Genomic DNA, 56189 nt, shown 5'->3' with positions numbered 1-56189 from the left:
ACGGTACAAACCTGGCCGAGTGCTGCGAGCTGGATCAAGTGGCTGCACCACGCAGCATCATCGCCCCGGCACTGGTCGCCGTCGGACTGCTCGTGGCTGCCTGGCTGGTGACGGCGCGAGGACGGGGACCGCGACTCCTCGCTCCCGTGCTCTTGGCCATCACCGTGGCCGGCTCGGCATGGATCGTCAATCCCCTCGGCTACAGCGCGGCTGAACCCCGCTCTACCACCGCCCGCACCTGTTCCGGCGCCCACCCACAGATCTGCCTCTGGCCCGAACAGCGCGCCGCCGCCAAGGACGTCGCCACATGGGCGACGGACGCCCACAACCGTCTGACCGCCGTCGGCGTCACCACCGCAGCACAACTGTCGCCCCGCGCCTCGACACCAACCTCGGACGACATCCGCGCCCAGGTCGCGCTGAGCGCACTGCCGGGGGAGATCCCGGCCTGCGCCCGAACCGGCGAGTGGCCGGGAAACCAAGCCCACGGACCCCTCAGTGCCTGGCTCACCATCACCGCAGGCGCGGACCCCGAGGTCGTCGCCACCCGTTACGCCCCTGCCGAAGTCCAAGCTGCCGAACGCGCCCTCGAAAGGCCCCCGCAGGAGCAACGGCTCTGGTTCCGGCAGAACGCCAAGACGCTCACCCGGTGTGACCTACAGCCAGTTCTTGACGCAGAGCGCCCCTGATCTCGCCACGACGAGCCAACCGACAGAAAGAAACAACCATGGACTGGTGGCTTCGCGTCCGGCGCGTGCCCGCGATCTGCGCCGGCCTCGTGATCTGCCTGGTACTCGGCGCCACAGCTGACTCCGTCCAGGTACCGGTACCGGTCTTCGTAGGCGGAATGTCCTTCTCGCTTCCCCTGCCGTTCCTGCTGCCCCTGGCACCGGTGTTCCTCATCCTGCACGGCCAGTCCCGCGCAGACAACGCCATCGAGACGACGGCCGTGCGCCCCGTAGCACTGAGCGACGCCGCACTCATGACCGCGTGCACACTCGTGATGTTCGCCGGAGGCTGGCTCATCTCCACCATGACCGGGCACATCCTGGCCACGGGCATGGCCCGGAACTTTCTGGGCTACCTCGGACTCGCCCTGTTGCTGCGCCTCCTGACCAGCCCTCCCGTCGCGGCCACGATCACTGCGGTAGTCCCCATCGCGTGCGCGGCGTTCGGCGTACACGGCGGGATCCCCGCACGGTGGGCATGGCCGTTGCACGAGCCCGCCCACCCACCTGCGTTCATCGCGGCAGTCGCTCTGGGAACTGCCGGGCTGGCCGCAGCTGTCCTCCCGCTCACCGCGGATCGTCCGGCCCGGAGGTTGCAGTAGGGGACTCTCCGGACGGCCGAGGGACCGCTGGTGGACGCGGAGACGTCCGGGAACGGCGACGGCGACGGCGGCGGGCCGTCGAGCGGGGCGGACGGGCGGAACGGTGACGGCGGCTCCGGTGACGCCGGTGGCGCGTCGGACATGGCGCGGGACGGCGGCCTGCTCCTCGGCGGCTTCGCGGTGGCCGCTCTCGCCGCGGTGTGGCTGGGCGCGCGCCGGGCGTTCCGGCGCGACCGGGGCGGCGGCCAGGGCGGGTAGTGCCGCTCGGGCCGGCCGGCCGGGCCCCGGCGCGCCTGGCACGAGCGCGCCGCCCACGAGCCGGCCCCGGGCGTGAACCCCTGCACCGTCTGCAGAAAAGATCAGAGCAAGTGAACAACCGGAACGCGATCTGCGGAACCAACAAGTTCACCGAAGACCCGAACGTGCAAGAGGACACTTGTGACGAGTTCCCCTTCGCCGCCACCTACGAAAGCGCAGCCCTCAACGGGGTCAGCCACGGCAAAGACTGCGCCCAGGTGACCGCCGTGCGTGCCGGTACCACTGGTGATCTGCCCAGGGACTGGCCCACCGTGACGCCCATCGGAACAATCACCGGTACCGAGAAGTGCGTGAGAGGTCACATTCCCAGCAAACTCAACACCGACCTGGGAGGGCAGGCCTACAGTACATTCATCAAAAGTCAGCTACTCGCAGACGGTGACGGCTTCTGGTTGAGCATCGAGCCCTGATCTGGTGTGACAACTACCTCCGGCGGTCATCCCTGAAGGTGCTGAAGGCTGACCGCCGGAAGGGCCCCCTTGGCCACTTGAGGGGAAAGTTCCAGGCCGAACTCGCGTTCCAGTACCACCAGCGCAGCTGCCGAATCGGTCCAGTCGTCCGGGTAGTCCTCGTCATCCTCGGGGAAGAATCCGGCGTCGGCCAGCGCACGGTTGAGACGGGAAACATCTTGGCCGTCTGTCAAATGGACGGCCCAGGTATCGAAGCTGGCCATGAGTGCCCCGTCGCATGCATGCGCGATCCGGGTCGAACCGGTCAGCGGATGCCACACCGATACCGCCTCGGTGCCCAACGACAGCCGGGTGAGTACTGAGGGTTGCAGCAATCTGCCGTGTGCACAGACGTCCAGAAGGAAGGTCCATTCACCGCCGTAACACACCCGGGCCGCGGGTATTCCCTTGTCCCACTCGAAGCGTTGCAACGCCTCATCAGGCGTACAGAGCGGGTAGGGCGCCTGATCAGTGACCCCCAGTCGGGAAAGCACCTCGCCGGGGGAGAGTCTCCGCACGCAAGTGATGCCGAAGTGATCCTCGGTTACACAGTCGGACAGTGTGGATCTCTGCACTACTTCCAGTCCTCCGGGGATGGGAGCCAGGATCGTATTCGGCCCAAGGCAGCGGCAAAGCTCAGCGGGACCCCACGGGTCTTCGCTGAGAGCGGCACTAACTCTACTGTCGGCGGTGTGCCCCGGGCGACGCTGCCCGCACCAGAGGGAAGCGGCTGACGATAGCGCCGGACGAAATCGGCGGACATCGATGGCGGCCGGACCTTTGGAGAGAATGGCTGCCCACAAGCGCAGATACTGACTGATCTCCGGCTTGCGCCATAGGCTGTTGACGCCTGTCCAACCCAGGCCCGAGGCCACGCCGGGCGCCCGCTCGCAGTGCGGTTCCCACTTCCTGGCCTTCACCGGCATCGCCCGCATCCTCATCTGCTACCGCAGACTCACCACAGAGAGGCGGATACGGCCGGGAGTGATCTGGCCGCCGGTGGTCACTCTGCGTCCCGGATGGTTCGTCGTTCTTGATCGGTCCCGGCGGCAGCCAGGGCCTGGCTCCGGTGGCACCTGGATGGGTTTGTTGCACATGCCGTAGCGGCATGTGGTGGGGTCGGGGCATCACACACGAAAGGCCCTGTCTGCGATGTACCCGTTCCTCACGCCTCCCCGGCAGGTCAAGATCGGTGATGCCGCCGCGTTCGCCGGGATCACGCCACGCGCCATCCGTCACTACCACGAGATCGGTCTGCTGCCGGAACCCGAGCGCGGTGGGGACGGCCGTCGCCGCTACGGCTATGACGACATGACCCGCCTGCTGTGGATCCGCAAGATGGCTGATGCCGGTATCAGCCTGGACGACATGCGGGCCGCCTTCGGCGAAGCCCGGGGCGAAGCGGGAGACGAGGCCCTGGACCACACCCCGGATATCGAGTCGGTACTGAGCAGGCTGGAGGAAACCTTGGCGGCGCAGGAGGCCGCCATCAAACGTCGGCGCGCGGCTGTTCAACGCCTGCGGGCGGTGGGCAGCCCGCTGGGGCTGCTCTCCGAACTGGTCACGGACCGGCTCAGCCACCTGCCCCCGGGAGCGTTGCGCCCCTCCGATCTGGACGCCCTGCTGGTCACGGAACGGATCTTCGGGCCGCTGGGCGCCGCCATCCAGGCCGGCGCGTTCATCGTGCTGGCCACCCACCCCGACCTGCGGGCCGAGGATGACCGTCTTGAGGCGGCCGAGGCCGCTCTCGACGACGGCGTCGAACCCGACGACCCGCGCATCGAAGAGCTCGCCGCACAGCGATGCGCTCACCAAATGGCCCTGAATCGGGCCATCGAGGCAGCTGGTCCCGACGCGGCAGAGGAGAGGATCTTCGAGATCTACGACGCCGGCCTGGAAGGGGAGGAGCGCACAGAGATGAGTGCCGCCGCAGCGATTGCCAAGATGCCCTACGACTTCTCTCCTGCCCGGATGCGCTGCGTGGAACTCGCCGGACGACTCTTCGGCGAGGCCCTTGCCGACGCTCACTCCGCGGACAGTTGATCGCCTGTGCCTGGCACTGGCGTGGCCCGATAACCGGTCACGTCCATCCGCAGGTGACCGGTCGGGTCAGACGTCGAGCCCGGGGACGTAACCAAGAGTGACACAACTGGCTGTACGTGGGGATTCCGGGCCGGCCGCTGACACCGGTCTGCGGCTGCAAAGCCGGCACCTCCCCATCGCCATGTCGACGCCGACCACTGCCCTGTGGTCGCGAACGCACCTCGGGCACCACCCGCTGGAACGGTTCCCCCAACACATCCGGCACCAGCCGCACCACGATCGCCACCACGACCGGCAGATCGGCGATCCCATGGACATGACGTCTGAAGAGACGCCGGTGTAGTCCGCCGATCAGTACGGCGGACGGCGGCCACGGCCCCCGTAGGGCGGTTCGCCGGAGCAGCCCGGGCGCGCTCGCCGATCCGGCTTCCTTGCCCGTGACGAACCACCGGCCTTCCTGGGCGACGATCCCGTAGGCGTGCAGCGTGCGTGCGCGCTCTCACGCGCCGTCGTCGTCGCCGTCGTCGTCGAAGGCTCTGCGGGCGCGTTCCACCTCGGGCATGTGGGCCGCGACCCACTCCAGGAGCACCTCGACCGGCGGCCGCATGGTCTTGCCCAGGGGAGTGATCCGGTACTCCACGGCCACGGGGCGGGAGCTGAGGAGCGACCGTTCCACGATGCCGTTGCGTTCGAGCCGGCGCAGCGTCGCGGTGAGCGACTTCTGGGTCACCTCGGGGATCGCGCGGCGGAGGTCGTTGAAGCGGCAGGGGCGTTCGCAGAGTTCGTTGAGGACGCTCAGCGACCACTTGTCCAGCACCTGGTCGAGGAGTTCCCGGTGGGGGTGCTCGATCCTGAATTCGCCCTCGTGGCTGTCCGTGGTTTCCGGCACGATACCTGGTCTCCTTGAAGTGTCCTTCGTCTACCAGGTAGCAAAGGTATACCGATTCTTTCGATCTCAGGAGACCTCCATGTCCGTTCGCCGTTTCACCCCTGAAGGCATGCTGCGGCCCACCCCGTACGAGCACGTCGCCGTGGGCACCGGCACGCGTCACGTGCATGTCAGCGGCCAGATCGCCCGGACGCCGGAGGGGACTCCCGTCGCCCCGGGGGACCTCGCGGGGCAGGTCGCCCACGCGCTGCGGAACACCGCACGGGGCCTCGCGGGAGCGGGTGCGTCGTTCGGCGACGTCCTGCGGCTGACCTTCTACGTCACGGACTGGGCCCCCGAGAAGATCGAGGCCTTCATGGCGGGCGTCGGTCAGGTGGCGGAGGAGATCGGGCTGCCGACGCCCCTTCCGCCCTCCTCGCTGATCGGGGTCGATCACCTCTTCGAGCCCGATGTCCTGGTGGAGGTGGAGGCGACCGCGATCCTCGACTGAGTCCGGCAGCACGGGACGGGAGGGCACGGGACGGGAGGGCGCGGGACGGACGGCCCGCGCCGGCCCGGACGGCCGGCGTCCACGGCGGCACCCCGCTGACGGGTCATCGGGCGACGGGAGCCCGGTGGGCCGGCCTCGAAGGGGAGCCGGCCCGGCGCGGGCCGGGCGTGACGGCCACGGAGGCCGCGTCGGCTTTCCGGGAGTGACCGCCGGGAAGGGACCGGGGGAGCTGGACGGCACCCGTCACCGCCCCGACGGGATCCGGGGCGGACGCGCCGCCCGGAGCGTCCGGTCAGCCGGCCCGGTCGTCCGCCCCGGCTCTCCCGGTCCCTTCTCGCTCCCGCTCCCGGCGGGTGATGAACGCCTCCATGCCGTCGAGGAGCTGACCGAGTCCCAGGTCGAAGATCTCCTGCCAGCCCGACGAGAAGGCGTCCTCCGTCAGGGCGGCGAGGGCCGGGTAGGCGCCGCTGGACATGACCCGTTCCAGGATGGGTGCCTGGGCCTTCCAGAAGTCCTCGTCGCTGATCCCGGTGCGCTGTTCGGCCTGTTCGCTGGTGACCCGGCTGCGCGCCGTCCCGGTGACGAAACCGTCCAGGATGACGACGAGGTTCATCCGCTCCCGGTCGCTCAGTGGAAGGGACGCGAGCCCGGCGAGGGCGTAGTCCAGGCCGCTCAGCGCCCCGGGGCCGAGGATCGGGCGGGCCTGGTCGACATGGACCAGCCACGGGTGGCGGCCGTAGAGGTCCCAGACGCCACGGGCGACCTGCTCCAGGAGCGCGCGCCAGCCGAGCGTTACCGGGTCCGCCGCCGTCTCCCGGTCGAAGCCGTTGACCTTGTCGAGCATGAGGTCGAGCAGTTCGGCCTTGCCCGGGACGTAACGGTAGAGGGACATGGCGCCGACGCCCAGCTCGGCGGCGATCCGGCGCATCGAGACGGCGCCCAGCCCGTCGGCGTCCGCGATGTCCACGGCCGTGGTGACGATCCGGTCCAGGGAGAGGGCGGGCCTGGGGCCGCGGGTGCGGCGCTCGCCGACCCCCCAGAGCAGCTCCATGCTGCGGTTGGGGTCTCCGCTGCCGCTGTGTTCGGTCGTCATCTCGCGGTCCATCGTATCGGCCGCCTTCCCCGGGACGCCGACCGCCATCAGCCCCTTTGCGTGCGCTGTACGCGGCTGCGCGTACGGTGTACTCTCCTCGCGTACGCCGTACTCGATTCCCTGTGGTTCCGGCCGCATCGCGCACGGCCGCCCAGCCGTGCACCCTTCGAGCCGCGGCGCTCCCGGGGCGGCGCGGCCGGGGGTGCCGTCGCCCCGGCCGGCGCGTCTCCGGGAGCCGCCCGTCACCGCGAACGACCGCCACCGCGAACGACCGCCACCGCGAACCACCCGTCACCGCGAACCACCCGTCACGTCACCGGAAGAGATGTGGAGTCCAGCTGTGCCCGAACCCCGGTCCACCGGCCCGAGCGGGGGGTCCGCCCCCGTGGAGCGGCCGCCCTCGATCCCGCCTCCGGCCCCGGCCCCGACGCCTCCCGCGGCCGCGGCTGCTGCCGCGCCTCCGGCCGTCCTCACCGACGGGCTGCGCAAGCACTACGGTGAGAAGCGCGCCCTCGACGGGTTCGACCTGGTGGTGAGCCGCGGTGCCGTCCACGGGCTGCTCGGCCCGAACGGAGCCGGCAAGACCACCGTCGTCCGCATCCTCGCCACCCTGCTCCGGCTCGACGGCGGGCGGGCCGAGGTCGCCGGGGTGGACGTGGCCCGCGACCCGCGGGCGGTGCGCCGCCGTATCGGCCTCACCGGCCAGTACGCGGCGGTGGACGAGATCGTCACCGCCCGGCAGAACCTCGTGCTGTTCGGCCGTCTCTTCCACCTCGACCGGAAGCGGGCCGGGCGCCGCGCCGCCGAGCTGCTCGAACAGTTCGGGCTGGCGGACGCCGCCGACCGGGCCGTCAAGGAGTTCAGCGGGGGCATGCGCCGCCGGCTCGACCTGGCCACCAGCATGATCCTCGCCCCTGAGGTGCTCTTCCTCGACGAGCCCACCACCGGGCTCGACCCGCGCGGGCGCAGCGAGGTCTGGGAGTCGGTGCGCTCCCTGGTCGCGGGCGGCACCACCGTGCTGCTCACCACCCAGTACCTGGACGAGGCGGACAAGCTCGCCGACCGCGTCTCCGTCATCGACCGTGGCCGTGCCGTCGCCGATGACAGCCCCGCCGCCCTGAAGCGGCAGATCGGCGGGGACCGGATCGAGGTCGTCGTCCGCGAGCCCGCCGACCTCGCCGCGGCCTCCCGGATCATCGCCCGCGTCAGCTCCGGGGAGCCGGACGGCGATCCGGAGACGCGGCGGATCGCGGCCCCGGTCACGGACCGGGTGGGCGCCCTCACCCACGTCGTACGGACGCTCCAGGACGAGCGGATCACCGTCGAGGACATCGGCCTCCGCAGCCCGACGCTGGACGAGGTGTTCCTCCACCTCACCGGTCACCGCGCGGAGGGGAGCGGACCGGCGGCCGGGGAGGCCCGGGCGGACGCCACCGGCGGTGGCGACGGCCGCGACAGCGGTGATCACACCGACGGCGGCGCCGGCCGGCGCGCCCCCGGTGGAAGCAGCCGCGCGCACGGCGCGACCGGCCGGAAGGAGACCGTGGCATGAACACCCCTGGCGCCCCCGTCGGCCCCACCGCCACCCTCGCGGACACGGGCTCCCCGCCCGCGCCCCCCGCCCCCGCGTTGCTCCCGCCCTCCGGCCTTCCCGAACGCCGCGTGTACTGGGCCGTGGCCGACTGCCTGGTCATCGTCCGCAACGAGCTGACCCATCTGGTGCGGCAGCCCGCCAACATCGCCTGGCAGCTCGGTTTCCCGATCGTCTCCGTGCTGCTCTTCGTGTACGTCTTCGGCAGCGCCATGGAGGTCGGGGCGGGCGATTACCGGGACTACGCCCTGCCCGGCATGTTCGCCATGACCATGGCCTTCGGTTTCATGAACACGGCGATGATGGTCGCCGTGGGCCGGGACAAGGGCGTCATGGACCGCTTCCGCTCCATGCCCATGGCCCCTTCCGCGGTGGTGAGCGGGCGCGGGGTGGCGGACGTCGTGGGAGCCTGCGCCGACCTGCTGGTGATGGCGCTGATCGCGCTCGCCGTCGGCTGGCGCTCCGACGGCTCCCTCGTGGCCACCCTGTCGGCGTTCGGGCTGCTGATCCTGTTGCGCTTCGCGCTCATCTGGATCGGGATCTACCTGGGTCTGCTGGTGCCCAACCAGGAGGCGGCGGGGAATCTCTTCGCCGTCGCCTTCCCTGTCGGCATGGTCTCCAGCGTCTTCACCCCGCCGTCGATGATGCCGGACTGGCTGGGCGCGGTGGCCATGTGGAACCCCGTCTCGTCCACGGCCAACGCCATCCGGGAACTCTTCGGCAACCCCGTCCCCACCGGCGGGAGCTGGATCGAACAGCACGCCCTGCTGATGGCCGTGGTCTGGCCCGCGCTCCTCACGGCCGTCTTCCTGCCACTGGCCGTCCGCCGCTACCAGCGGCTGAGCCGGTGACCGGGCACCCTCCGGCCGCGCGCTGAGCGGAGACGGCCCGGACGGGAACCGGCCGACGGGGCGAACCGGGTGGACCGCGTGGGCCGCGTGGGCCGCGTGGGCCGCGTGGCCGCGTCCCCGGCCGGGCGCCATCCCGGTGGCATCCCGCCGGGAACACCCCCCGGCAACGCCTCCGGGCCCCCACCGGCGAACGGTGGAGGCCCGGAGAACGGGAGGGCGCAGGCGCCGGACGGGCCGGGCCGTACCCGGCGCAGCTGTCAGAGCTGCTCGATGACGTGGTCCACGCAGCGCGTCAGCGCCTCGACGTCCGCCGGCTCGACCGCCGGGAACATCGCGACCCGGAGCTGGTTCCGCCCCAGCTTGCGGTACGGCTCGGTGTCCACGATCCCGTTGGCGCGCAGCGCCTTGGCGACCGCCGCCGCGTCGATCGAGTCGTCGAAGTCGATCGTGCCGACCACCTGCGAGCGCTTGCCCGGGTCGGAGACGAACGGCGTCGCGTACTCCGCCTTCTCCGCCCAGCCGTACAGCCGGGAGGAGGAGTCCGCCGTGCGGTTCACGGCCCACTCCAGACCGCCCTGGCCGTTGATCCAGTCGAGCTGGTCGGCGAGGAGGAAGAGGGTGGTGAGCGCCGGGGTGTTGTACGTCTGGTTCTTGCGCGAGTTGTCGATCGCCGTCGGCAGCGAGAAGAACTCCGGGACGTGCCGGCCGGAGGCGTGCACCCGGGCGGCACGCTCCAGCGCGGCGGGGGAGAAGACGCCGATCCACAGGCCGCCGTCCGCCGCGAAGGACTTCTGCGGGGCGAAGTAGTAGACGTCCGTCTCGGTGATCGTCACGGGCAGGCCGCCCGCGCCGGACGTGGCGTCGACCAGTACCAGCGCGCCCTGGTCGGCGCCCTGGACCCGGGCGAGGGGCGCGGCGACGCCGGTGGACGTCTCGTTGTGCGTCAACCCGTAGACGTCCACGCCCGCCTCGGCCCGCGGCTCCGGGTGGGAGCCGGGGTCGGACGTGATCACCGTGGGCTCCTCCAGCCACGGAGCGAGCTTCGCGGCCTTGGCGAACTTCGAGGAGAACTCGCCGAAGGAGAGGTGCTGGGACCTGGTCTCGATGAGGCCGTGGGTCGCGATGTCCCAGAAGGCCGTGGTGCCGCCGTTGCCGAGGACGACCTCGTACCCCTCGGGCAGCGAGAACAGCTCGGCGATGCCCTCGCGCACCCGGCCGACCAGGTTCCTCACCGGGGCCTGGCGGTGCGAGGTGCCGAGCAGGGAGCTGCCGGTGGCGGCCAGCGCGCTGAGCGCCTCGGTCCGCACCTTGGAGGGACCCGAGCCGAAGCGACCGTCGGCGGGCTTGATGTCAGCGGGGATCTGGATATCAGCCACGGCAGCAGCCTAGCCCTCCCGGTGCCGGTGATCGGGGACTCGTCCAGCGGGTGAGACGGGAATCTCGGTCGGTGGCTGGCTCCCTCCGCGGACGCCGGCCGGGCCCGGTGGTGCCGGGGCCCCCGGCGACGATCTCGCCGGGGGCCGGCGGGCTCGGGTGCTGACGGGGCTCGGGTGCTGACGGGGTGGGGCGGCGGGGTGGCGGCGTGGAGCCCTCGGTGGCCTGGTGACGCGGCGGCCCGGCGGCGGCCCGGTGGCGGCTCGGTGGCTGTCCGGCGGCCGGGCGGGATCGGCCGCCCCGACTTCGGGGCCCGCAGCGTCCTCGACCGCTTCCAGCCGCCCGGTTCGCAGGTCCGCGGGCCCCCCGACGACCCGGCCGGTGATGTTCCGTCGGCGCCCCTGGAGCATGCAGTCTGGACCCATGGCTGATCACGAAGGTGCGGGTCCGGGCGGCGAGGGTCACCCCAGCGCGGGTCAGAGCAGTGCGGGTGACGGCAGTACAGGTCCCGGGGGTGCGGATCGCGGCACCCCGGGTCGCGGCACCCCGGATCGCGGTAGCGCGGATCGCCGCAGCCCTGATCACGGCGGTGCGGGCCCGGCCCCCTCCCGGTCCGTCGGCCCGGCGACGGGCGCCCGGTCCCCGGCCCGGCAGGCCGGTCCGTCCGGTCCGTCCGGTCCGTCAGGCCCGTCCGGTCCGGACCTCGCCCCCGCCCTCGCCCGTGAGCTGCGCCGCGCGGTCCGGGGCGAGGTGGAGTTCACCGCCGGTGACCGCGCGCTGATGACCATGGACGCCTCCAACTACCGCCGCGTGCCCCTCGGCACCGTCGCGCCGCGGGACGCCGAGGACGTGGCCGCCGCGCTCGCCGTCTGCCGGGAGCTCGGGGTGCCCGTCGTCCCCCGTGGCGCCGGTACCTCCATCGCCGGGCAGGCCACCGGCACCGGGGTCGTCCTCGACTTCACCCGCCACATGAACCGCGTCCTCGCCGTCGACCCGGAGACGCGTACCGCCGTCGTCCAGCCCGGCACCGTCTGCGACAGCCTCCGCTCGGCCGCCGCCCCGCACGGGCTGACCTTCGGCCCCGACCCGTCCACCCACAGCCGCTGCACCATCGGCGGCATGATCGGCAACAACGCCTGCGGCGCGCACTCCGTCGCCTGGGGCACCACCGCCGACAACGTCCGCGCGCTGAACGTCCTGACGTACGGGGGCGAGGCGGCGAGGCTGGTGCGGCCGGACGGGGCCGGACCCGGGACCGGAACCGGGACCACCACCGGCGGTCAGGGCGGGACCGGCGGCTCCGTCCTCCCCCCGTCCCTCCGCACCGGCGCCGACGCCCTCGTCGCCCGCCACCTGACCGCCCTGCGCACCGGATACCCCACGGGCCTGCCCCGCCGTATCTCCGGTTACGCCCTCGACGCGCTGCTCCCGGAGAACGGCCCCGACTGGACGCGTGCCTTCACCGGCAGCGAGGGCACCCTCGGCGTGCTGACGGAGGCGACCGTCCGCCTCGTCGCGTCACCACCCGCCCGCGCCCTCGCCGTCCTCGGCTACCCCGGCGAGAGCGAGGCCGCCGAGGCCGCGCACACCCTGCTGCCGCACGGCCCGCTGACCGTCGAGGGCATGGCCTCCGACCTGGTGCCCGACCGGGCCGCCGCCGCCCTGCCCCCGGGCGGCGCCTGGCTCTTCGTGGAGACGGGCGGCGCCACCCCCGAGGAGGCCCGCGCGCACGCCGACCGCCTGTGCCGCGCCGCCGCCGACGCCACCACCGGCAGCCTCGTCGTCACCGACCCCGCCGGCCGGCGCGCCCTGTGGCACATCCGCGAGGACGCCTCCGGCACCGCCACCCGCATGCCCGACGGCAGCGAGGCCTGGCCCGGCTGGGAGGACTGCGCCGTCCCGCCCGCCCGCCTCGGCGCCTACCTGAGCGACTTCCGCGCACTGCTCGCCGAACACGGCCTGCGCGGCCTCCCCTACGGGCACTTCGGGGACGGCTGCATCCACGTCCGCATCGACTTCGACCTGCTGACCGGCCCCGGCATCGCCCGCTTCCGCCGCTTCTCCACGGAACTGGCCGAACTGGTGGTCGCGCACGGCGGCTCCCTCTCCGGCGAACACGGCGACGGCCAGGCGCGCGCCGAACTGCTGCCCCGCATGTACGGACCCGAGCTGACCGGCGCCTTCGCCGCGTTCAAGGACCTCTGGGACCCGGCGGGCGGCCTCAACCCCGGAATGCTCGTCCGCCCGCACCGCATGGACGAGAACCTGCGCTTCGCCGTCCTCCCCCGGGAGCCCGTGGACGTCGCCTTCGGCTACCCGCACGACGGCGGTGACTTCTCCGCCGCCGTCCGGCGCTGCGTGGGCGTCGCCAAGTGCCGGGTCGCGGGGCCGAACCAGGGCGCGTCCGTCATGTGCCCGTCCTTCCGCGCCACGGGCGACGAGCGCCACTCGACCCGGGGCCGGGCCCGGCTGCTGCACGAGATGCTGGCGGGCGGGGTGGACGGGATGGACACGGGGGACGGGGCCGGTGGGACGGACGGGAGGGCGGACAGCGGCGCCGGGGGAGCCGGGGGAGCCGGGGGAGGGCCCGGTGGCACGGGCGGTGCCGATGCGGCGCCCGGCGGGCTGATCACCGGCGGCTGGCGCTCCGAGGAGGTCCGCGAGGCGCTCGACCTCTGCCTCTCCTGCAAGGGCTGCCGCAGCGACTGCCCCGTCAACGTCGACATGGCCACGTACAAGGCCGAGTTCCTGCACCACCACTACGCCGGCCGCCGCCGCCCCGCCGCCCACTACGCCATGGGCCGCCTCCCGCGGTGGCTGCGCGCGACGGAACCGGTGGCCCCGCTGCTGGCACCGGTCGCCAACCGCCTGGCGGGCGTCGGCGCGCTGACCTCCGTCGTCAAACGGCTGGGTGGCATCACCCCGGAGCGGGACATCCCGCCCCTGGCCCCCGAGACGTTCCGCCGCTGGTGGCGCAAGCGCGAACGGGACGGGAAGCGGGACGGCAAGCGGGACGGCAAGCGGGACGGGAGGCGAAACACAGGCGAACGTACCGGTGACCGCCCCGGGTCCCGCCCCACCGTCCTCCTCTGGCCGGACACCTTCACCAACCACCTCTCCCCGTCCGTGGGCCGCGCCGCCGTGACGGTCCTGGAGGACGCCGGGCTCCGCGTCGTCGTCCCCCCGAAACCCGTCTGCTGCGGCCTGACCTGGGTCTCCACCGGACAGCTCGACGGCGCCCGCACGGTCATGCGGCGCACCCTGGACGTCATGGCCCCGGCCCTGGACGCCGGTCTGCCGGTGGTCGGCCTGGAACCGAGCTGCGCCGCCGCCCTCCGCACCGACCTGCCCGAACTCCTCCCCGACGACCCCCGCGCGGCCCAACTGGCCGCCGCCGTCATCACGTTCGCCGAGGCCCTCGACCGGCACGCCCCGGACTGGCAGCCGCCGCGCCTCGACCGGCCGGTCACCGGCCAGACCCACTGCCACCAGCACGCCGTCCTCGGTGACACCGCCGAACGCGCCCTGCGCGAACGGGCGGGCCTGACCGGTGACCTCGCCGGCGGCTGCTGCGGCCTCGCCGGCAACTTCGGCTTCGAACGCGGGCACTACGAGGTCTCCGTCGCCTGCGCCGAGGACCAGCTCCTGCCCGCCGTACGGGACGCCGAGCCCGGCGCCGTCCTCCTCGCCGACGGCTTCTCCTGCCGCACCCAGCTCGACCAGCTTGCCGGCCGCAGGGCCCGCCACCTGGCGGAAGTGCTGGCGGAGTCACTGGCGGAGGGCCGGAGCGAAGCGCTTGACGCGGGCGAAAGGGAGGGGAGTTGATCCCTACGCCACGGTGACGGGACCCGGCCGGAGTTCACTCGAAATCCGGCCGGTTCCCGCGCCAGGCTCCGACCTCACCCCACCGGCTGCCGCCCCGCATACCCGAGGAAGGCCACCCACGACCGGGGCGCCAGGACGAGCTGCGGCCCGGCCGGATCCTTCGAATCCCGCACGTGCACGGCGTGCGCGCAGTCGGCGACTTCGACGCAGTTGCCGCCTTGAGAGTCGCTGTGGGTGGATTTAATCCACGGGGGGGCAACTTCTACGCAGGCGCCACCACCGGAGTCGCTGTACGTGGACTTACGCCATGGCAGAGCGACTTCCACGCAGTCCCCCCCTTCCCCGTCGCTGTAGCTGGACTTGAACCACGTCAGTAGCGAGCTCATAGCTCCTCCGCGATCTTGTCGATGAACCGGGCCGATTCTTCGGTGCCGAGGGCATGCATACGGATCATTCCATGGCGCTGAGTGAGCCTACTGAGCTTGAGCGGATCGGTGTACAGAACTCCCGTCTCCTGGCCCTCCACATAGGCGTACTGCTCGTGTTCGGCTGTCTCCAGGAGAACGTACGGACCTGCGAGCCCTGCGGTTGTTCCTGAGTCCAGCCGGAGCACCTGCACGGAAACATTACGAAGCCTGCCGATGGTCACGAGGTGACGAAGCTGAGGTCCCATGACCTCGGGACCTCCCGCCAAACTTCGCAGCGCCGCCTCGTGGATCACGAAGTTGAAGAGAGCCGGAGGCTTGCTTGTCAGTTTCCCCTGGCGTTGGAGGCGGGAGGCAACTCGCTCATCAACCGTCTCATCGTCCAGCGGAGGGCAATAGTCGCCCATCAGAAACCGCGCGTAAGCCGCCGTCTGCAACAGGCCAGGAATGAACATGGTTGCGTAGCTGTGCAGGGCGACTGCCGTTTCCTCGGCTGCCATGAAGTCATGCGTACGCGGTGGATACTTCTCCGGCTTCAGGTAGTCCTCCGCCGCCAGCAGCAGCCCGTGTGCCCCGCACATCTCGTCCGCGACCTGGAGCAGCCGTAGCGTGGGCTTTCGGCGGCCCTGCTCCATCGACTTGACCGTTTCGTACTCGTAGCACGCCTCCTTGCCCAGCTCCTCGCGGCTGACGCCGGCCCGCGTCCGCCACAGCTTGATCTGGTTGCCGCAGTACCGCCACGCCATCGGCGGCTGGGGATTCTCCGTCACCACTGCGCCCCGCCTTCCTCGGTGCACCTCGGGTACGACTACGCTCCGTACCCGCTTCGCTCCTTCGGAGGCTAGGGGCGCCACGGCAGGCTTCCACCGTGAACAGCGCATTTACCCCACTCATGGGCGACTCCCAACCAACCACCGCGCGCCGGGAGATGACCGGTGGCAAACTCCCCCGGGACATCGAGTGGCGCCTGCCGCACCGCGCGCAGAGCGTGGGCCGCGCGCGGACGCTGCTGCGCGAACAGTCCCGCTCCTGGCGGCTCCCCGACGAGACGGTGGAGACCGCCGTCCTCCTCCTCAGCGAACTGGTCACCAACGCCTACCGCCACGCGCACACACCCCCGGACCGCCATATCAGCATCCGCGTCCTCGCCGACCACGCCGGGAGTGCCGAACCTGCCGAACAGGCCGGCAACACCCAGAACCCCGCGAACGCCGCGAACCCCGCGTGTGCGGTGACCGGTACCTGCCCAGCCGCGTGCCCCGACCCCGACACCGACCCGCGCCCCCGGCTGCGCGTCGAGGTGTCCGACGCGGGCGACGAGATGCCGTCGTTCCGGCAGGCGCCCGAACTCGGCGGGAGGAACCGGGGTCCCGGCGGGGCGAACCGCGAACCCGGGGAGGCCGCCGTGGAACCGGCCGAATCGGGCCGTGGGCTGGTCCTGGTGGACGCCCTGGCCGACTGGTGGGGCGCGTACCGCCGCCCGGGCGGCATCGGCAAGACGGTCTGGTTCGAACTCCGCCTCCTCCCGGGGCCGGAGGCCCTGGGCAGCGCTGAGCAGCCCCAACAACTCGAAGACTCCGAACAGCCCGAGCAGCCACGGCACGGCCGACAGCGCCGTCACGGGTGACACGAGTGTGCCGTGCCCGACCGACCTTGGCGATCATTCCGAACCCGGCGATCACCCCGACCCTGCCCGGTGCCAGGCGCACGGGGTCCGCCCGGCGCTCTCCACGGTTCCCGAGGCCGGGTTCCCGCCGGGAGTTCAGAGGGATCGCAAGGAGGCGTCCAGGGCCACCATGAGCTGCGTGTCCCGTCCCGTACCGGCCGGCGCGGGCGGGTATCGCCGGAGCACGTCCACCAGGACCGGCGTCGCCCGCCGCCGCGCCTCCGCCACCAGCCCGAGCCCGACGTCCGGGTCGCCGCCGGCGGCCAGCTCGCCCACCCGGGCCGCGCACGCGGCGGCCCGCAGGATGTGGCCCACCTGGGTGGCCTGGGCGATCGGGTGGAGGTAGGCGGCGGCCGCGGCATCACCGGCCGCCCGCGCGGCGAGCCGTTCCGCCTCGCCGGCCGCCTCCTTCGCCGCCCGGTGCGCGTCCAGCGCGGTGACGCGCTGGAGCCTGGTCCTGCGCCCACCGTTCACGAACTCCCACGCGGCGTCGACCGCCGCCCGGGGCCGTCGGTCACCGGGGTGGGCCGCTTCGAAGACGGGCAGCACCTGCCCGGCACTCTCCACGGAGAAGCGCGCGACCTCGCGCAACTCGTCCACACTCAGCTCGAAGTCCCCGCCCCCGGTCGCCATGGCCCGATTCTCCTCCGCCCGACCGCCCGACCGCCCGACCGCCCGCCCGACGAACACCTGACCGCCCCGTGGCGTCACAGCGCCCGGCGCATGCGGGCCCGCGGCCACCGGCCCAGGCCGTGGGCCGCCTCGCGGGTGCCTGGCCGGAGCCGTCGGCCTCAGCCGACCCGCCGTGCCAGCACCTGCCCGGGCCAGGACCCGTGCAGGAAACGGTCGACGGGGGTGAAGCCGTTGCGTTCGTAGAACGCGACCAGTTCGCCTCCGCCGCCCGCCCAGCAGTCGACCCGCAGCAGGTCCACGCCGGCCCGCCGGGTCTCCTCGACGGCATGGGCCAGCAGTGCCGCTCCGATGCCCAGACCGGCGTGCCGCCGGTCGGAGACGAGCAGCCGGACGTACCGCTCGGGTTCCCCGGCGGGTGCGATCGCCACCTCCGAGCTGGGCCCGGAGCCCAGGACCAGCGCTCCGGCAGGGGCTCCGCCCAGCTCCGCGATGTAGGGGGCGTGCTCGGTCGTGTACCGCTGGACCCGCGCCACCCCGCCCGGCTTCTGCGAATAGGGTGTCGTGCCCCACTGCTCCGTGTTGCCGCGCTCGTTCATCCAGACGATCGCCGAGTCGAGCATGTCCAGCATGGCCGGTGCGTCGGCCGGGCCGCCCGGCCTGATCCGTATGTCGGGTGAGGTGTCGTCCACGGCGGAAGCCTAGGTGGTCTGTCCACAGAGTTGGTGACGGAGCATTCAGATCGGAGAGCGGCAGAAGATCGTCGTGGAGCTGGGCCGGGGACGAGGCTTGACCCAGGTTCTCAAAAGCCGGGTGGTCAGGCGGATCGCTGAGATAACTGAGCGGCAGCGCGCGCCGCGCCGCGCTGTGGGATGTGAAGTCGCTCGTGGCCGTGGCCGTGGCCGTGGCCGTGGCGGTGGCGGTGGCGAGCAGGGCTCAGGCGCCGCGGTGTTCCGGGGACAGGCTTGCGGCGAGGGTCGCGAGGATCTGGGCGAGGGACGGAACCAGGTCTGGGGGAATGTGGTCGAGGACGCGGCCGCGGGCGCTGGCCAGGTGTGCAGGCTGGGCCGTACGCATGGTGCGTAGTCCGGCTTCGGTGAGGATCGCCTCATTGCCGCGGCCGTCCTGACCGTGACGCTCTTTGCGTGCGAGTCCGTGCTTGGCCAATCCGTCGACGACCCGGGTGATCCGGGAGGGGGTGAGCCCGGCCGCGTCGGCGAGGGCGGACATGCGCATGCGGTGCTCGGGGGCCTCGCTGAGAAGCAGCAGCGCGGCGAACTCGGTCATGGTGACGCCCGTGCGGGACATGTCTTCCTCCAGCGCACGCGGCAGGGCGTGCACCAGGCGGCCCAGGCTCTGCCAGAGGCGGAGTTCATCTGCTGTCAGCGGGGCGGTGTCGGCGTCCATCCGCCGAGTGTATTTGACGAAGCAAGCAACAAGGGAGATGCTTGCTTAAGCAAGCAAAATGAGAGAGGTGGTCGCATGCTGTCCCCCGCTGCCGCGCCAGAGGGTTTCGCCCACTCGTACGCCGATGTCAACGACGTCCGGCTGCACTGCGTGATCGGAGGGAGCGGCCCCGCGATCGTCCTGCTCCACGGATGGCCGTTCAGCTGGATCGAGTGGCGCGCGGTGATGCCGCTGCTGGCCGAGCACGGCTTCACGGTGATCGCGCCTGACCTGCGCGGTTCCGGCGACTCCTCCATACCGGCGGGCCGCTGGGGCAAGCGGGACGAGGCCGAAGACCTGCACCAGCTCCTGCACCACGTCGGCCGCGACCAGGCGTACGTGGTCGGCACGGACGTCGGCGCGATGACCGCCCATGCCTGGGCGCAGGCATATCCCGACGAGGTGTCCCGGCTGGTACTGAGCGAAGCGTTCCTGCCCGGCTTCGGCCTGGAGGAGCACATGAACCCGGCCACTGGAGGGTCGTGGCACTTCGGCTTCCACGCCCAGAGCGAGCTGGCCGCGATGCTCACCGCGGGCAAGGAGGAGGCGTACCTGTCGGGCTTCTGGTCGATGATGAGCCGCGGGGGGATCACGGAAGCCGACCGCACCGACCTGCTGCGCACCTACAGTGCGCCCAACGCGATGCGCGGTGGGTTCGAGCACTACGCCACCCTGGCCGATGACGGCCGCACCGCCCGGAACGCCGGCCCCGTGCAGATGCCGGTCCTGGTCCTCAACGGCGAGTTCGGACTGCCGCAGCAGATCCTCCTGGACGGTGCCCGCCAGGCCGCGCGCGACGTGCGCGAGGACATCGTGCCCGGTGCCGCCCACACCTTCGCCGCCGACAACCCCGCTTGGACAGCCGGGCGACTCGCCCGCTTCTTCACCCCCTCTCCCGCCGCCTGACGCTCAGCCACCGCGGACCACACCGACATCGGAGTACCACCTCATGCAGATCCTCGTCATCGGAGCCACCGGCTACGCCGGCCGCCGCGTCTCCGCCGCCCTGGCCCGCGCCGGGCACACCGTCCTGGGCCTGGCCCGCGATACCACCACCCAGGCCGCCGGTGACCTCGTCCTGAACGAAGTCACCCCCGTACAGGGCGACTTCTCCAACCCCGGCACCTGGCGCAGTCACCTGGACGGCACGGACGCGGTCGTGCACCTCCTGATGGACATGAGCGACCCGATAGGCGCCGACCAGCGCCTGTTCGCCGAACTCGCCGCAGCCCAGGAGCGCGACGGGCGCCGCCGCCACCTGGTGTTCACCACCGGCATCTCTTCCTACGGCCGCACCGGTCTGCCTCTCATGGACGAGAACACACCCGGCAACCCCGACAGTCCCATCGGCTTCCGCTTCGCCCTGGAGAAGGAGCTCGCCGCCAGCGGCCTCGCGCATACCGTGGTCCGTCCCGGCTTCCTGTACGGCGGCCCCGCCACGACCTCCATGACGGGCCAGTGGTTCGCCGCCGCCGAAGCCGGCAAGCCCGTCTTCTACGGCGACACCGCCAAACGCTGGAGCTGGGTCCATGTCGACGACCTCGCCGACGCCTACCTCCGCATCCTCCACAACCCCGCCTCCGTCGACGGCGAGGTCTTCGTGATCGCCGACGACCAGCGCCTGACCGCCCTGGACATGCAGGAGACCGCCGTGCGCGCCGCCGGCTACACCGGCGAGATCACCGTGGAAAGTGCCGAGGCGGGCGGCATGATGCACATGGCCGCCGACCAGGACGAACTCGTCACCAGCGCCAAGGCCCATCGCCTCCTTGGCTGGCGTCCTCGCCATGCCTCCTTCACCGACGACCCCGGCCGGTACTACCGCGCCTGGAAGGCAGCACAGCCCACCGGCTGACCCGGACCCTCGCGAGACGTCTGGTGACCCGCCCATGACCACACGCATTCCACGCGAGTCACCCAGATCTCGTGCAATCCGCTGCCGAACCCCACCACGTGGCGGCGTCCAGACAAAGGCCGGGTGCACGAGACATGGTTCGTGCACCCGGCCATTGCCATCTTCCGAGTCGGGAAGACCCGCATGGTCCACCGCAACGCGCCCTCAACCGGGACCGGCCGTCTGCGCTTGGCGCAGTGCATCGTCGACGACCGATGGCCACTCCGCCGCGCGGCAGAACGCTTCCAAGTTTCCCCCACCACTGCGAAACGATGGGCCGACCGCTACCGCGAGCAAGGAGGAGACCGCCTCCTTGTTCTGGACCCGCGCGCAGAACGTCTTCGGCCGGGCCGCCCGCGGCGAGCGCCGGCGAGCCGCCGCGCGGGAGGCCGCGGACCGGTCAGCCGAGGCCGTCGGGGACGATGCGGAGTTTCTCCGCGATACGGGCGAGGGCCTTCTGGTCGGTCGTGTTGAGCGCGTCGAGGACGGTGCGGCGCAGGGATCGCAGGTGCGTGGGTGCCGCCTGGTGTACGACGTCGAAGCCGTCGTCGGTGAGTTCGGCGAGGGTGTAACGGCCGTCGGCCGGGTCGGGCATCCGCCGGACCCAGCCCCGCTGTTCACAGCGCTTGACGACGTTGGACAGGCGGGAGAGCGACCCGCTGGCGAGGAAGGCGAGCTCCCCCATCCGCAGCGTGCGCCGCGGGGCCTCGGAGAGGTGGCTGAGCACGAGGTACTCGAACAGGGTGAGGCCGTGCTCCTGGCGCAGCGGCGGTTCCAGCTTGCCGGGCAGCAGCAGGACGAGGGAGATCAGCCCGGTCCACGCCGCCTTCTCCTGCTCGTCGAGCCACCGCGGCTCCTCCTGGTCACCGTGCGCGCCGGTGCCGTTCATGGGCCCTCCCGTGCTGTCCATGGATCCTCCCGTCTCTCCGGCAAGGCCGGTCATCACTTGACGCTTGAAGTCATCGGCGTTAGTTTCACTTTACGCGTGAACTCATCAGGGGGTGAACGCGCCCCCGTCCACAGGGAGAGGGAACACCATGAGCACCGTCACCTTCGGCGTCGTTCCGGGCTACGGCGAGAAGTTGCACGAGGCCCTCGGCTACAGCGGGGCCGTCCGCGTCGGCGACCGGGTCGAGATCTCCGGCCAGGCCGGGGTGGACGACGACCTGGCCATCCCCGACTCCCTGGAGGAGGAGATCATCCGCGCCTTCGACAACGTGGAGCGCACGCTCGCCACGGTCGGCGCGACCTGGAAGGACGTCATCCACGTGAACTCGTACCACAAGGTGGCGCCGGGGGATGACGTCATCGGGGAGGACCACAACGCCGTGATGGCCGACCAGTTCCGCCGTCGCCTCGGTGGCCGCGCGCCGATCTGGACCGAGACCGGCGTCACGGTCCTCGGCCTCGCCGCCATGCGCGTGGAGATCCGCGTCACCGCCATCGTCGGCTCGGGCAGCTGAACGACCCGCCCACCGCGCGGCGGCCGGCCCATGGCCGCCGGGGGTGGGCGCGGGGGCGCCGGAAGGCGGGCGCGCACCTCTCGCGCCCGCGCCCCCCGGTGCGTCCGTGCCGTCCCGCGGCCCCGGCGCGGCGGCGGCGTTCGCCGCCCGCACCCAGGCCCCCCGCCTGACCTGTCAGGCCGGTCCGCCGCCGGCGCGGACCAGCCCGCCGCCTGCCGCCGGCTCCGGCGCGCCCGGGGCCCTCATGCTCCCGCGGGCGGGGCCAGCAGCTTGCCCATCGCGGCCAGGACGGACGGCTCGACGCGGTAGTACACCCAGGTGCCGCGCCGCTCGGAGGTGAGCAGCCCGGCCTCCTTGAGCTTCTTCAGGTGGTGGGAGACGGTCGGCTGGGACACGCCCACCTCGGAGATGTCACACACGCACGCCTCCCCGCCCTCGTGCGAGGCGACCGCCGAGAACAGCCGCAGCCGCACCGGGTCGCCCAGCGCCTTGAACATCGGCGCTGCCGTCTCGGCCTCCTCGGCGGTGAAGGGGCGCTCGGTCAGCGGCGGGCAGCACGGCACCGCCACGGTGTCCACTACGGGAAGCTCCACGCGATTCGACATGCGTCAATATTGACATCCATCGAACCAGATGCCAATGTCCATTGCATAGATAAACGTCGAATCAACGGAGGAGATCGTCATGTCCCGTGCCCAGCTCGCCCTGCGCGTCTCCGATCTGGAGGGCTCGATCGCCTTCTACTCCCAGCTGTTCAACACCGAACCCGCCAAGCGCCGCGAGGGCTACGCCAACTTCGCCATCGCCGAGCCCCCGCTCAAGCTGGTCCTCATCGAGGGCCGGCCGGGCGAGGAGACCCGTCTGGACCACCTCGGCGTCGAGGTCACCTCCGCCGAGGAGGTCACCGCGGCGACCACACGCCTGAAGGAGGCGGGCCTGGCGACGTTCGAGGAGAACGACACCTCCTGCTGCTACGCCCTCCAGGACAAGGTCTGGGTCCACGGCCCGGGCAAGGAGCCGTGGGAGGTCTACGTCGTCAAGGCCGACGCCGACACCCTCGGCAAGAGCGCCGAGGCCGCGCCGCAGGCCTGCTGCGGAAGCTGACCGCCGCTGAACCCCCTGATGCGGGGTCCGCTCGATCGAGGTCACAGCCCGGCCCCGGGCCCGGACGGCGCCCGGCGGCACCACCGACACCGGGGTGAACGGGTCGGTCGCGGGCGGGGCGCTCAGGGCTTCAAGGTCATCCCGGTGCCCCTTCGGCGCGTATCTCGGTCAGGCCCCTCGCGGGCTCAGGCCCGCGACCGCCAGCCGGAAGATCCGAGCCGCTTCGGCCGAGGGGTCGGGGCGGTGTTCCGTGGCCAGGGAGAGGCCGACGATCAGGGTGATCAAGTCGGCGAGTGTGAGGTGCGGCGGCACGGCGCCGTCCTGTGCGGCCCGGCGGAGCAAGGGGGTTCCCGCCTCCTGGAGCGCCGTCGAGCAGGAGTTGCCGTGCACCAGGTCGGGCTGGGTCCCGTCCTGGTGCGGGCCCCCGTCCGGGTATCCGCCCCTGTGCGGGCCTGCGTGCCCGTCTCGGTCCGCGTCTCCGTCGTAGGAGAGGGCCGTCGCCAGTCCGCGGGCGGAGGCGCAGTAGGTGATCACCTCGCTCAGCCAGGTGAGCAGCGCTTCCCGGCTGTCGTCCGCGCCGGTCAGTTCGTGGGCGCGGGCCGCCAGGGCCTCGATCCGCTTCCGGGACACGGCCTCCAGCAGCGCGCGGCGCGTGGGGAAGTGCCGGCGCACGGTGGCCGAGCCCACCCCCGCCGTGCGGGCGATCTGCTCCAGGGAGGCGTCGGCGCCGTGCGCGGCGACCTCCTCCTCGGCGACGGTGAGGATGCGCGCGTAGTTCCGCCGCGCGTCTGCTCGCCGGTGCTCCGGCATGGCGTCACCTCCGGGGTGTGCGGTGTGCGGTGCGGGGTGTGGCTTGAGAGGTGCGGATCGGGCGGTGCGGGTCCCGGCGGTGCCGGGTGGGGCGGCGCGGTTGTCAAGTGGCGGGGCCCGCCATATCGTAGCGGAGAGAAAACGGCGGGCCCCGCCGTTTATGCCGCTCCGGCCGGCCTGGCGCTCTCGGCTGCCCAGGCCGTTCACGCCGGGCCGCTGTCGCTGTCGCTGTCGGCGCCGTTGCCGCTGTTGCGGCCGTTCCGCCGTGCCGACCGTCCACCTGGAGGATCCACCATGTCCGCAGACCCCACCCCCGTGCTCGTCACCGGCGCCACCGGCAGGCAGGGCGGTGCCACCGCTCGTGCGCTGCTCGCGGCGGGTGTCCCCGTCCGCGCCCTGGTCCGCGACGCGAAAGCGGAACGGGCCAGGGCGGTCGAAGCGCTCGGCGCCGAACTGGTCACCGGTGACCTCCGCGACCGCGGCTCCCTGGAGCGGGCCGCCCAGGGCGCCCGTGCCGTCTTCTCCGTGCAGATGCCTGCCTTCACCGGGGACGGCTTCGACTTCGAGGGGGAGGTGGTCCAGGGCGTCAACCTCATCGAGGCCGCGAGGGCCGCGGGGGTGCCGCAATTCGTGCACACGTCCGTCTCCGGCGCCGGTCAGCACACGGAAGACCCCGGCTGGGCGGAGGGGCGCTGGACCTCGATGGAGCCGACCCTCGGCGCCAAGAGCGCCATCCAGGACCGGCTCCGCGAAGCCGGCTTCCCGCGCTGGACGCTGCTCAAGCCGGCCTTCTTCATGGAGAACTTCCTCCCCTCCATGGCGTTCCTGTTCCCCCGCGGCATCGAGGGCGGCCTGGTGAGCGTCGTCAAGCCGGAGACCCGGCTCTCCCTCATCGCGGTGGAGGACATCGGCACGGCGGCGGCCGCGGCCGTCCTCGAACCGGACCGCTTCCACGGCGTGGAACTGGAACTGGCAGGCGACTTCCTGCCGATGACGCGGATCGCCGAGATCCTCTCCCGCGTCCTGGGCGCGAGCCTGACCGCGCCGGACATGACGGAGGCGGAGGCCCTCGCCGCCGGGATGCCGGGCATGGGGGCCTCGCACGCGTGGCTGAACGTGATCGGCCAGCCGGCCCGGCCCGCATTCGCCGCGGCACTCGGCCTCACGCTGACCGGCTTCGAGCAGTGGGCGGGGGAGCAGCTCCCCGAGGCGGGCTGACCCGCTCGCCCTTCGGCGGCCGGGCCGCTCGTTCACCGGCCCCACCCGCCGGCTCCGTTCACCGGCCTCGTTCACCGGTCCCGCCCATCGGTCCCGCCCACGGCTCCCGTGGGCGGGATTCCGGCCTCCGGTGGGGCGGCTCGTCCGGTCTGTGGCCGCGTCGGGCGTCAGGGCGCGGCGGGGGGCGCCGTGGCGGCTCGTATGCTCATTTCGAGGAGCTGTTCAGCGGTGACGTGCCACTTCCGCACGTCGAGGTGGCCGCCGTTCCCGAAGCCGATGATGCCGTGCACGCTGGTCATCAGCATGGCCCCGACCGGCCGGGCGCGCTGCGGATCGCCGATCGCGTCCTCGACGACCGCGAGGAACTGGTCGTGGGTGCGGGACACGGCGGCGATCGCATCGGTGGACGCGACGGCCGGAGCGCTGAACATCAGCGCGTACGTGTGCGGGCGCTCCTGGCCGATGCGCATCAGCCCGGACAGCGCGTGTTCCAGACGCTCGATCGGCGACAGCCGTTCCTGCGCGATCACCGTGGCGAGATCGTCGCCCACCTGGGCCCAGCTCTTGGCCGCGACCGCGGAAAGCAAGTACTCCTTGTCCCGGAAGTGCCCGTAGGGGGCGCCGCGGGACACGCCCGCCCGGGTGCCGACGGCGCGCAGGGTCACCGCCCCCGGCCCGCCCTCGTCGAGCAGTTCGGCGGCGGCCTCGACCAGCGCGTGCCGTGTCGCTGCGGCGCTCTCCACTCGGCTGACCATGCCTCCCATCCTAGGTGACGGTGTCACGCGATACATTTGACAATGTCACATGAGCTGCTACCGTCATTCGCATGACAAAGTCACACGAACATTCCGGGCTGTTCCTGATCAGCGGCGCGTCGACCGGCATGGGTGCCGCGACCGCCCGTGAGCTGGCCCGCCGCGGTCACCACGTCCTTGCGGGCGTCCGGCGCCCGTCCGACGCCGACGCGCTGCGCGCCGAGGGGCTGGAGCCCGTGCTCCTGGACGTCACCGATGCCGCGCAGATCGCCGCCGTCGCCCGCCGTATCGCCGACGACCCGGCCCGGCGGCCGCTGCGGGCGGTGATCAACAACGCCGGCATCGCCATCAACGCGCCGCTGGAAGTCCTGCCGATGGAGGAGTGGAGGAGGCAGTTCGAGGTGAACTTCTTCGGGCACGTCGCGGTGACCCAGGCCGTCCTCCCTTCCCTGCACGCCAGTTCGGGCCGGGTGGTGAACATCAGCTCCGTCGGCGGGAGGATCGCGATGCCGGCCTATGGCGCCTACGCCGGTGCGAAGTTCGCCATGGAGGCGATGAGCGACTCCCTGCGGCGGGAGCTCGCACCGCACGGCGTGCAGGTCGTGGTCGTGCAGCCCGGCGGGGTGAAGACCGAGATGACCGGCCGCGGCATCGAGCGGGCGAACGACACCATCGCCGCGCTGTCACCCGTCGAGCGGGGCCGCTACGGTGCGCTGTTGCAGGCGATCATCAACCAGGCGGCCGGGTTCACCGACTCGGGGGTGTCCGCCGAGGCCGCCGCCTTGATCATCGCCAAGGCCGCGACCGCCCGCCGCCCCCGCACCCGCTACACCATCGGCCGCGACGCGGCCACGCTCACCCGCTTGTCACGCATCCTGTCCGACAAGCTGCTCGACCGCGTCCTGGCCGCCAACCTCCGCCCGCACTTCCCCAAGGCGCGGAGCCTGTCCGGCGCCTGAGGGCGCTGTCCTGGCGCGCGGTGGCCGCGTCGGGCTCCGCGCCGGGGCCGGCGGGTGGGGCAGCGACCGGACCGCGCCGGCCGGGCGGGCGGCTCACCGGTTTTTCGGGCAGGTCAGGACGGGCGGGCCCGGGGTGGGTCAGGCAGCGGACGGGCCGCTCAGGGCGGAGGCGAGGCGCCGGGCCTCCTCGTGTGACGTGGACAGGGAAGCCGCCTACGCCGAGGTCCCTCCGCGCGTCGAGTACACCCTCGCCCCGCTCGGCCACGGCCTCTTCGAGACCGTCAGCTCGCTGATCGGCTGGGCCGCGGATCACCACGACGAGATCCGCGCCCACCGCGAGCGCGCCACGGCGGAGGAGCCCTGACCGGCGGGAGGCCTCCACCGCCCCGTGCGCTCCGCCGCACCCGGCCTAAGCTGCGGGCGTGAAATACAGCGAACTCGAGGCGGACATACTCCGGCTGATCGTCGCGGCGGACGAGGCCGACGCGCGCGCCTTCGGAGAGGAGACGGTCACGCGTCTCGTGCGGCCGGAACTGCTCCACGGCGCGGCCGAGGACGACCTCACCGACGAGGCCCGGGCCGCACTGACCACGGCCTGCGCGCGCGTTCCGGCGATCGGCGCCGCCGAGCTGCACGACGCGCTTGCGACGATCTACAACGGCATCCTGGCCGACGACGATCTGGACGCCGGGGTCCTCACCGCCATCCGCGCGCTGGCCCACTGGCACAGCTACCTGGAGGGGAACCGGCGCGGCGAGCTCTACGAACTCGCCATCCGCTCCGTCGAGGAGGTCGACCACCAGGTCTCCGCCGACCTCGACGACATCCTCGCCACACCGGAGATGGCCGCCGAGCGCGCGCGCATCCGCCGGCTGCTGGCCCCGGACTCCTCGCGGGAGCACGGGACCACCCCCTGAGCTTCTTCCGTCCGCCCCGGGCGGGTCCGGCCCCGCCCGCCGATCCCTCACCCGAGGGGCCGAGCCGAGCGGGCCCGGCCCGCCCGGCCCGCCCGCCGGGTCCGCGGGCGCACCGGAGCGGCGGAAGCGGTTCTGATCAGCCGGAGATGTCCCCGTACCCCTCGATCTCGCGCGGGTCGCGGCTGCCCGGGCCGGTGTAGCGGGCGGACGGGCGAACCAGCCGGCCCGTGCGCTTCTGCTCCAGGATGTGCGCCGACCAGCCTGCCGTGCGGGCGCAGGTGAACATCGAGGTGAACATGTGCGCCGGGACCTCGGCGAAGTCCAGGACGATGGCCGCCCAGAACTCCACGTTGGTGGCGAGCACCCGGTCGGGGCGGCGGTTGTGCAGCTCCTCCAGCGCGGCCCGCTCCAGCGCCTCGGCCACCTCGAACCGCGGCGCGGCCAGCTCCTTGGCGGTGCGCCGCAGCACGCGGGCGCGCGGGTCCTCGGCGCGGTAGACGCGGTGGCCGAAGCCCATCAGCCGCTCGCCGCGGTCGAGGGCCTGTTTGACGTAAGCCTCGGCGTCGCCGGTCCGCTCGATCTCCTCGATCATGCCGAGCACGCGGGAGGGGGCGCCGCCGTGCAGCGGTCCGGACATGGCGCCCACCGCGCCGGAGAGGGCGGCGGCGACATCGGCCCCGGTGGAGGCGATCACCCGGGCGGTGAAGGTGGAGGCGTTCATGCCGTGCTCGGCGGCGGACGTCCAGTAGGCGTCCACGGCCTTGACGTGGCGCGGGTCGGGCTCGCCGCGCCAGCGCCGCATGAACCGCTCGACGATGGTGCCCGCCTTGTCGATCTCTCTCTGCGGCACCATCGGCAGGCCCTGCCCACGCGCCGACTGGGCGACGTAGGAGAGCGCCATGACGGCGGCCCGGGCGAGGTCGTCACGGGCCTGCGCCGCGTCGATGTCGAGCAGCGGGCGCAGGCCCCACACCGGGGCGAGCATGGCGAGCGCGGACTGCACGTCGACCCGGATGTCCCCGGAGTGCACCGGGATGGGGAACGGCTCGGCGGGCGGCAGGCCGGGGTTGAAGGCGCCGTCCACGAGGAGGCCCCAGACGTTCCCGAAGGACACCTGGCCGACGAGATCCTCGATGTCGACGCCGCGGTAGCGGAGGGCCCCGCCTTCCTTGTCCGGTTCGGCGATCTCCGTCTCGAACGCGACGACTCCTTCGAGTCCGGGTACGAAGTCGGACATCAGGCGGCTCCTCGGCTCTGGGTGACTGACGTGACGTGCGGGGTGGCGGGCGCACCGGGCGGTGCGCCGCGGTCCGCGGTGGTCCGCGGTGGTCCGCGGTTCTGCGGCGGTCTGGGGGTGGTCGACGACGGACGGGCACGGACGGGGGCCGCCGGCGGATGCGCGGCCGCTCCGCCCCGGCGTGGATCACACCGGTGCGGCTCACGCTCCGTAACGGCTACCCCGGTGATGCCCCGCCCGGCCGGTGGTCATCCACCCGGGCGCCGGCAACCGCGATGGCACTCGGGGCCCTTCCAGGGGCGGACACGATATCCCGCGGTGTCCGCTGTCTATAAGGGCTCGGCCGATGATTCTGGTGGGTTGCGCCGTTGCGGGGAAGGGTGAGAAGCGGCACACCGTGCCATCTCCGGGGCGCGGGGTTACGAACCGTGAGGGCTGGGAACGCATCGGTGGATGCCACCGGCGTCGGGTTTTCGGATGATGCTGCAAGATGAGTCCGTGCCTGATGATTCGTTGGAATCCCCGGTGTCCCTGCCCCGTGCCGACGCCCGCCGCCCGGGCGCCCGCCAACCGGTCGCGCCCGGCCTCGACCCGGCCGTCCTCGCCGCCATGCGGAAGCAGTACCGGTCGGAGGGGCTACGGGAGCGGGAACTGGCCCCGGAGCCGATGGAACAGTTCGCACTCTGGTTCCGGCAGGTGGTGGAGAGCGGCCTCTACGAGCCGAACGCCATGATCGTCTCCACGGTGGGCGGCGACGGCCGCCCCAGTTCGCGGACGGTCCTGATGAAGGGGTTCGACCGGCGCGGTTTCGTCTTCTTCACCAACTACCGCTCCCGGAAGGGCCGGGAGATCGGGGCCAACCCGGCGGTGGCGCTGCTCTTCCCCTGGCACCCCGTCGCGCGGCAGGTGCACGTCGAAGGCGTGGCCGAGCGGCTCGGCCGGGACGAGACGGTGGCGTACTTCCGCACCCGGCCGCACGGTTCCCAGCTCGGCGCCTGGGCGAGCCGTCAGTCCGAGCCGGTGGCCTCCCGGGAGGAGCTGGACCGCTCCTACGGGGAGCTGGCGGACCGCTACCCGCCGGGCGAGCAGGTGCCGGCGCCTCCGGAGTGGGGCGGCTACCGGGTACGCCCGGAGGCGGTCGAGTTCTGGCAGGGGCGGGAGAACCGCCTCCACGACCGGCTGCGCTACGTCCGCACCGCCGCGCCGGGCGGCTGGGCGGTCCGGCGGGTCTCCCCCTGAGGTGGCGTGACCTGGGCTGACCTGACCTGAGCTGAGCTGACCTGCTGTGGCCTGGCCGCCCTGGTCCGCGCTGCCCTGCCCCGCGCTGCCCCGGTCCGGGCGGCGTGGCGCGGGGCCGCGGCGCGCAGTCGCGGCGGGGGACGGGCCGCGGCGGTGCAGAACGGGCCGCGGCGGTGGAGAACGGGCCGCGGCGGGGGAGAAGAGGGCAGCAGACGGCCCGCGAGCCTGTTCCCGTCCCGCCGTCCCGGAAGGGGCGGGCGGGAGCGGGGCCGGTCGGACGTACCGGCGGCTCGCGGGCCGGGTGACTGCTGGGGATTGGGCCGGCTGCACGCAACTCTCGCGTGCCGACCCGGCGATGCGCCGAGCGCGACGACGGGCGCTAGCCCGCAGTCACCTCACGCGTCCGGATTGAAGACATCTGCCGAACCACCTCCCTTCTCGTGTGCTCCGAGGGTAGGCACGGCCCCGCCCGGCGCTCAAATCTTTTTTCGGGCTGCGGGCGGCAGGCGGCGGGACGGCGGCGGACCGGGGGCGTGCCGTCCTCCCGCGCGGTGCGTGCTCCCCGTGCGCGGTGCGGCGGCGCCCCGGAAGCGCCGCCGGTGGCCTCGCCCCGGGCCACCGATTTAGGCGAACATGGTGTGGGCTCCGTCACGTTCGAGTTCAATGAAACGGGAGCACGGCGCCGCACGGGTGAGCACGGGACTCCGTCCGCGGCGCTCCGCGGGCACGTCCTCGGAGGTACCAGGTGACTGCTCAACGGCGTTCCGGCGCGGGCCGCGTACCGCCGGCGCGCCCCGGCGACCCCGGGGCGGAGCCGGGACCGGCCGTCCCCCCGGACCGTGAGGACTCGGATCTGCTCGCCGCCCTGCTGGACGGCATGGACGCCGCCCTCTGCGCCTTCGACGCCGACGGGGTGATCACCCACTGGAACCGTGAGGCGGAGCGCATCCTCGGCTGGTCGGCGAAGGAGGCGGTGGGGCGGCACGGTTTCGCCGGCTGGGCGGTCCGCAGCGCCGACGCCGACGACGTACGCGGCCGGCTGATGGCGGCGATGGACGCCCCGGGCCGCCGGGTCCACGAGTTCGCGCTGCTCACCAAGGACGGCGGGCGGGTCCTCGTCCGCACCCAGTCGGCCGCCGTGCGGGACTCCGCCGGCCGCCCCGCCGGCGTCTACTGCGCGTTCAGCGAGGTGCACACGCAGATCGACCTGGAGCGTTCCCTCGCGCTCAGCGACGCGCTGTTCGAGGACGCCGCCTGGGGCGTGGTCCTCGTGGACGTCGACCTGCGGCCGACCGTGGTGGGCTCCACCGCCGCGCGGACCTTCGGCCGGCACCGCGCGGAACTGCTCGGCCGCCCCCTGGGCGAGCTGCTGGACCAGGGGGCGGAGGAGCTGGAGAGCTCGCTCCAGCACGTCCTGGCGGAGGGTACGCCGCCCGCCCCCGGCGACCTGTGGGTGACGCTGAGACCCGCGGACGGGGCCGGCCCCGGCGGCGGCGGTGCCACGGCCCGCGGCAGCGGGGTGGGGGGCGCGGCGCCCGGCGCCGGGGCGGACACCGGGGACGCGCCCGGCGGGGCACGCGGCGGAACCCCGTACAGCGGGACCCCGTACGGGAACCCGTACGCCGGTACTCCGTACGCCGGTGCCGCGCGCGACGAAGCGGCGGCGCGGCGCTGCTGGCGCAACGGCTTCGTCCGGCTGGCGTCCCCGCTTGGGGAGGAGCCGGTGCCGCTGGGCGTGGCCTGGTTCTTCCGGGACGTCACGGAGGAGAAGCGGGCCGAGCGGGAGGGCTCGCTGCTGCGTTTCCGCTTCAACCAGCTCCACCGGGCCGGCCTGTCGGCCGCCGAGTGCGAGGACCCGGCGGAGGCCGCGACCGTCCATGTCGACTTCGCCCTGGCGGGCTTCGCCGACCACGCGCTGGTCGACCTGGTGCCGCCGGAGGGCGGGCCGGACGGCGGGCACGGCGGTACGCCGGGCGGCGGCTCGTACCGGGGCCCGGGCGGTGACCAGGGCGGTGACCCGGGCGGTGAGTCCGGCAGTGGCCCCGGCGGCGGGGCGGGCAGTGGCGCAGGCGGCGGGGCGGGCGGCGGGGCGGGCGGCCGGCTGCTGCGGGTCGCCGCCACGCCCACCGGCCCGGGCGGGCCCTGTTCGGCCATCGAGCCGAACGGCGTCCCGGTGAGCTACCCGGACGGCCACCCGGCGCTGCGCGCCGTCGAGCGCACCGGCTCCGTGCGCTCGTCCGCCGTCGCCGCGGGCGCGCCCGACCCACGGGAGTGGGCGCGCGTCCGGCAGTGGCCGCAGGACACGGTGTACGGGCTCTGCGTCGTGCTGCGCAGCCGGGGCAGGACGCTGGGCGTGCTGACGTTCCTGCGCGGCGCCGGGCGCCGTCCCTTCGAACGCCCGGACGCCGCCTACGCGGAGGACGTCGCCCTCCGCACCGCGACGCTGCTCGACCTCGCGGCGGCTCAGCGGCGGTAGAAGATCCGGTCGCCGTACTCCTCGAAGACGCGGCGGTTCCACGCGTGGCCGCCGTCCACGTTGCCCGAGCGCAGCAGCGGCGGCGGCGCGCCCCGGGCGGCCAGTTCGCCCGCGGCGGCGGCCATGACGGCCTGCATCAGGGCGCTGGTCACCACGGTCGAGGCGGGTGCGAACGGCGCGTCGATCCCGTCGGCGGAGAGTTCCGCGTCCCCCACGGAGATCTTGCTGTCGAGGACGATGTCGCAGTGATCCTTGAGGAACGTGCCGTTCGCGTTGCGGGGCCGGGTCGCGGTGGCGTACGCGACGGAGGTGACGCCGATCACCGTCACCCCGCGGGCCTGGGCGCCCCGGGCCAGCTCCACCGGCAGGGCGTTCCGCCCGGAGAGGGAGATGATCACCAGCAGGTCGCCGCTCCGGACGGGCGCGGTGCCGAGCACGGCGTCCGCCAGCCCGCTCACCCCTTCGAGAGCGCTGCCGAGGGTGGCGGGCATGACGTCCACCCCGGTCAGGCCGGGCACCGCGAGCAGGTTCATCAGGGCCAGCCCGCCCGCGCGGTAGACGACGTCCTGGGCGGGGAGCGCGGAGTGCCCGGCGCCGAAGGCGAAGAGCCGGCCGCCGGCCGTGACGGTGTCGGCGATCAGCGTGCCGGCGCGCCGGATGCCGTCCTGCTCCTCGTCCCGGACGCGGCGCAGCAGCTCGACGGCCGCGTCGAGGAACCGCCCGGGGAGGTCCCCGGGCGCTGGTCCGGTGGGACTGGTGTCGCTCATCGCCGGGATGGCCCCTCTCCGTGGGTCCGCCTGAGTGACGCACTGTGGACCGCTGCTCCGGCCGGCCACGACGCGCCACGGGCGGGCCGGCACGGCGGTGGTGATCACGGTGCGGTCTGGACCACTGAACTGTCGATCGGGACCGGGGAACTGTCAATACCGCCGAGGCGCCGGGCGCGTGCCGCCCGGAGGCCCGCGGCGCGGGGAGGCCCGGGCGGCGGCGGGGCGGAACGGCCGAGGTGGCACGGGGAACGCGCCGCGGGAGAACCGTCCGCCGCCGGGATGCGTAAGAATTGGCCGTCGGGGCCAACCGCATCACCGCCACCGCATCATCTACGAGGGGCACGCATGTCCGGACTCATCGACACCACGGAGATGTATCTCCGCACCATCCTGGAGCTCGAAGAGGAAGGTGTGGTGCCCATGCGCGCCCGGATCGCCGAGCGCCTCGACCAGAGCGGGCCGACGGTCAGCCAGACGGTCGCCCGGATGGAACGCGACGGTCTGCTGACCGTCGCCGGGGACCGGCATCTGGAACTGACCGAGGAGGGCCGCCGGCTCGCGACCCGGGTCATGCGCAAGCACCGGCTGGCGGAGTGCCTGCTGGTGGACGTCATCGGGCTGGAGTGGGAGCAGGTCCACGCGGAGGCGTGCCGCTGGGAGCACGTCATGAGCGAGGCGGTCGAACGGCGCGTGCTGGAGCTGCTCCAGCACCCGACCGAGTCGCCGTACGGGAACCCGATCCCGGGGCTGGAGGAGCTGGGGGAGACCGGCCCGTCCGACGCCTTCCTGGCCGAGGGCATGGTCAGCCTGGCGGACCTCCGGCCCGGGGCGGAGAGCAAGACGGTCGTGGTCCGGCGGATCGGCGAGCCGATCCAGACCGACGCCCAGCTCATGTACACGCTGCGGCGGGCCGGGGTGCGGCCCGGTTCGGTGGTGAGTGTCCGCGAGTCGGCCGGTGGCGTGCTGGTCGGCAGTGGCGGGGAGGCCGCCGAGCTGGAGGCCGACATCGCCTCGCACGTGTTCGTGGCGAAGCGCTGAGGGCGCCGTCACGGCATGGACCGGCCGCTGCTGTGAGGTGCTGCGCAGTGCTGCGCAGTGCTGCGCAGTGCTGCACAGCGCTGAGCAGTGCTGCCCGGCGCTGCCTCCCGGTGCCGTGACGCGGCGCCTGTCGCGGCCACGTGCTGCCGGGCGCGGTCACGCACGGCCCAGCCCGGTCCAGCCCAGCCCTGCGGTGGCGGGTGCCGTCACGCGTTGATCTGGGGACCGCCACGCGCCGGTTCTCGTGGGGTTGCTCTCCGGATCGGTCACGGTGAACCGTTCGGGGCCGGGTCGTGCGCCTTCCGCCCTGTCCGGGCAGCGCGACCGCGGTAGTGGCCCGGCTCGGGCTGCCCGCGTCCGCCCGGGGAGCCCGCCGGGGCGACATCCCGGGCGGCTCTCCCGCCGTTCGTTCGATTCCCCTCCGGGGCCCGGCCGTGTCCCCTTCGCCCCCTTCGGGTGGGTGGCGCGGGAGGCTTGAATTCGGTGTGTGGGGGCAGCGGCGGTGGCACCGGTCGTGCCACTCTGTCGCTGGGGCATATGGCAAGGGGGCATACCCGGCAACGTTGACGGAGCCGGAAGGGGTCCGTGGAGGCCCCTCGGCGGGGCACGGCCCCTCGGGTGAGGGTGGTCCGGCGCGGCGGAAGCCCGTCGGGGCCCGAGCCGGAGGGCCGGGGCTGCTGGGGTCCGGGGCTGCGGGCCCGGGAGGGCCGGGGGAGCCCGGCGGAACCGGTCCGGCGGGGACGGAACGGGTGCGCCCGAGTGCGGCGAGGCGGGCCGGAGTCCGTCCCGGTCCCGGGCCCGCGGAGTCCGGCGGCGGTCCCCAGCGGCCGGTGCGGCCCGACGGCTGTCCGGCCGGCTGTCCGACGGTGCCCGCCGGTTCCGGCCGGGTTCGCCGCGCCCTTCTCCGTCGGCCGGGAGGTGTGCGTGAGGGCACGGGCGGACCGGTTCGGTGCCGGGGCGGTGGACAACGCGGCCCCCGGGGCGGTGGACACCGCAGCCCCCGGGGCGGTGGACAACGCGGCCCGTGGCCTGGAGGGGCCCCGCGGCCGTGGGCGTTCGAGAGCCCCGGCCCGCCGTGGCGGGGCCGGGGCCTCCCCTCCCCGTGTTCCGCCGGGGGCCCGGAGCCCCGAGCTCTCAGGGCCTGCGCCGGCGTTCTCACCTCGTTCTTTCCATCCCCTCGGCCGCGGTGGCCAACCTCCGGGCGCTGTCACCCGTACGAGGGGTGTTGTACGCCGATGCGGCTCCACACCAGCGTGTTCGAATAAAAGTTCGATATCGTGCAGCGGGGTTCCGGGGGTTCTCCCTACGGCGGCCGGCGCGGCAGCGCGACGGTGGCCGTGGCGCGGGGAAAGAGCACGGAACGGCAGCCCCACCGGTGACAACCGTTGGGGCGAAAGCCCGGTCATGACAGGCAGGGCGGCACGGCGGGCGCTCCCGGTGGTCGTGCCGGCCGTGACAGCCATGCCGGCCGTGACAGCCATGCCGGACGTGACAGCCGGGGCGGACGGCCGGTCCGGCGCCCGCCGGGCCGGGTGAGGGACGGCACAGCGAAGCGGTAGCCGGAGGAGATGGGGGTGCGGACCTGATGGTGCGGCGCATCGACATGGCCGGGGCCGGCGGCGTCCGGCTGGCCGCCTGGGAGTTCGCCGACCCCCCGAAGGGGAAGCGGGAGGGCGAGCCGGTGCCCGGCGCGCTGCTGCTGCACGGGCTGATGGGGCGCGCGGCCCACTGGGCGCGGACGGCGCGCTGGCTCTCCGCGACCTATCACGCCGTCGCCCTCGACCAGCGCGGCCACGGCCGCAGCGGCAAGCCCGCCGAAGGCCCCTACACCCTGGACGCGTACGTCGCCGACGCCGAGGCCGCCGTCGAACGGCTCGGCCTCGCGCCCGCCGTGCTCGTCGGGCACGCCCTGGGCGCCCTGACGGCCTGGCGGCTGGCCGCCCGCCGGCCCGATCTCGTCCGGGCCCTGGTCATCTGCGACATGCGCGCCTCCGCGCCGGGGGAGCGCGCCCAGCGCGCCTGGGAGGAGTGGTTCGCCTCCTGGCCGCTGCCGTTCCCGACGCTCGCGGACGTCCGGCAGTGGTTCGGCGAGGACGACCCCGTCCTGGAGCGGCCCCGCCCCGCCCGCGGCGACTACTTCGCGGAGGTCATGGCCGAACGCGCCGACGGATGGCGCCCGGTCTTCTCCCGCCGCGCGGTGCGGATGTCCCGGGAGGGGTGGGTGTACGACGCGCACTGGGACGAGCTGGCGCAGGTCCGCTGCCCCACCCTCGTGGTCCGCGGCCCGGACGGCGAGCTGGGGCGCGCCGAGGCCCAGGAGATGGTGCGGGTGCTGCCCCACGGCCGGTACGCGGAGGTGCCGGAGGCCGGGGACCTCGTCCACTACGACCGGCCCGACGGCTGGCGGTCCGCCGTCGAGCCGTTCCTGGAGAGCCTCGCGCGGTGACGGCCCGGGGGCCGGGGACCGGCAGCCGCCGGGGCGGGGCGGCGCCGGGGCCGGGGCGGCGAGGCCCGCGCGGTGCCGCCCGGATCCGCGAGGCACCGGGTGGCACCGGGCGATGGGCGGTACCCGCGCTGACGGAGCGGCGGGCGCCGGCGCCCGGCAGGTGCCCGCCGGGCGCCGGATGGCGCGGCCGCCGCCCGCCGCGTGGTCGACCGGCCCCCGGCCGTGACCCGCTGGCCCCTCTCAGCCCTTGGCGACCGCCGTGAGGATCTCCGGCAGCCGGGACGCCGTGCGCGGGGCGGCCAGGCGGAGCCCGAGGAGGGTCATGGCCCAGCCGTGGCCCACGCCGAGCGGCAGCAGCAGCCACAGCCAGTCGTGGCCCCCGCTCAGATGCAGCCACACCGTCAGCGCCAGCAGCGGCGAGCACAGCACCGCCGCCACGGCCAGGCCGCCCAGCATGCTGATCCACGCCAGCCCGGCCTGGCCCGGTGCCGCGTTCTTGAAACCGCTGTCCTGCGGGATCGAGTACGGGAAGTGGGCGGAGGCCAGGGCTCCGGTCGCCAGCATCGCGCCCAGCAGGGCCAGGGAGACGCCCAGGGCCTCGGGGAACGCCCCCCAGTCGCCCAGCAGGGCGAGGGAGATGACCACGACCAGCACCACGTAGGGCACGGCCACCAGCGCCAGGGCCAGCGCCCGTCCCCGGAGTTCGAGGTAGGCGTCGCGCCGCGAGGAGATGGTCTGGGCCACCATCCAGAAGGCGGAGCCGTCCTGGCCGAACTGGTTGTACATCTGGATGCCCAGCAGCCCGGCCGCCCAGCAGGCCACGTACGGGCCGCCGTTGCCCTGGAGGGTGTAGACCACCGGCAGCAGCAGCCCGATGCCCAGGGCGGACGCCCAGCCCGTCTTGGCCTTCGGGTCCCGCCAGCCGTAGCGCAGCGTGCGCTCCATGACGGTGCCGGTGCGGCCGGCCGGAAGCAGCCGGGCGAGGCCCGAGCCCTCCCGGGAGCGTTCCCGGCCCGGGGCGGTGGCGGCCTGGAGGGTGGAGCCGTCGGGTGAGGTCATGAGCCCCGTCAGGCTCCGCTGCCACCACCACACCAGCAGCGCGAGCGCGGCCCCGGCCAGCGCGAGCTGCACGGCCGCCGCTCCGTACGCCCCTTCGTTCGCCGACCGCACGGCGGCCGGGGCGGACGCCGGCGGCAGCCAGCGGAGGACGTCGGCGGCGGGCTCCAGGGTCCGCAGCCCGCCCGGCGCCGACAGCCGCTGCACGGCGAGGGAGACGAACTGCGCGCCGACGGCGATGAACAAGCCGCTCAGCAGCGCCAGATCACGCCCCCGCCGGCTGGTCAGCAGCCGGACGTTGGCCGCGGCCACCGCCCGGGACAGCGCCACGCACACCAGTACGACCAGCGCCGCCGCGACCACGCCCACGACGGCCGCCGCCGGCCCGTGCGCCACCGCCACCACCGAGCCGGCCGCGAGGACGAGCGTGAACAGCGGCCCCACCCCGACCAGCGATGCGGTCAGCAGGGAGAGCGCCAGGCGGCCCGGGCGGAGCGGGAGCATGACCAGCCGCGTCGGGTCCAGCGTCTCGTCGCCGGAGGCGAAGAACAGTGGCATCACCGCCCACCCCACCGTCAGCACGGCGGTCAGCGAGAGGACCAGCGCCTCGGCGTGGTCGTTGCCCCGCAGGGCGATCAGCCCGAGCAGGTGCAGCGCGGCGAACAACAGCGCCATGACGAGCGAGATGATCCACACGGCCCGGCGCCCGGCGGACTGCCGCAGGCCGTTGCGGAGCAGGGAGAGCTTCAGCCGCACGAAGACGGCCGTGACCGCGGCCCCGCCGGCGGCGGGCGGCGCGGGCCGGGATCCGGCGGCGAGCGGGGTGGCCCCGGCGGTGCCGGCGGCTCGGGAGGTGCCGGAGGGGGCGCGGGGGGAGACGGGTGCGGGACCGGACGGGGCCGTCCCCTCCGGGGGTGCCCCGGGCGGGACCGCAGCCGTGCCGGGCGGGGGCCCGGTGGGGGAGGCGGCCGCGGAGGGACGCGCGGTGGCGGGGGAGCCGGCCCCGGTGGGGGGATCGGGCGTGGTGGGCGCCCCGGCCCCGGCCCCGGAGGGTGAGGCGGACGCGGTGGAGGCCGCGGTCCGGTCGGGGGAGGTGCCGATGGCGGGGGAGGCGTCCCTGGAGGGGGACCGGCCCGGAGGAGTGCTCACCTGGCGCCACCGCCCAGCCAGTCGAGGCTCTGCCCGGGCTCCCGGCCGCTCGCGCCGACCAGCTCCAGGAACGCGTCCTGAAGGCTCGGCGCGTCACCCCGCACCTCGGCCAGCGGCCCGTGGGCCCGGATACGGCCGGTGGCCATCACCGCCACCCAGTCGCACAGGCTCTCCACCAGCTCCATGACGTGGCTGGAGAAGACGACCGTCGCGCCGGAGCCGGTGTAGCGCTCCAGCACCCCGCGGATCGTCTGCGCGGACACCGGGTCGACGCCCTCGAAGGGCTCGTCCAGGAAGAGCACCTGCGGGTTGTGGAGGAGCGCGGCGGCCAGCCCGATCTTCTTGCGCATGCCGGTGGAGTAGTCGATGACCAGCTTGTGCCGGGCGTCGGCCAGGCCGAGGACGTCCAGCAGCTGGGTGGCGCGCTCGTCCACCTCGTCGCCGGGCAGGCCGCGCAGCCGCCCGGTGTAGGCGAGGAGCTCACGTCCGGAGAGGCGTTCGAACAGCCGCAGCCCTTCCGGGAGGACCCCGATCCGGGCCTTGACGGCTGCCGGGTCGGCCCACACGTCGTGGCCGCCGACGAGAACGCGGCCGGCGTCGGGGCGGAGCAGCCCCGTCACCATGGCGAGGGTCGTCGTCTTGCCCGCGCCGTTGGGGCCGACCAGGCCGATGAACCGTCCTGCGGGCACGTCCAGATCCACCCCGTCGACGGCCACCTGCTCGCCGAACCGTTTCCACAGGCCCCTCACGCTCACCGCCGGGGGCGCCGCCGCGCCGGTCTCCGGCGCCGCTGCCCTGTGTCCCTCCGGGGTGTCTTCCCCCGTTGTCACTTCCTCTGCCACCTGGCGTGCCCTTCCTCGTCGCGCGTGCGGGGCGGGCGCCCGAAAAGGGCTTTCCGGCGTTCCCGTCCCCCGTGGCCCCGGATTCCGGGTCTGCCCGGACTTCCTGACCTTCCTGGCCTTCCCGGTTCCCCCTTCCCGGTTCCCGGGGTTCGAAGGGTGCCCGGGGCGCTCCCCGGCCCGGTGGCCTCCGGGGCGTCCGCGCGGCCCCGAGGTGCGGGAGGCAGCCGGTGCCTGCCTCCCTCAGCACGATAGGGGGCGGCCGGGGGATCGGACGTCCGCCCGCAGGAGGAGGCGTTCCTCGCACGACGGCCAACAGGAGGGGGAGCTGACCTGCGGAGAAGCGGTGGAAGGGCGGCGGGGAAGCGGCGAGGGAACGGTGGGGAAGCGGCGGGGGAACGGTGGCCCGGTGGCCGGCGGTGGGAGCGGGCCGCCCCGGCGGAGGTCCGCGGCGGAGCCGGCCCCGGTGGCGGAGCCAGCCCGGGGCCCACGTGGTCGTGGTGACCGACGCGGCCATGGTGGCCCGTGGCGGCCGTGGCAGCCGTGGCGGCCGTGGCGACTGTGGTGACCGTGGTGCGCTGCTGCGGCGTCCGCGTGGCGGGCCCTGCTGGGAGCGCCGGCCCCCGGGGGCCGCGCCGGCGGGTGCCGGGCGGCCTGCCGGCGGACGACCGCCGCGATGGGCGGCCCCTGCCGGCGGGCGCGCCCGCCCCTTCGCCGTCCGCCCGCCGCACCACGCCGATTCGGCCGTGAGCCGTCCGCGCCCTTCGGGCTCCCGCGTGCGCCCCGTGCGGCGCGCCCCGGCGCACGACGGCCGGGGCCCCTGCCCGGTCACCGGTTTCCGGAAGGCGGGCGGAGCCGGGCGCGTTCCGCCCGCCGCGAGGCCCGCGGAACCCGCCGGGCGGCGGCGCGGGGTGTTCCGGCGAGGTGACGGCCGAGGGGCGGGGCCGGTCCGGTGCCGCGTCCCGCCGGTCCCGTCCGGAAGGGGGCCCGCCGCTCCCGCGCGGAGCGGAATCCGTGCGCCGTACGGTCCGCCCCGGCGCCCCCTCCGGCGGGCGGGCCCGGACGGGCGTACGAGCCGCCTCGGCGGCGGCGCCGCGGTGCGACCGGCGCACCGCTTCCCGGGCCGGGGCGCATCGGTGCAACGGCGGGGGCGCGTGGTCGACCGGCACCGTGCGGGCGGGTAGTCCGTACTGCGGCACCTTGCGCATGAGTGACCTGCTGAATGGTCCCGAAGCAGCTGATCACATGAGAAGAGAGACATGGTCGGTACGGCCGATGTGACCGGCGCCGCCGGCACGGCAGGGGGGAGTCCGCCGGGACGGCGGGCCCCCACGGAGGGCCGCCGACCGGTCCGCGATCGAGGGGGTAGTTCCATGGCAGCCAGGCCGCTCGTCGCCCGCAGGCCCAACGAGAGACTGGGGTCGCTGATACAGGAGGCCGGCTGCTCCAACGCCGGGCTCGCCCGCCGGGTCAACCTCTGCGGCGCGGAGCACGGTCTCGACCTCCGCTACGACAAGACCTCCGTCGCCCGCTGGCTCCGCGGCCAGCAGCCCCGGGGGCGCGCGCCCGCTGTCATCGCCGAGGCGCTCGGCCGCAAGCTCGGCCGGACCGTCACGATCGACGAGATCGGCATGGCCGACGGCAAGAACCTCGCCTCCGGGGTGGGGCTCCAGTTCTCCCCGACGGTGCCCGGCGCGATCGAGCAGGTCTGCGAGTTGTGGCGGAGCGACGTTGGCCGCCGCGACTTCCTGTCCGGCTCCACCGTCGCCTCCTCGGCCCTCGTCGAGCCCAGCCGCGACTGGCTCATCACCGGCCCCGACCCGCAGGTCGCCCGCTCCGGCGGGGCCCGGGTCGGACGGACGGACGTCCAGGCGGTCCGCGACATGACGGCCGCCCTGACCGAGCTGGACCACCGGTACGGCAGCGGGCACGTCCGCCCGGTCGTCGTGCACTACCTCAACAGCGTGGTCTCCGGCCTGCTCGGCGGGTCCTACCGGGAGGCGGTGGGGCGGGAGCTGTTCGCCGCCGTGGCGCGCCTCACCGAACTGGCGGGCTACATGGCGGTGGACACCGGTCAGCCCGGCCTGGCGCAGCGCTACTACATCCAGGCGCTGCGGCTCGCGCAGGCCGCCGGGGACCGCGGCTTCGGCGGGTACGTCCTGGCCGCCGGGATGAGTCATCTCGCCGCCTCGCTCGGCAACCCGCGCGAGATCGCCCAGCTGGCGCGCGCCGCGCAGGAAGGCGCGCGCGGCCATGTCACCCCGCGTGCCGAGGCGATGTTCCTGGCGGCGGAGGCGCGCGGGCACGCGCTGATGGGCGACGCCGCGGCCTTCCAGACCGTGGCGGGGCGCGCGCTCGCAGCCCTGGAACGGGCCGGTGCCCCGGGGCGGCCCGGATCCGGCGGGACCACCGCGGGCGCCGGGGCCGGGCCGGCGGGCGCGGAAGGGACGGCCGGGACGGCGGAGACGGCCGGGGCTCCGGCGGTGGCCGGGACGCCCGGCGGGACGGGCAACGGGACGGGCGGCGGTGACGACCCCGCCTGGATCGCCCACTTCGACGCCGCCTATCTCGCCGACGAGCTGGCCCACGGCCACCGCGACCTCGGTGAGGCCGACCCCGCACGGCGCCGCGCCGAGGAGGCGCTCGCCGGGCACCCGGGGAGCCGGGTACGGCGCCGGGCGATCGGGCTGCTACTGCTCGCCGCCGCCCAGACCCAGGCCCGCGAGATCGAGCAGGCGTGCGACTCGGGGACCCGTGCGCTGGACCTGCTCGGCGGCCTCCGCTCGGGCCGCTGCATGGAGTATCTGGAGGACCTCCAGCAGCGGCTCAAGCCGTTCGGGGACGAGCCGGTGGTCCGGGAGTTCGGTGAGCGGGCGGCGGAGCCGCTGGTGGCGTGAGCGGGGCCGGCCGGGGTCCGCGGGCCGCCCGCCGCGGCCCCGGACCCCGGCTGTGACCAGGCACTTGGCAGAGGTCCGCGGCGAACGGGTAGCGTGCACGGAGATACCGTCAGTCCCCGCACAGCCAAGGAGTCCTGGTGTCGCAGAGCGGACAGGGCAGCGAGCCGCCACGCCGTGCCTACGAGGGCATCGTGCTGCCGGCGGACGGCGGTGAACCGTTCATCCCCGAGCCGGAGCCCGAGGAGCCCGCCGGACAGCGCTGGGGACCGTCCTGGGGGCCGGGCGCGCCCCCGGAGCCGCCCGCCGCCCCCCAGGGCTACGGCGACCGGGCGCCGCGGCCGGAACCCTACGGAACCCCCGGCGGGGAGCCCCCCGCCCCGTACTCCGCCTACCCCTCGCCCCCCGGCCTCCCGGGGGCCGGCTCCGCGGACCACGGACGGCACGAGCCGCACCGGTCGCTCCCGGCGCCCTCGTACGGCCAGGAGGGCGCCGCGCCGGCCGGGGGCGGGAGGCACGCCGGGACGCACGCCGGGAACCCGGAGACGCACGGCTCCTACGGGTCGTACGAGCCCCAGGGGGCGTACGGGCAGCCCGCGCCGCAGCCCCCGTACCCCCAGGACGGCGCCCACGCGGGATACGGCTCCCACGGGGCGCACGGCCACCAGGCAGGCCGGGCCGCGCACGCCGGTCACCCCTCTCCCACGGCCGGCCCGGCCTACGGCCGCCAGGACCCGCCGGGCGCGGGCCCCCTGCCCCCGGCCGGGCCCCTGCCGCCCGCCGCCGGGCCGATGCCCGGTGCCGCCGACGAGACGCAGCTGCTGCCCCCGACCGCCCCGGCGCCCTCCGGTCCGGACGCGGACGCCACGCAGTTCCTCCCGCCGCAGCCCGGCCCGACACCCCCGGGGGAGAACCCCGCCGAGGCCACCACCGTGCTCGGCCGCCAGGGGCACCGGGCCGGCGGCGGTCCGCTGCCGCCGGAGAACTCCCGGGACGAGCAGGCGACCCAGTACATCGCACGCATACCGGCCGCCGAGCCGGAGCCGCCCGCCGCCCCGCCCGTCCCGCCGCCGCCCACGGCCGCCCCGTACGGCATCCGGGCCGGGACGCCCGGCGACCGGCAGCCGCCCGCCGAGTTCGACGGGCTGTTCCGCGACACCCGCGCCGCCGACCCGGACGGCGCTTCCGGTGCCCCCGGCGCCCCTGCCGCTCCTGACGCGACACGGCAGCTCCCGCGCATCGACGAGCGGACGCAGCCCCCGCCCCCGCCCCCGCCTTCGGCGCAGGGGCCGCAGGGGCCGCGGGGACCGCGGTCCCGGCACCCCGAGCCGCACGGCCCGGGCGAGCCGGGGGGACGGGCCGCCCGGCGGAACGCGGAGCGCAAGCGCTCGCTGTCCCCCGCGGCCCTCGCCGGCCTGGTCATCGGCGGCTGCGTGGTGGCGGGGCTCGCGGCGGGCGCCGCGCTCAGCGGGGGCGGTGACGACTCCGGCGACGGCCGCAAGCAGCCGGTCGCCGCGAGCGAGTCGGACGGCGCTCCTCCCTCCCCGGCCGTGGACCCCGTGAAGGAACAGGCCGAGGCGCTGGACGCGCTCCTCGCCGACAGCAACGACAGCCGGGACGCGGTCATCCGCGCCGTGCGTGACATCGGCGCCTGCAAGAACCTGGAGCAGGCCGCCACCGACCTCCGGGACGCCGCCGAGCAGCGGAACAGCCTCGTCACCCGGCTCGGCGAGATCTCCGTCGACAAGCTCCCGCAGCACGCCGCGCTGACCTCCTCGCTCACCACGGCCTGGGAGGCTTCCGCCGAGGCGGACGACCACTACGCGGCCTGGGCCGACCAGATGGCCGAGGGCAAGGGCGGCTGCAAGGGGGGCAAGGGCAAGGCCAAGGCGGGCAAGCACACGGCCCGGGGCAACGAGGCCAGCGGACAGGCCACCGCCGCGAAGAAGAAGGCGGCCTCCCTGTGGAACCCGATCGCCCGGGAGCACGGACTCACGGAGCGGCAGTACATCCAGCTCTGAACATCCAGCTCTGTACATCCAGCTCTGACGGACGGCCGGCGCCGTGCCGGGCGGGACCGGGACCCCCGGGCCGGGTGGCCCGCCCCCGGCGGCCGCCCGGCTCAGTCCGTGGTGGTGCTCCGGCGCCGTTCCAGGGTGGGGCCGACGTCGACGAAGCCGTCGCGCGCGGCCACCAGCCGGCCTTCCCGCACCCGCTGGAAGGAGACCATCGTGTTGGCGATGCGGGGGAATTCGGTCGTGCCCGGATGGTCGGAGGAGTTCCAGCTCAGCCGCGGCGTCAGCCCACCGGTGTCGATGCCGTCGGCGCCGGCGCCGGAATCCAGCGCCCGGCGCAGCGAGCGGGCCGTGACGGCCTCCCGGCCGAGCGAGTCGATCAGCCGGTGCAGCACGGTGTAGGCGATCCAGGTGGTCTGCGCGCCGGGATCGGTGACGTCGACGCGGTTGTCCCCGAAGGCGTGTTCCCGCACGACCGCGCGCATCCGGTCCCAGGCGGGGTCGTCCGCGGCCGGGTACCAGCCGGTGACGTCGGCGCCCTCGAACGGGCCACCGGCCCCGCCGGTGCGGTCCACCAGGGACTGCTGGACGCTGCCGAGCACGGAGGCCAGCCGGATCCCGTCGCCGTCCTCCCGCAGCCGGCGGAAGGAGTCGAAGAAGGCGTCGGTGCGCTCGCCGAGCGCCGCGGTCACGCAGGCGCCGTCGGTGCCCCGCTCGTCGATGTCCAGCAGGTCCAGGGCGCGTTCACCCTGCCGGGTGTACTCCGAGGCGTCCTCCGGGGCGCGTACGTCGGCGGCCGCGCCCTCGGTCCCGGCGCTCCCCTCGGCCAGCCCGGCGCTGATGAGTGAGGGCATCCGGTCACCGCCTATGGTGTCCGGGCGGACCAGGGTGACGCGTTCGCACCGGTGGGCGGCGAGCTGCCGGCCGCTGCCGGCGATCAGGGTGGCGTTCCCGCCGTTGACGGGGTAGGAGAGCGGGCTGCTGAACTCCTCGTCCGTGACGCCGTATCCGCCGATGTAGGGAATGCCCTCGGCCTCCAGCGGCGACATGAAGGCGCGCCCGTGCTGGCTGTAGGAGCCGACGACGGCGACGACGTTCCCGGCGGCGGCGCGGCGCGCGCAACGGGCCGCGCTGACCGTGTCGTTGCGCTCGTTGCAGGTGAGGACGCGCAGTTCGTGCCCGCCCACGCCGCCGCGCGCGTTGACCCAGCGCGCGTAGGTCTTGGCCATGGCGGGCATCCCCGGCATGTTGGTGGCCGAGGTGGATTCCGGGGCCCAGGTCATCACCGTGACCGGGGCTTTCCCCCCGGATTCGCCGGATGCGCCGGCGGAGCCGGTGAGGGTGGCACAGCCGGTGAGCAGCAGGGAGGCGCAGAGGGCCGCCGCCGCGACGGTCAACGACGTGCGCGGAAAGCGAGGGGTGGGGCACGTTCGTCCGGTCATGGCCCCGGACGATTCCGCCCGGCCGGTAACTCTGCTGTGTGGAGAGGTCGACCGGGAGTGACCGGCGGGTGAACAGCCGGGGGGCGATCACGGGCCGGGGATGCGTGGAACGTAGCATTCCGTACCGTGCAGGGCGTAGAGAGGTCAGAGAGGTCTTCCCGTCGCGGCCACCGCTCACTCAGTATGGGCGGTATGCCGCTCAACGACATGCCGTGGTGGCGCTGGCGCGCCAGCGTCCGTTCCGGGCTGCACATGCTCTCGGACCCCGTCTTCCAGCGCGAGTGCTGGCTCGCCGGACGGGAGGGGTACGGGGATGTGACCGACGCCGTCTACCGGCTGGTCGAGGACACCTGGCTCGACAACTGGTCGGCGGAGAAATACGTCGGGACGATCTTCCGGGACTCGCAGGAGGCCGCGCTGGTCGACGTCGCGGTGCTCCGGGTGCTCCGGATCATGCACCAGGTGGGCGCGGACGCCCACGTCGCCGCCTACCTCGAACACCACGGCTGGCCGGAAGCGGTCCGCGCCGCGCGCGAGGCCCACGTACGCCTGGCCCAGAGCGACGGCGAGGACCCGGACGCCCCGCCGCGCACGCTGGACGCGCTCGCGCTGATGTCCCGGGCGGTCTGAGGACGGCGCGGCCCGGCGCCCGGGGCCTGATGGCCGGGGCCTGATGGCCGGGGCCTGATGTGCGGGGCGCGGGGCCCGGGGCCGGGGCCCGGCAGGTCTGAGCCGCGGGCCGGGCCGCACGCCCGGTGGGTGACGGGCGGTGGCGACGGGTGGCCGGGCGGCCGCCGGACGCCGCGGTGGCGGCGGCGGGGGAACCCACCGGATGTGGGACCCTATGGGGTCATGACCGAGTCGCAGCCCGCCGCCCCAGGGCATCTCCCCGAGCAGTACATCCTCACCCTGTCCTGCCCCGACCGGCAGGGCATCGTCCACGCCGTGTCCAGCTATCTCTTCATGACCGGCTGCAACATCGAGGACAGCCAGCAGTTCGGCGACCGGGACACCGGGCTGTTCTTCATGCGGGTGCACTTCAGCGGCGGCTCCGGCGGCCGGGAGCGGTACGGCGACCGCGCGCCGGGTGAGGACGGCTCCGCCGGGCAGGAGCCGGTGACCCTGGAGAAGCTCCGGGCCAGCTTCGCCGCCATCGGCGACTCCTTCCGGATGGACTGGCAGCTGCACCGGGCCGAGGAGCGGATGCGCGTCATCCTCATGGTCAGCAAGTTCGGCCACTGCCTCAACGACCTGCTGTTCCGCACCCGCATCGGCGCGCTGCCCGTCGAGATCGCCGCCGTGGTCTCCAACCACGAGGACTTCCGGGAACTGGTGGAGTCCTACGGCATCCCCTTCCACCACACCCCCGTCACCAGGGAGAACAAGGCCGAGGCGGAGGCGTGGCTGCTGGAGCTGGTGCGCACCGAGCGGGTCGAACTGGTGGTGCTGGCCCGCTACATGCAGGTGCTCTCGGACGACCTGTGCAAGCAGCTCTCCGGGCGGATCATCAACATCCACCACTCCTTCCTGCCGAGCTTCAAGGGCGCCAAGCCGTACCACCAGGCGCACGCCCGGGGCGTGAAGCTGATCGGCGCCACCGCGCACTACGTGACGGCGGATCTCGACGAGGGCCCGATCATCGAGCAGGAGGTCGAGCGGGTGGGGCACGAGGTGACCCCGCAGCAGCTCGTGGCGGTCGGCCGGGACGTGGAATGCCAGGCGCTGGCCCGCGCGGTGAAGTGGCACAGCGAGCACCGGGTGCTGCTCAACGGCCACCGGACGGTCGTCTTCACCTGACCCCGTTCACCTGACCCCGTTCACCTGACCCCGTTCACCGGGCCCTCCGTTCACCGGGCCCTTCCGCGTCTCCATCCCCGCTCCCGCGCTCCCGCTCCCGGCCTTCCCGCTCCGCGCCGGCGGAGGACGGGACGAGGCCGGAGAGCGGCCCGGGGGTCAGACAGGTTGCAACCGCGAAAGGGCGGCGGCCGCGGTCAGGACGTCGTGGATCACCCGCCGGTCGCCTTCCTGGCCCGCCGCCGCTTCCTCCGGTGGTATGCGTCCGGCGGCGAGACGGCAGAACTCCGTTCCGTCCAGCGCGACATGGGCCACGGCCCGCTCCCCCGACGCCGGCGCGCCCGCCGGGTCCAGGGGGATGTACCAGTCACCGCCGCCGCTGCCCTCCACCTCCAGATGGAGCGTCCGGGCCGGCGAGCCGATCGCGGCGGGCCCGGGCGGCCGCTCCGCCGGACCGGCCCGGCGCCGTCCCGTCAGCGCGCCCGGCAGCAGCCGCGCCGTCAGGTCGATCAGACGGTGGAGGTGCGCCGGGAGCGGCGGCGCGTACGGGTAGTCGACGGCCTCGGCGATGTCCCAGGCGCGCACCCAGCAGGCGAAGGCCCGCTCCAGGAAGGAGTCGCTGAGGGGCAGGGCCACTCCGCTGTAGGGCACGGTCAGGCCGTGCGTCTCGCGGAGGGAGACGGCGCGGACGAGGGCGTGCGTCTGCTCCCGCCAGGCGCGGCGCGCCCCCGGTGGGGGAGCGGCCCCGCCCCGGGCCCCGGGGCTCCGGTACGCGAGGGCTCCGCCGGAGGGTACGTCCGTGACGCCGTCCCCGGCCCCGGCCCCGTCCCCCTCCCCGGCCCCGGGCGAACCGGCGGCGGCCGCGGCGGTCTCTCCGGCTCCGGTGGGGCGTCGGCCGCCCGGAGCGTCCGGGGCCGTCGCGCCGCCCGGCGGACGGCCCAGGCCGAGGACGGTGCCCACCAGCCCGTCCTTCCGGGTCAGCCGGGAGAGCACCTCGGCCACGGGGACGTCCCGGCTGACGGACCGCCGCCCGTCGAACCACGCCAGCTGGACCGGGGCCCGCCATTCCGCCTCGCCCATGTCCCGCAGCAGCGCGTCGAGCCGGGCCGTCTCCGCGTCGTAGGGCGCGGCCCACTCGGGTACGGGCACCCGGGCCGGGCGGCGGTCCAGGCAGCCGGCCAGCACCTGGGAGCGCAGCCGGGGGTCGAGGTCGAGGTTGTCCTCGGGATGGAGCAGGCCCACCGCGTCCCGCAGCCGCAGCGCCTCGTCGGCGCAGGGCGCGCAATCGGTGAGGTGGGCCTCGACGGTGGCCGTCTCCTCGGCGGAGCACGCGGCGAGCGCCCAGGCGCCGAGCAGGGACTTGAGGACGCCGTGCGGGGCGGAGCCGGCAGATCCGGGGGAGCCGGGGAACGGGGCGGCGGGATCCGTGCCCGGCCGTGGGCGGGGACACGGGCCGGGTTGCCGGCCGGGTTGCGGCCCGGAGCGGTCGGCGGACGGACCGGGCGGGCCGGTCACGGGCTTCTCCGGTGTCCGGCCGCCGGGGCGCCGCCGGCGCGGTGCCCGCCGGCGCCGTGGCCCGCCCGGTGGTGGCCGGGGGTGTCCTGACCCGTGGGGCGGTGTTCGGCGGAGGAGAGCAGTTGCAGGCCCAGCCGGAGCCGCCGCCGTGCCTCGTCCTCCGTGACCCCGAGATCGGCGGCGGCCTCGCGGTAGTCGCGCCGCCGGAAGTAGGCGAGTTCCAATGCGTCCCGGAGAGGGGCCGGCATCGAGGTGACGATGTAGTCGGCGCGGGCGGCGCGGGCCGCCGTGTGGATCTTCCTCTCGACCTCGTCCGGGGTGCGGCCACCGGCGGTCCGCATCAGCTCCGCCTCGGTGGCGCGCAAGCGCTGGACGGACCGCCGTTGCGCGAGCGCGGCGACCCAGGAACGCATCGGGCCCTGTTTCACGTCATAACTCTCGGGGTGCTCCCAGAGGTGGGCGAAGACCTCGCGCGTGACGCGGTCGGCCTCGCCCTCCTCGCCGAGCACCCGGTAGGCCAGTCCGTGAACGAGGGAGGCGAAGCGGTCGTACAGTTCACCGAGCGCGGCGGCCTCCCCGCGCGCCAGCCGCTGCTGCATCGTGCGGTCCCACCGCAGTGGTGCGTCGTTCGTCACACGGCCCCCAACCGTGCCGTGCTGTCGTCGGCGCCCGTGGCCGGGGCCGTTCCCGAATGTAACGGCGGCCACAGCGGCGCACGCCGGTTTGCGGCAACGGGCGGTCGCCGGGAACCCGGATGGTATAGATCTCGTCACTTTGCGGCCTGTGACCGCCCAACTCGGGCCGGGCAGTGCCTAGAGTCGTCCGGGAGCGGCATGGCACAGGGCGTTGTGGGGGAGAGTGGTCGGACAGCGGAGCAGGAATGGCTGATTCCTGTTCCAGAGGAGAAAGGGACTTCGCGCGCGTGACCTTGAAGGTGAAGGAAGACGAGCAGGGTGTCTGGGCGATCCTCCATGTCTCGGGAGAGATGGACCTGGTGACCTCCCCGGCGGTGCGCCAGCACGTCCACGACGCGGTGGCCGACGGCCGGCACAGCCTGGTGCTCGACCTCTCCGGTGTCCGGTTCTGCGACTCCAGCGGGGTCGGGGTACTCGTCGCGGCGCGCCGCCTGATGCGTTCCTGCCAGGGAAGACTGCGGCTGATCCTCCCCGCCCGCGGGGCGGAGGACGGCTCGCACGTCAACCGGGTGCTCGCGGCGCTCGGCGTCCGCCGGCTCTTCGAGGTCTACCCGGACGTCGCCTCCGCCCTGGACGAGGCGGCGGAGCCGCTGTCGGCCTGAGGGGCGGCTCCTGCCCCGAGCGGTGAGCCCTGCCAGGTTGATCCCCGCCAGGTTGAGCCCTGCCAGGTTGAGCCCAGACCGGGTCGTCTGCCGGTCCTGGCTCAGGCTCCGGCCTTTCCTCGCGCGTCCTCCCCCGGACCCGCGCGGCCCGAACCCGCCGGCGCGCGGTCTCCCCCCACTCGGCGGGCGCCGCCCGTTCCCGCGCGGCCTGCTCCCACCCGTTCCCCACCTGTTCCCGCCCGGCCCTTTCCCGCCGGCCCGTTCCGGCTCGGCCCGCGCGGCGCGGCCCCGCCCGTTCCCGCCCGGCCTGGTTCCGCCGTCTCCCGGCCCGGCCCGCCCCCGGGGGGTCCGTCCGTCTCCGTTCGGCGCGGGAGAGCCGCTCCTCGTGCTCCACTGCGCCCCCGGTGCGCCTGCGGCCTCCGGGCGGGGCGTTCGCGTCGCCGTACCCATGGCCGCCCGGGTGTCGCCACGTCACCACCGGCCGGCGCTCCGGTGCGCCCCCCTCCGCACCCTGCCCTTCCGGGCGCGGCGCGCTTTCCTGGTGGTCCTGGTGGTCTCCACTGCCCGTGGACCTCCGCGCGGCCCGCCGTTCCCGGGTGTCCGGCCCCGCCCGGCTCCGTCCGCCCTCTCACGCGACCGCCGTGCGCGCCCCGCCCGGGCCACACATCGGTGAACGTCGGTGAACTACACCCCCAACACCGAACGTACGTACCATCATCTGAGGTCAGCCCCGTTACGACGCAACCGAGGTCACCGTGGACAGCTCTGAGTACGACCACAGGATCGCTTCTCGCTTCGCCTCCTTCGATCAGGACGGCAACGGCTACATCTCGCGCGAGGACTTCCACGGCGCGGCCCGGGCCGTGCTGAAGGAGTTCGGAACGGCGGCCCGCTCCGACTGCGGGCAGGCTCTCTACGGCGGCGCCGAGGCTTTCTGGCAGGGCATGGCGGGCATGGCCGACCGGGACGGCGACCAGCGCATCACCCGCGAGGAGTTCGTCCACGGAGCGGTGAAGCGGCTGCGGGACAACCCGGAGAACTTCGCCGAACTCGCCCGGCCGTTCCTCCGCGCGGCCATGGCCGTCGCCGCGGACTCCGGCAACGGCGGCTCGGGACGCGTCACCGCGAACGGCACCGTCTCGGTGACGGTGGATCAGGCGGAGCGGTTGCTGGAGGCGTTGGGCGTGGAGGAGGAGGCGCGCCGTTCCGTCGCACGCTCCCTCGACGCCGACGAGGACGGGAAGATCTCGGAGGACGAGGCGCTGACGGCCTTCGCCGCGTACCACACCACCCCCGAACCCGAGTGACCCGAGCGCGGCGTGCGGCCGAGGGCGCCGGCGCGGGGCCGGTGTGAGGGAGCGCGCTCCCCGGTGCCGTCGGGCCGCCGCCGGGCGCCCGGGTGTGTGGCGGGTGCCGGGGAGGGGAGCGGTACCCGGCCCCGAGGGCGGCGGAGCGCCGCGATCCGCTGATCCGCCGGCGCGCCGTTCCGTCGATCACGGGACTCCGGGCGGGCCGCGCCGCGCCGGCGGGACGGTCCGCGGGCCGGGCCCCGGAGCCCGCTCCTGGTGACTGCGGGTGGCATCCGGCATCCGGCATATGCCGCGCGAGTGGTCCGCCCGTGGTGCCCCCGGCGTCACCGCCGTCCCAGGGATCTCCCACACCTCACCGACCGTGCGGGGGCCCGCCGAGGCCTTCCGGAGACGGTCACCGTCCGTGAACGCGCCGGCCCCCGGGGGAGCACCCCGGGGGCCGGCTCCGTATCCGGCGGGCGCACTCTCCGCGGCCGCCCGTGCGCCCCGGGCTGCCGGGCATGCGCCCCGCTGGGGGCGGCGGAAGGCGCCCCCGCGCGCTCTGTTCGAGTGGCGGAGAAGTGGGTCGCACAGTATGCAGTACGCGTACTCCTTTGCGCCGGAATATGCCCGAAGCGCTTGTTCAGGTGACTGTACGTCAACCATGCTGTTCGGCGTCGGGGTCACTTTCCGTGATCATTGGGAGACGTGCGGCGACGGATCCGCCGGTTCGGATGGTGTGAGCGGTGCAGGTTCTTCAGGTTCAGCTGGAGGTTCGGCCGGAGCCCGCGGAGGTGGGGCGGGCGAGGAAGTGGGCGCGGTCCCGGCTCGACGGGGCCGGGATGGGGGGTGACGAGTCGCTGGCGCAGACGCTGTTGCTGCTGGTTTCCGAACTCGTCACCAACGCCGTGGTGCACACCGGCCGCCCGGCCGTGCTGCGGATGCTGTTCCCGGACGCGGACGCGGGGGCGGGGGCGGACGCGGCGGCGGGCGCGGGGCCGGGGGATCCGGCGGGATCCGGCGGGGCCGGTTCACCGGCGGCCGGCGGTGCGGCCGGCCACGGGTCCTCGGTCCCGGGGGGTGCAGCCCCGGGGGGCGTGGCCCCGGAGACGGTCCGGGTGGAGGTGGCCGACCGGAGCGCCCGCCCACCCCGGCGCCGGTGCGCCGAGGGGGAGGAGACGGGCGGCCGGGGGCTGGAGTTGGTGGCCGGGCTGGCCGACCGCTGGGGGTGGCGCTCCGAGGGGTCCGGCAAGGCCATCTGGTGTGAGGTGGACCGTTCGGCTCCGTCGCCCCCGTGCCGTCCGGCCGCCCCGATGCGCCATGACAAAACGCCCGTAAATGGACATCATCCGGGCCAGGTGTTGACGTCCTGACACGGGTTGATCACTCTGGGATTCAACGATTCGTTGTGAGGGGACGCCGAGGAGCGGCCGGGCACGGCCGTGGCCTCGACGAGTGCGGATCGTCGTCCGGCGCGACGGTGCGGGGGTGCGCGCGCCGGAGCCGGATGGCGGTCCCCGCCGAACCGGGCGGGGCGCCGCTCCCGGCCGGCCGCGGGGACCCGCCCCGGCCGGGCCGGGCCCCGGGCGCCCCGGCGTGAACCGTCCCCGGCGTCCCTCTCGCAGCGTCAATCCGGCGCTCCGCCGACCACCCGAACGTGGCGATAACTCCCCACGGGCCAGGGGTATTTACCCGGCCTGGCCCGGCAACGCGGGGAGGTAGGTGCCAGTGAGCCACGCGCCCGGCGTGTCGGCGGGGTCTCCGATCGACGAGGTCTTCTGCGCTCTGCTGCCCAAGCTCTACCGGCGTGCCGTCATGATCACGGGCGGGCGGCAGTCCGCCGAGGACATCGTGCACGAGGCGTACCTCAAGCTCGCCTCCCGGCCCCAGCGCTTCCTCGCCCATCCCGAGCCCTACGCCTACGCGTTCACGGCCCTGGTCAGCCTCGCCCGGGACCATCACCGCCGGGACCGGCGGCAGGTCCTGGTGGAGGACGTCGACTGGCCCTCCGGCGCCGGCGCCTGGGACGGCGGGGTGGCCGACCGGCAGGCTCAGCTGGAGACCGTCCGGCTGCTGCGCCGGCTGACGCCCCGCCAGGCCGCCGTGGTCGTCCTGGTGGATCTCGACGGCTACACCATCGACCAGGCCGCCGCCATCCTCCGGGTGCACCGCGGGACCGCCGCCCGCCACCGGGACCGGGCGCTGGAGAAGCTGCGCGAGCTGGTCCACGCCGTCCAACCGGCCGGAACGGAGAAGGAGGGGGCGCCGTGAGAGGGCACGCGCCGGACGAGGAGACCGTCCTGCTGCTGCGCGAGCGGCTGCGCGCCGTGGACGAGACCGTCACCATGCCACCGGACCTGTGGGAGCGGGTCCGTTCGGGCCCGCCCGTGGTGCCGGTGCCGCGCCCGGCCCCCGGCCGCCGCCGGGCGTACGGGCTGCCGGTCCGCCGCCGGGGCGGCGGACCGGGCGCTCCGGCGGGCCGCCCGCCGTTCCGGCTGCCCACGGGTCTCGTCGCCGCCGCGCTGGTGGGTCTGCTCGTGCTCGGCGCCTGGTGGCTGGTGCGCCCGCTGCGGGACGGCGCCCGCGGCCACCCTGCCGCCCCGTCCGCGGTCACCGTCGCCGTCACCGTGTACAACGCGGAGGCGGCCTGCCGGGAACTGCGCACCCTGGAATGCTCGCTGGGCCTGGCCCGCGACCCGTACGGCGACTACGGCTCCCCGGGCAACCGCGCGGGCCGGGTGTTCCACGGCGACCGGCTCGCCGCTCTCTGCGTGGTGATCGACGGCACGCTGCTGCGGGACGAATCCGGTATCACCTCCCGCCGGTGGTACCGGGTGGCGGGCGGGGGGGCCGCCGGGCCGGACGGCGGATGGCTGCCGGGGATCCGTACCCGCAACACGGCCGAGGTCCGCCTCTGTTCGGCGGCCGAGGTGACCGGGGCGGCCGGGGCGGATCGGGCGGCCGGCCCGGGCGGCGGCCGCCCGGGCTCACCGGGCTGACCGGCGCCGTTCAGGCCCGCGGGAGGGTGCGGGCCAGCCGGCGGGCGATCCGCCGTGCGTCCAGGGCCAGTTCGCGCAGCGTCCCGCTGATCGGGTTGGTGTAACCGGTGAAGTGGAGCCCCGGCGCGTCCGGCGCGGTGCGCGGGCCGTGGACGGTGGGGCGGCCCCGCTCGTCCAGCACCCCGAGGTGGCCCACGAGCCCTTCCAGGCCACCGCGGTAACCGGTGGCCGCGATCACCACCCCGGGCGCGATCCGGGAGCCGTCGGCGAGGACGACCTTGTCCTGCTCGAAGGAGGCCACCGCCGCCACCGGTTCCACGGCGCCGGAGCGCACGGCCCGGATCAGCCCGGTGTCCTGCACCGGGATGGCGCCCTGCCGGGCCCGGGTGTAGAGCCCGGTCGCCGGGCGCGGGAGCCCGTGCGCGCTCAGGTCCGGGATGGAGAGCCGGGCCAGGCCCCGCGCCGCCCCGTCCACCACGCGGCTCGGCAGCCGGCGGCACAGGATGCCGGTGCGCTGCGCGGCCAGGCCGGCCGTGGTGCGGCGCACGATGTGCGGCGGGGTGCGGACCGCGAGCCGGACCCGGGCGGCGCCCCCCGCGGCGAGGTCGACGGCGATGTCGGCGCCGGTGTTGCCCACCCCCACGACCAGGACGTCCTGACCGGCGTACGGCTCGGGGTGCCGGTAGTCGCGGGCGTGCAGCAGCCGCCCGGCCCACTCCTCGCGCCCCGGCCAGTCCGGGAGGCGCGGGGTGTGGTTGAGGCCGGTGGCGACCACGACGGCCGCGGCGGGCAGCCGCCTCCCCCCGGTGGCGTGCAGCAGCCAGCCAGGCCCGGACGCCGTCCGCTCCACCCGGGAGACCTCGACGCCCGTGACGACGTCCAGCCGGTGGTGGTGCGCGTACGCCTCCAGATACCGGACGAGGGAGTCGCGGGAGAGCCAGCGGCCGTAGGCGCGGGGGATGGACAGCCCGGGGAGGGCCGAGAGACGCCGGGTCGTGTGCAGCCGCAGGCACGCGTAGTGGCCGCGCCAGGAGGCGCCGACCGCGCCGGACTTCTCCAGCACCACCGCGCGGATCCCGCGTTCGCCCAGCGCGGCGGCGGTGGCGAGCCCTCCGGGGCCGCCGCCTATGACGTACACGGGAGAAGCGGGGGAA

Annotated in this window: 52 protein-coding genes and 1 pseudogene (2 of these 53 running past the window's edge); 32 read left to right on the top strand and 21 right to left on the bottom strand. The window is 74.3% G+C overall.

What is annotated here, in order from left to right; genetic code table 11:
- The 4 genes from HCK00_RS05215 to HCK00_RS05200 form a co-directional block, all read left to right on the top strand.
- Window positions 1-689, top strand: the 3' portion of a protein-coding gene (locus HCK00_RS05215) for a DUF7224 domain-containing protein (protein WP_168100553.1). The gene continues 529 nt to the left of window position 1, outside the view; only the last 689 of its 1218 coding nucleotides appear in the window; its start codon lies beyond the left edge, outside the window; the stop codon is at window positions 687-689.
- A 38-nt stretch (window positions 690-727) separates the two neighbouring features.
- A complete protein-coding gene (locus HCK00_RS05210; RefSeq protein WP_168100552.1) occupies window positions 728-1330 on the top strand; it encodes a hypothetical protein in 603 nt (200 codons plus the stop codon).
- Window positions 1331-1360: 30 nt separating this feature from the next.
- The gene (locus HCK00_RS05205) at window positions 1361-1588 is read left to right on the top strand and encodes a hypothetical protein (protein WP_168100551.1); all 228 of its coding nucleotides are present in this window, start codon (window positions 1361-1363) and stop codon (window positions 1586-1588) included.
- Between the two features lie 110 nt (window positions 1589-1698).
- On the top strand, window positions 1699-2058 hold the full coding sequence (locus HCK00_RS05200) for a hypothetical protein (RefSeq protein ID WP_206319953.1): 360 nt from the start codon (window positions 1699-1701) through the stop codon (window positions 2056-2058).
- A gap of 26 nt (window positions 2059-2084) precedes the next feature.
- Here the strand turns inward: HCK00_RS05200 and HCK00_RS27340 are convergent, their stop codons facing one another.
- Window positions 2085-3023, bottom strand: a complete 939-nt coding sequence (locus tag HCK00_RS27340) for a DUF6461 domain-containing protein (RefSeq protein ID WP_240965266.1) — start codon at window positions 3021-3023, stop codon at window positions 2085-2087.
- Between the two features lie 226 nt (window positions 3024-3249).
- On the opposite strand from HCK00_RS27340, the gene HCK00_RS05190 reads away from it, so the two are divergent.
- A complete protein-coding gene (locus HCK00_RS05190; RefSeq protein ID WP_168100549.1) occupies window positions 3250-4140 on the top strand; it encodes a MerR family transcriptional regulator in 891 nt (296 codons plus the stop codon).
- A gap of 499 nt (window positions 4141-4639) precedes the next feature.
- Here HCK00_RS05190 and HCK00_RS05185 read toward each other — a convergent pair whose 3' ends face one another.
- Window positions 4640-5029 carry a winged helix-turn-helix transcriptional regulator gene (locus HCK00_RS05185; RefSeq protein WP_168100548.1) on the bottom strand — a complete coding sequence of 130 codons (390 nt, stop codon included), beginning with the start codon at window positions 5027-5029 and terminating at the stop codon, window positions 4640-4642.
- A 79-nt stretch (window positions 5030-5108) separates the two neighbouring features.
- On the opposite strand from HCK00_RS05185, the gene HCK00_RS05180 reads away from it, so the two are divergent.
- Window positions 5109-5519 (top strand): RidA family protein, encoded by a 411-nt coding sequence (locus tag HCK00_RS05180; RefSeq protein WP_168100547.1) that lies wholly within the window; start codon window positions 5109-5111, stop codon window positions 5517-5519.
- Between the two features lie 292 nt (window positions 5520-5811).
- On the opposite strand, the gene HCK00_RS05175 is transcribed toward HCK00_RS05180, so the two are convergent.
- Window positions 5812-6612 carry a TetR/AcrR family transcriptional regulator gene (locus HCK00_RS05175; protein ID WP_240965265.1) on the bottom strand — a complete coding sequence of 267 codons (801 nt, stop codon included), beginning with the start codon at window positions 6610-6612 and terminating at the stop codon, window positions 5812-5814.
- A 403-nt stretch (window positions 6613-7015) separates the two neighbouring features.
- Between HCK00_RS05175 and HCK00_RS05170 the strand changes: the two genes are divergently transcribed.
- Window positions 7016-8164: an ATP-binding cassette domain-containing protein gene (locus HCK00_RS05170; RefSeq protein WP_311765172.1), complete on the top strand. Its 1149-nt coding sequence runs from the start codon at window positions 7016-7018 to the stop codon at window positions 8162-8164.
- Window positions 8161-9054, top strand: a complete 894-nt coding sequence (locus HCK00_RS05165) for an ABC transporter permease (protein WP_168100545.1) — start codon at window positions 8161-8163, stop codon at window positions 9052-9054. The genes HCK00_RS05170 and HCK00_RS05165 overlap by 4 nt, the downstream gene beginning before the upstream one ends.
- A gap of 257 nt (window positions 9055-9311) precedes the next feature.
- On the opposite strand, the gene serC is transcribed toward HCK00_RS05165, so the two are convergent.
- Window positions 9312-10430, bottom strand: a complete 1119-nt coding sequence (serC, locus tag HCK00_RS05160) for a phosphoserine transaminase (protein ID WP_168100544.1) — start codon at window positions 10428-10430, stop codon at window positions 9312-9314.
- Window positions 10431-11208: 778 nt separating this feature from the next.
- On the opposite strand from serC, the gene HCK00_RS05155 reads away from it, so the two are divergent.
- Complete coding sequence (locus HCK00_RS05155; RefSeq protein ID WP_168100705.1) at window positions 11209-14253, top strand: FAD-binding and (Fe-S)-binding domain-containing protein; 3045 nt, start codon at window positions 11209-11211, stop codon at window positions 14251-14253.
- 74 nt (window positions 14254-14327) lie between these two features.
- On the opposite strand, the gene HCK00_RS05150 is transcribed toward HCK00_RS05155, so the two are convergent.
- Window positions 14328-14639: a DUF397 domain-containing protein gene (locus tag HCK00_RS05150; protein ID WP_168100543.1), complete on the bottom strand. Its 312-nt coding sequence runs from the start codon at window positions 14637-14639 to the stop codon at window positions 14328-14330.
- Entirely contained in the window at window positions 14636-15424 is a 789-nt protein-coding gene (locus HCK00_RS05145) for a helix-turn-helix domain-containing protein (protein ID WP_168100704.1), read from the bottom strand. Before HCK00_RS05145 ends, HCK00_RS05150 begins: the two co-directional genes overlap by 4 nt.
- A 122-nt stretch (window positions 15425-15546) precedes the next feature.
- Between HCK00_RS05145 and HCK00_RS05140 the strand changes: the two genes are divergently transcribed.
- A complete protein-coding gene (locus HCK00_RS05140; protein WP_168100542.1) occupies window positions 15547-16305 on the top strand; it encodes an ATP-binding protein in 759 nt (252 codons plus the stop codon).
- 135 nt (window positions 16306-16440) lie between these two features.
- On the opposite strand, the gene HCK00_RS05135 is transcribed toward HCK00_RS05140, so the two are convergent.
- The 3 genes from HCK00_RS05135 to HCK00_RS05125 all read right to left on the bottom strand — a co-directional run bounded on the left by HCK00_RS05135 (window position 16441) and on the right by HCK00_RS05125 (window position 18381).
- Window positions 16441-16977, bottom strand: coding sequence for a putative immunity protein (locus HCK00_RS05135; protein ID WP_168100541.1), 537 nt, complete (start codon window positions 16975-16977; stop codon window positions 16441-16443).
- Window positions 16978-17135: 158 nt separating this feature from the next.
- Window positions 17136-17666 (bottom strand): GNAT family N-acetyltransferase, encoded by a 531-nt coding sequence (locus HCK00_RS05130; RefSeq protein WP_168100540.1) that lies wholly within the window; start codon window positions 17664-17666, stop codon window positions 17136-17138.
- Window positions 17667-17910: 244 nt separating this feature from the next.
- Window positions 17911-18381: a MarR family winged helix-turn-helix transcriptional regulator gene (locus HCK00_RS05125; RefSeq protein WP_168100539.1), complete on the bottom strand. Its 471-nt coding sequence runs from the start codon at window positions 18379-18381 to the stop codon at window positions 17911-17913.
- Window positions 18382-18456: 75 nt separating this feature from the next.
- Here HCK00_RS05125 and HCK00_RS05120 point away from each other — a divergent pair, with 75 nt between their 5' ends.
- The 3 genes and pseudogenes from HCK00_RS05120 to HCK00_RS27335 form a co-directional block, all read left to right on the top strand.
- A complete protein-coding gene (locus tag HCK00_RS05120; RefSeq protein ID WP_168100538.1) occupies window positions 18457-19326 on the top strand; it encodes an alpha/beta fold hydrolase in 870 nt (289 codons plus the stop codon).
- A gap of 43 nt (window positions 19327-19369) precedes the next feature.
- Window positions 19370-20275, top strand: coding sequence for an NAD-dependent epimerase/dehydratase family protein (locus HCK00_RS05115; protein WP_168100537.1), 906 nt, complete (start codon window positions 19370-19372; stop codon window positions 20273-20275).
- Between the two features lie 183 nt (window positions 20276-20458).
- Window positions 20459-20683, top strand: a pseudogene (locus tag HCK00_RS27335) (helix-turn-helix domain-containing protein); the annotation flags it as partial.
- A 31-nt stretch (window positions 20684-20714) separates the two neighbouring features.
- On the opposite strand, the gene HCK00_RS05105 reads toward HCK00_RS27335, so the two are convergent.
- Window positions 20715-21224 (bottom strand): MarR family winged helix-turn-helix transcriptional regulator, encoded by a 510-nt coding sequence (locus HCK00_RS05105; RefSeq protein ID WP_240965264.1) that lies wholly within the window; start codon window positions 21222-21224, stop codon window positions 20715-20717.
- Between the two features lie 127 nt (window positions 21225-21351).
- On the opposite strand from HCK00_RS05105, the gene HCK00_RS05100 reads away from it, so the two are divergent.
- Window positions 21352-21777 (top strand): Rid family hydrolase, encoded by a 426-nt coding sequence (locus HCK00_RS05100; protein WP_168100536.1) that lies wholly within the window; start codon window positions 21352-21354, stop codon window positions 21775-21777.
- Between the two features lie 242 nt (window positions 21778-22019).
- On the opposite strand, the gene HCK00_RS05095 is transcribed toward HCK00_RS05100, so the two are convergent.
- On the bottom strand, window positions 22020-22382 hold the full coding sequence (locus HCK00_RS05095; RefSeq protein WP_168100535.1) for an ArsR/SmtB family transcription factor: 363 nt from the start codon (window positions 22380-22382) through the stop codon (window positions 22020-22022).
- Window positions 22383-22461: 79 nt separating this feature from the next.
- Here HCK00_RS05095 and HCK00_RS05090 point away from each other — a divergent pair, with 79 nt between their 5' ends.
- On the top strand, window positions 22462-22881 hold the full coding sequence (locus HCK00_RS05090; RefSeq protein ID WP_168100534.1) for an ArsI/CadI family heavy metal resistance metalloenzyme: 420 nt from the start codon (window positions 22462-22464) through the stop codon (window positions 22879-22881).
- Window positions 22882-23049: 168 nt separating this feature from the next.
- Here HCK00_RS05090 and HCK00_RS05085 read toward each other — a convergent pair whose 3' ends face one another.
- Entirely contained in the window at window positions 23050-23691 is a 642-nt protein-coding gene (locus HCK00_RS05085) for a TetR/AcrR family transcriptional regulator (protein ID WP_168100533.1), read from the bottom strand.
- A 294-nt stretch (window positions 23692-23985) separates the two neighbouring features.
- Between HCK00_RS05085 and HCK00_RS05080 the strand changes: the two genes are divergently transcribed.
- Complete coding sequence (locus HCK00_RS05080; RefSeq protein WP_168100532.1) at window positions 23986-24909, top strand: NmrA/HSCARG family protein; 924 nt, start codon at window positions 23986-23988, stop codon at window positions 24907-24909.
- Window positions 24910-25076: 167 nt separating this feature from the next.
- On the opposite strand, the gene HCK00_RS05075 is transcribed toward HCK00_RS05080, so the two are convergent.
- Entirely contained in the window at window positions 25077-25664 is a 588-nt protein-coding gene (locus HCK00_RS05075; RefSeq protein ID WP_206319952.1) for a TetR/AcrR family transcriptional regulator, read from the bottom strand.
- A gap of 71 nt (window positions 25665-25735) precedes the next feature.
- Here HCK00_RS05075 and HCK00_RS05070 point away from each other — a divergent pair, with 71 nt between their 5' ends.
- The 3 genes from HCK00_RS05070 (at window position 25736) to HCK00_RS05060 (ending at window position 27540) form a co-directional block, all read left to right on the top strand.
- On the top strand, window positions 25736-26623 hold the full coding sequence (locus tag HCK00_RS05070; RefSeq protein ID WP_168100531.1) for an SDR family NAD(P)-dependent oxidoreductase: 888 nt from the start codon (window positions 25736-25738) through the stop codon (window positions 26621-26623).
- Window positions 26624-26819: 196 nt separating this feature from the next.
- Window positions 26820-26987, top strand: coding sequence for a winged helix-turn-helix transcriptional regulator (locus tag HCK00_RS28375; protein WP_311765156.1), 168 nt, complete (start codon window positions 26820-26822; stop codon window positions 26985-26987).
- 58 nt (window positions 26988-27045) lie between these two features.
- On the top strand, window positions 27046-27540 hold the full coding sequence (locus tag HCK00_RS05060) for a hypothetical protein (RefSeq protein ID WP_168100530.1): 495 nt from the start codon (window positions 27046-27048) through the stop codon (window positions 27538-27540).
- Between the two features lie 136 nt (window positions 27541-27676).
- Here the strand turns inward: HCK00_RS05060 and HCK00_RS05055 are convergent, their stop codons facing one another.
- Complete coding sequence (locus HCK00_RS05055; protein ID WP_168100529.1) at window positions 27677-28777, bottom strand: citrate synthase 2; 1101 nt, start codon at window positions 28775-28777, stop codon at window positions 27677-27679.
- 609 nt (window positions 28778-29386) lie between these two features.
- Between HCK00_RS05055 and pdxH the strand changes: the two genes are divergently transcribed.
- A complete protein-coding gene (gene pdxH / locus HCK00_RS05050; RefSeq protein ID WP_168100701.1) occupies window positions 29387-30016 on the top strand; it encodes a pyridoxamine 5'-phosphate oxidase in 630 nt (209 codons plus the stop codon).
- Between the two features lie 745 nt (window positions 30017-30761).
- Window positions 30762-32492 (top strand): PAS domain S-box protein, encoded by a 1731-nt coding sequence (locus HCK00_RS27330; protein ID WP_375781916.1) that lies wholly within the window; start codon window positions 30762-30764, stop codon window positions 32490-32492.
- Here the strand turns inward: HCK00_RS27330 and HCK00_RS05035 are convergent.
- The gene (locus HCK00_RS05035) at window positions 32480-33259 is read right to left on the bottom strand and encodes an SIS domain-containing protein (RefSeq protein WP_168100528.1); all 780 of its coding nucleotides are present in this window, start codon (window positions 33257-33259) and stop codon (window positions 32480-32482) included. The two genes, HCK00_RS27330 and HCK00_RS05035, sit on opposite strands and share 13 nt — an antisense overlap.
- A 348-nt stretch (window positions 33260-33607) precedes the next feature.
- Here HCK00_RS05035 and HCK00_RS05030 point away from each other — a divergent pair, with 348 nt between their 5' ends.
- Together HCK00_RS05030 and HCK00_RS05025 are read left to right on the top strand one after the other, a co-directional pair.
- Window positions 33608-34300, top strand: a complete 693-nt coding sequence (locus HCK00_RS05030; protein WP_168100527.1) for an iron-dependent transcriptional repressor DtxR — start codon at window positions 33608-33610, stop codon at window positions 34298-34300.
- 1585 nt (window positions 34301-35885) lie between these two features.
- Window positions 35886-36746, top strand: a complete 861-nt coding sequence (locus HCK00_RS05025; protein ID WP_168100526.1) for an alpha/beta fold hydrolase — start codon at window positions 35886-35888, stop codon at window positions 36744-36746.
- Between the two features lie 240 nt (window positions 36747-36986).
- Here the strand turns inward: HCK00_RS05025 and HCK00_RS05020 are convergent, their stop codons facing one another.
- Together HCK00_RS05020 and HCK00_RS05015 are read right to left on the bottom strand one after the other, a co-directional pair.
- Entirely contained in the window at window positions 36987-38558 is a 1572-nt protein-coding gene (locus tag HCK00_RS05020) for a transporter (protein WP_168100700.1), read from the bottom strand.
- A gap of 389 nt (window positions 38559-38947) precedes the next feature.
- The gene (locus HCK00_RS05015; protein WP_168100699.1) at window positions 38948-39781 is read right to left on the bottom strand and encodes an ABC transporter ATP-binding protein; all 834 of its coding nucleotides are present in this window, start codon (window positions 39779-39781) and stop codon (window positions 38948-38950) included.
- Between the two features lie 1268 nt (window positions 39782-41049).
- Between HCK00_RS05015 and HCK00_RS28860 the strand changes: the two genes are divergently transcribed.
- Both HCK00_RS28860 and HCK00_RS05005 read left to right on the top strand, forming a co-directional pair.
- Window positions 41050-42687, top strand: a complete 1638-nt coding sequence (locus HCK00_RS28860; RefSeq protein ID WP_512700803.1) for an NsdA family TPR-like regulatory protein — start codon at window positions 41050-41052, stop codon at window positions 42685-42687.
- Window positions 42688-42824: 137 nt separating this feature from the next.
- On the top strand, window positions 42825-44705 hold the full coding sequence (locus HCK00_RS05005; RefSeq protein WP_168100524.1) for a hypothetical protein: 1881 nt from the start codon (window positions 42825-42827) through the stop codon (window positions 44703-44705).
- A gap of 101 nt (window positions 44706-44806) precedes the next feature.
- Here HCK00_RS05005 and HCK00_RS05000 read toward each other — a convergent pair whose 3' ends face one another.
- Window positions 44807-46141 (bottom strand): ABC transporter substrate-binding protein, encoded by a 1335-nt coding sequence (locus HCK00_RS05000; RefSeq protein WP_168100523.1) that lies wholly within the window; start codon window positions 46139-46141, stop codon window positions 44807-44809.
- Between the two features lie 183 nt (window positions 46142-46324).
- On the opposite strand from HCK00_RS05000, the gene HCK00_RS04995 reads away from it, so the two are divergent.
- Both HCK00_RS04995 and purU read left to right on the top strand, forming a co-directional pair.
- Entirely contained in the window at window positions 46325-46771 is a 447-nt protein-coding gene (locus tag HCK00_RS04995; RefSeq protein WP_168100522.1) for an SCO4402 family protein, read from the top strand.
- 222 nt (window positions 46772-46993) lie between these two features.
- Window positions 46994-47938, top strand: a complete 945-nt coding sequence (gene purU / locus HCK00_RS04990; protein ID WP_168100521.1) for a formyltetrahydrofolate deformylase — start codon at window positions 46994-46996, stop codon at window positions 47936-47938.
- Between the two features lie 156 nt (window positions 47939-48094).
- Here purU and HCK00_RS04985 read toward each other — a convergent pair whose 3' ends face one another.
- Window positions 48095-49450, bottom strand: a complete 1356-nt coding sequence (locus tag HCK00_RS04985) for a zf-HC2 domain-containing protein (protein ID WP_311765154.1) — start codon at window positions 49448-49450, stop codon at window positions 48095-48097.
- Window positions 49447-50049, bottom strand: a complete 603-nt coding sequence (locus tag HCK00_RS04980) for a sigma-70 family RNA polymerase sigma factor (protein ID WP_168100697.1) — start codon at window positions 50047-50049, stop codon at window positions 49447-49449. Before HCK00_RS04980 ends, HCK00_RS04985 begins: the two co-directional genes overlap by 4 nt.
- A gap of 323 nt (window positions 50050-50372) precedes the next feature.
- Here HCK00_RS04980 and HCK00_RS04975 point away from each other — a divergent pair, with 323 nt between their 5' ends.
- The 5 genes from HCK00_RS04975 to HCK00_RS04955 all read left to right on the top strand — a co-directional run bounded on the left by HCK00_RS04975 (window position 50373) and on the right by HCK00_RS04955 (window position 55035).
- A complete protein-coding gene (locus tag HCK00_RS04975; RefSeq protein WP_311765153.1) occupies window positions 50373-50747 on the top strand; it encodes an STAS domain-containing protein in 375 nt (124 codons plus the stop codon).
- A gap of 755 nt (window positions 50748-51502) precedes the next feature.
- Window positions 51503-52054 carry an EF-hand domain-containing protein gene (locus HCK00_RS04970; protein WP_168100519.1) on the top strand — a complete coding sequence of 184 codons (552 nt, stop codon included), beginning with the start codon at window positions 51503-51505 and terminating at the stop codon, window positions 52052-52054.
- Window positions 52055-52782: 728 nt separating this feature from the next.
- Window positions 52783-53409, top strand: coding sequence for an ATP-binding protein (locus HCK00_RS04965; RefSeq protein ID WP_311765152.1), 627 nt, complete (start codon window positions 52783-52785; stop codon window positions 53407-53409).
- Window positions 53410-53764: 355 nt separating this feature from the next.
- Window positions 53765-54307, top strand: a complete 543-nt coding sequence (locus HCK00_RS04960; RefSeq protein ID WP_311765151.1) for an RNA polymerase sigma factor — start codon at window positions 53765-53767, stop codon at window positions 54305-54307.
- Entirely contained in the window at window positions 54304-55035 is a 732-nt protein-coding gene (locus HCK00_RS04955; protein WP_168100518.1) for a hypothetical protein, read from the top strand. The genes HCK00_RS04960 and HCK00_RS04955 overlap by 4 nt, the downstream gene beginning before the upstream one ends.
- A gap of 10 nt (window positions 55036-55045) precedes the next feature.
- Here the strand turns inward: HCK00_RS04955 and HCK00_RS04950 are convergent, their stop codons facing one another.
- Window positions 55046-56189: the 3' portion of a flavin-containing monooxygenase gene (locus HCK00_RS04950; RefSeq protein WP_168100517.1), read on the bottom strand. 17 nt of this gene lie beyond the right edge of the window; only the last 1144 of its 1161 coding nucleotides appear in the window; its start codon lies beyond the right edge, outside the window; the stop codon is at window positions 55046-55048.

This window comes from Streptomyces zingiberis (assembly GCF_012034935.1).
Taxonomy (GTDB): Bacteria; Actinomycetota; Actinomycetes; order Streptomycetales; family Streptomycetaceae; genus Streptomyces; species Streptomyces zingiberis.
This window is presented reverse-complemented; position numbering and strand designations above follow the sequence as displayed.

Bases quoted from the DNA above. Each gene is read 5' to 3' on its own strand.
- HCK00_RS05210 (WP_168100552.1), top strand. From the start codon at position 728: ATGGACTGGTGGCTTCGCGTCCGGCGCGTGCCCGCGATCTGCGCCGGC.
- HCK00_RS27340 (WP_240965266.1), bottom strand. From the start codon at position 3,023: ATGCCGGTGAAGGCCAGGAAGTGGGAACCGCACTGCGAGCGGGCGCCC.
- HCK00_RS05190 (WP_168100549.1), top strand. From the start codon at position 3,250: ATGTACCCGTTCCTCACGCCTCCCCGGCAGGTCAAGATCGGTGATGCC.
- HCK00_RS05180 (WP_168100547.1), top strand. From the start codon at position 5,109: ATGTCCGTTCGCCGTTTCACCCCTGAAGGCATGCTGCGGCCCACCCCG.
- HCK00_RS05175 (WP_240965265.1), bottom strand. From the start codon at position 6,612: ATGACGACCGAACACAGCGGCAGCGGAGACCCCAACCGCAGCATGGAG.
- HCK00_RS05165 (WP_168100545.1), top strand. From the start codon at position 8,161: ATGAACACCCCTGGCGCCCCCGTCGGCCCCACCGCCACCCTCGCGGAC.
- HCK00_RS05155 (WP_168100705.1), top strand. From the start codon at position 11,209: ATGACCATGGACGCCTCCAACTACCGCCGCGTGCCCCTCGGCACCGTC.
- HCK00_RS05150 (WP_168100543.1), bottom strand. From the start codon at position 14,639: ATGAGCTCGCTACTGACGTGGTTCAAGTCCAGCTACAGCGACGGGGAA.
- HCK00_RS05145 (WP_168100704.1), bottom strand. From the start codon at position 15,424: ATGGCGTGGCGGTACTGCGGCAACCAGATCAAGCTGTGGCGGACGCGG.
- HCK00_RS05135 (WP_168100541.1), bottom strand. From the start codon at position 16,977: ATGGCGACCGGGGGCGGGGACTTCGAGCTGAGTGTGGACGAGTTGCGC.
- HCK00_RS05125 (WP_168100539.1), bottom strand. From the start codon at position 18,381: ATGGACGCCGACACCGCCCCGCTGACAGCAGATGAACTCCGCCTCTGG.
- HCK00_RS05120 (WP_168100538.1), top strand. From the start codon at position 18,457: ATGCTGTCCCCCGCTGCCGCGCCAGAGGGTTTCGCCCACTCGTACGCC.
- HCK00_RS05115 (WP_168100537.1), top strand. From the start codon at position 19,370: ATGCAGATCCTCGTCATCGGAGCCACCGGCTACGCCGGCCGCCGCGTC.
- HCK00_RS05105 (WP_240965264.1), bottom strand. From the start codon at position 21,224: ATGGACAGCACGGGAGGGCCCATGAACGGCACCGGCGCGCACGGTGAC.
- HCK00_RS05100 (WP_168100536.1), top strand. From the start codon at position 21,352: ATGAGCACCGTCACCTTCGGCGTCGTTCCGGGCTACGGCGAGAAGTTG.
- HCK00_RS05095 (WP_168100535.1), bottom strand. From the start codon at position 22,382: ATGTCGAATCGCGTGGAGCTTCCCGTAGTGGACACCGTGGCGGTGCCG.
- HCK00_RS05090 (WP_168100534.1), top strand. From the start codon at position 22,462: ATGTCCCGTGCCCAGCTCGCCCTGCGCGTCTCCGATCTGGAGGGCTCG.
- HCK00_RS05085 (WP_168100533.1), bottom strand. From the start codon at position 23,691: ATGCCGGAGCACCGGCGAGCAGACGCGCGGCGGAACTACGCGCGCATC.
- HCK00_RS05080 (WP_168100532.1), top strand. From the start codon at position 23,986: ATGTCCGCAGACCCCACCCCCGTGCTCGTCACCGGCGCCACCGGCAGG.
- HCK00_RS05075 (WP_206319952.1), bottom strand. From the start codon at position 25,664: ATGGTCAGCCGAGTGGAGAGCGCCGCAGCGACACGGCACGCGCTGGTC.
- HCK00_RS05070 (WP_168100531.1), top strand. From the start codon at position 25,736: ATGACAAAGTCACACGAACATTCCGGGCTGTTCCTGATCAGCGGCGCG.
- HCK00_RS05055 (WP_168100529.1), bottom strand. From the start codon at position 28,777: ATGTCCGACTTCGTACCCGGACTCGAAGGAGTCGTCGCGTTCGAGACG.
- pdxH (WP_168100701.1), top strand. From the start codon at position 29,387: ATGCGGAAGCAGTACCGGTCGGAGGGGCTACGGGAGCGGGAACTGGCC.
- HCK00_RS05035 (WP_168100528.1), bottom strand. From the start codon at position 33,259: ATGAGCGACACCAGTCCCACCGGACCAGCGCCCGGGGACCTCCCCGGG.
- HCK00_RS05030 (WP_168100527.1), top strand. From the start codon at position 33,608: ATGTCCGGACTCATCGACACCACGGAGATGTATCTCCGCACCATCCTG.
- HCK00_RS05025 (WP_168100526.1), top strand. From the start codon at position 35,886: ATGGTGCGGCGCATCGACATGGCCGGGGCCGGCGGCGTCCGGCTGGCC.
- HCK00_RS28860 (WP_512700803.1), top strand. From the start codon at position 41,050: ATGGTCGGTACGGCCGATGTGACCGGCGCCGCCGGCACGGCAGGGGGG.
- HCK00_RS05000 (WP_168100523.1), bottom strand. From the start codon at position 46,141: ATGACCGGACGAACGTGCCCCACCCCTCGCTTTCCGCGCACGTCGTTG.
- HCK00_RS04995 (WP_168100522.1), top strand. From the start codon at position 46,325: ATGGGCGGTATGCCGCTCAACGACATGCCGTGGTGGCGCTGGCGCGCC.
- purU (WP_168100521.1), top strand. From the start codon at position 46,994: ATGACCGAGTCGCAGCCCGCCGCCCCAGGGCATCTCCCCGAGCAGTAC.
- HCK00_RS04980 (WP_168100697.1), bottom strand. From the start codon at position 50,049: ATGCAGCAGCGGCTGGCGCGCGGGGAGGCCGCCGCGCTCGGTGAACTG.